Origin of the sequence: Candidatus Lernaella stagnicola (assembly GCA_030765525.1) — a bacterium.
GTDB classification, from domain to species: domain Bacteria; phylum Lernaellota; class Lernaellaia; order Lernaellales; family Lernaellaceae; genus Lernaella; species Lernaella stagnicola.
The window spans coordinates 57,672-115,342 of record JAVCCK010000015.1 but is presented as its reverse complement, the minus strand read 5'-3'; the positions used below and the strand labels follow the sequence as shown (position 1 = coordinate 115,342).

General features: G+C 61.0%; 38 protein-coding genes, 1 tRNA gene and 1 pseudogene (1 of these 40 only partly in view). 22 read left to right on the top strand and 18 right to left on the bottom strand.

What is annotated here, in order from left to right; genetic code table 11:
* Positions 1-57 precede the first annotated feature (57 nt).
* Positions 58-2,604, bottom strand: a complete 2,547-nt coding sequence (locus tag P9L99_07430) for a right-handed parallel beta-helix repeat-containing protein (GenBank protein MDP8223172.1) — start codon at positions 2,602-2,604, stop codon at positions 58-60.
* A gap of 219 nt (positions 2,605-2,823) precedes the next feature.
* On the opposite strand from P9L99_07430, the gene P9L99_07425 reads away from it, so the two are divergent.
* Positions 2,824-4,755: a GNAT family N-acetyltransferase gene (locus P9L99_07425; protein MDP8223171.1), complete on the top strand. Its 1,932-nt coding sequence runs from the start codon at positions 2,824-2,826 to the stop codon at positions 4,753-4,755.
* Here P9L99_07425 and P9L99_07420 read toward each other — a convergent pair.
* The 7 genes and pseudogenes from P9L99_07420 to P9L99_07390 form a co-directional block, all read right to left on the bottom strand.
* Positions 4,752-4,999: pseudogene (locus tag P9L99_07420) on the bottom strand (aldehyde dehydrogenase family protein). The gene P9L99_07425 and the pseudogene P9L99_07420 sit on opposite strands and share 4 nt — an antisense overlap.
* A 66-nt stretch (positions 5,000-5,065) precedes the next feature.
* Complete coding sequence (locus P9L99_07415; protein ID MDP8223170.1) at positions 5,066-6,016, bottom strand: alpha/beta hydrolase; 951 nt, start codon at positions 6,014-6,016, stop codon at positions 5,066-5,068.
* Entirely contained in the window at positions 6,013-6,915 is a 903-nt protein-coding gene (locus tag P9L99_07410; GenBank protein MDP8223169.1) for a PfkB family carbohydrate kinase, read from the bottom strand. The genes P9L99_07415 and P9L99_07410 overlap by 4 nt, the downstream gene beginning before the upstream one ends.
* 70 nt (positions 6,916-6,985) lie before the next feature.
* Positions 6,986-9,085, bottom strand: coding sequence for a hypothetical protein (locus P9L99_07405; protein ID MDP8223168.1), 2,100 nt, complete (start codon positions 9,083-9,085; stop codon positions 6,986-6,988).
* Between the two features lie 74 nt (positions 9,086-9,159).
* Positions 9,160-9,573, bottom strand: coding sequence for a peptide-methionine (R)-S-oxide reductase MsrB (msrB, locus tag P9L99_07400; GenBank protein ID MDP8223167.1), 414 nt, complete (start codon positions 9,571-9,573; stop codon positions 9,160-9,162).
* A 240-nt stretch (positions 9,574-9,813) separates the two neighbouring features.
* Positions 9,814-11,457, bottom strand: a complete 1,644-nt coding sequence (locus tag P9L99_07395) for a hypothetical protein (GenBank protein MDP8223166.1) — start codon at positions 11,455-11,457, stop codon at positions 9,814-9,816.
* Between the two features lie 426 nt (positions 11,458-11,883).
* Positions 11,884-13,884, bottom strand: coding sequence for an ATP-binding cassette domain-containing protein (locus P9L99_07390; protein MDP8223165.1), 2,001 nt, complete (start codon positions 13,882-13,884; stop codon positions 11,884-11,886).
* A gap of 119 nt (positions 13,885-14,003) precedes the next feature.
* Between P9L99_07390 and P9L99_07385 the strand changes: the two genes are divergently transcribed.
* The 5 genes from P9L99_07385 to P9L99_07365 all read left to right on the top strand — a co-directional run bounded on the left by P9L99_07385 (position 14,004) and on the right by P9L99_07365 (position 19,219).
* On the top strand, positions 14,004-15,008 hold the full coding sequence (locus P9L99_07385; protein ID MDP8223164.1) for a nitronate monooxygenase: 1,005 nt from the start codon (positions 14,004-14,006) through the stop codon (positions 15,006-15,008).
* Between the two features lie 34 nt (positions 15,009-15,042).
* Positions 15,043-15,789 carry a lysoplasmalogenase family protein gene (locus tag P9L99_07380; protein ID MDP8223163.1) on the top strand — a complete coding sequence of 249 codons (747 nt, stop codon included), beginning with the start codon at positions 15,043-15,045 and terminating at the stop codon, positions 15,787-15,789.
* A complete protein-coding gene (locus P9L99_07375) occupies positions 15,782-16,642 on the top strand; it encodes an SdiA-regulated domain-containing protein (protein ID MDP8223162.1) in 861 nt (286 codons plus the stop codon). Before P9L99_07380 ends, P9L99_07375 begins: the two co-directional genes overlap by 8 nt.
* A gap of 103 nt (positions 16,643-16,745) precedes the next feature.
* The gene (locus P9L99_07370; protein MDP8223161.1) at positions 16,746-18,041 is read left to right on the top strand and encodes a 4Fe-4S binding protein; all 1,296 of its coding nucleotides are present in this window, start codon (positions 16,746-16,748) and stop codon (positions 18,039-18,041) included.
* 185 nt (positions 18,042-18,226) lie between these two features.
* On the top strand, positions 18,227-19,219 hold the full coding sequence (locus P9L99_07365) for an MBL fold metallo-hydrolase (GenBank protein MDP8223160.1): 993 nt from the start codon (positions 18,227-18,229) through the stop codon (positions 19,217-19,219).
* 22 nt (positions 19,220-19,241) lie between these two features.
* Here P9L99_07365 and P9L99_07360 read toward each other — a convergent pair whose 3' ends face one another.
* Positions 19,242-20,471, bottom strand: coding sequence for a glycosyltransferase family 4 protein (locus P9L99_07360; protein MDP8223159.1), 1,230 nt, complete (start codon positions 20,469-20,471; stop codon positions 19,242-19,244).
* Between the two features lie 123 nt (positions 20,472-20,594).
* Here P9L99_07360 and P9L99_07355 point away from each other — a divergent pair, with 123 nt between their 5' ends.
* The 4 genes from P9L99_07355 to P9L99_07340 all read left to right on the top strand — a co-directional run bounded on the left by P9L99_07355 (position 20,595) and on the right by P9L99_07340 (position 25,470).
* Entirely contained in the window at positions 20,595-22,007 is a 1,413-nt protein-coding gene (locus P9L99_07355) for an aminotransferase class III-fold pyridoxal phosphate-dependent enzyme (protein ID MDP8223158.1), read from the top strand.
* On the top strand, positions 22,004-23,257 hold the full coding sequence (locus P9L99_07350; protein MDP8223157.1) for an aminotransferase class III-fold pyridoxal phosphate-dependent enzyme: 1,254 nt from the start codon (positions 22,004-22,006) through the stop codon (positions 23,255-23,257). Before P9L99_07355 ends, P9L99_07350 begins: the two co-directional genes overlap by 4 nt.
* Entirely contained in the window at positions 23,254-24,465 is a 1,212-nt protein-coding gene (locus P9L99_07345) for an alcohol dehydrogenase catalytic domain-containing protein (GenBank protein ID MDP8223156.1), read from the top strand. Before P9L99_07350 ends, P9L99_07345 begins: the two co-directional genes overlap by 4 nt.
* A gap of 63 nt (positions 24,466-24,528) precedes the next feature.
* The gene (locus P9L99_07340) at positions 24,529-25,470 is read left to right on the top strand and encodes a MerR family transcriptional regulator (protein ID MDP8223155.1); all 942 of its coding nucleotides are present in this window, start codon (positions 24,529-24,531) and stop codon (positions 25,468-25,470) included.
* Between the two features lie 177 nt (positions 25,471-25,647).
* Here P9L99_07340 and P9L99_07335 read toward each other — a convergent pair whose 3' ends face one another.
* Positions 25,648-26,928, bottom strand: a complete 1,281-nt coding sequence (locus P9L99_07335) for a M28 family peptidase (protein MDP8223154.1) — start codon at positions 26,926-26,928, stop codon at positions 25,648-25,650.
* Positions 26,929-27,149: 221 nt separating this feature from the next.
* On the opposite strand from P9L99_07335, the gene P9L99_07330 reads away from it, so the two are divergent.
* Complete coding sequence (locus P9L99_07330) at positions 27,150-28,229, top strand: metallophosphoesterase (protein MDP8223153.1); 1,080 nt, start codon at positions 27,150-27,152, stop codon at positions 28,227-28,229.
* A gap of 17 nt (positions 28,230-28,246) precedes the next feature.
* Here the strand turns inward: P9L99_07330 and P9L99_07325 are convergent, their stop codons facing one another.
* Positions 28,247-30,286, bottom strand: a complete 2,040-nt coding sequence (locus P9L99_07325; GenBank protein ID MDP8223152.1) for a hypothetical protein — start codon at positions 30,284-30,286, stop codon at positions 28,247-28,249.
* Between the two features lie 175 nt (positions 30,287-30,461).
* Between P9L99_07325 and P9L99_07320 the strand changes: the two genes are divergently transcribed.
* The 8 genes from P9L99_07320 (at position 30,462) to P9L99_07285 (ending at position 39,784) form a co-directional block, all read left to right on the top strand.
* On the top strand, positions 30,462-31,541 hold the full coding sequence (locus tag P9L99_07320; protein MDP8223151.1) for an alkane 1-monooxygenase: 1,080 nt from the start codon (positions 30,462-30,464) through the stop codon (positions 31,539-31,541).
* A 147-nt stretch (positions 31,542-31,688) separates the two neighbouring features.
* Positions 31,689-32,363 carry a FadR/GntR family transcriptional regulator gene (locus tag P9L99_07315; GenBank protein MDP8223150.1) on the top strand — a complete coding sequence of 225 codons (675 nt, stop codon included), beginning with the start codon at positions 31,689-31,691 and terminating at the stop codon, positions 32,361-32,363.
* Between the two features lie 13 nt (positions 32,364-32,376).
* A complete protein-coding gene (locus tag P9L99_07310; protein ID MDP8223149.1) occupies positions 32,377-34,896 on the top strand; it encodes a pyruvate formate lyase family protein in 2,520 nt (839 codons plus the stop codon).
* Positions 34,897-34,905: 9 nt separating this feature from the next.
* Entirely contained in the window at positions 34,906-35,931 is a 1,026-nt protein-coding gene (locus P9L99_07305) for a glycyl-radical enzyme activating protein (GenBank protein MDP8223148.1), read from the top strand.
* Positions 35,932-35,949: 18 nt separating this feature from the next.
* Entirely contained in the window at positions 35,950-36,801 is an 852-nt protein-coding gene (locus tag P9L99_07300; GenBank protein MDP8223147.1) for a hypothetical protein, read from the top strand.
* A 30-nt stretch (positions 36,802-36,831) separates the two neighbouring features.
* Complete coding sequence (locus P9L99_07295; protein ID MDP8223146.1) at positions 36,832-36,987, top strand: hypothetical protein; 156 nt, start codon at positions 36,832-36,834, stop codon at positions 36,985-36,987.
* A gap of 41 nt (positions 36,988-37,028) precedes the next feature.
* Positions 37,029-38,528 (top strand): phytoene desaturase family protein, encoded by a 1,500-nt coding sequence (gene crtI, locus P9L99_07290; GenBank protein ID MDP8223145.1) that lies wholly within the window; start codon positions 37,029-37,031, stop codon positions 38,526-38,528.
* A 41-nt stretch (positions 38,529-38,569) separates the two neighbouring features.
* Positions 38,570-39,784 carry a hypothetical protein gene (locus tag P9L99_07285; protein ID MDP8223144.1) on the top strand — a complete coding sequence of 405 codons (1,215 nt, stop codon included), beginning with the start codon at positions 38,570-38,572 and terminating at the stop codon, positions 39,782-39,784.
* A 52-nt stretch (positions 39,785-39,836) separates the two neighbouring features.
* Here P9L99_07285 and P9L99_07280 read toward each other — a convergent pair whose 3' ends face one another.
* The 5 genes from P9L99_07280 to P9L99_07260 all read right to left on the bottom strand — a co-directional run bounded on the left by P9L99_07280 (position 39,837) and on the right by P9L99_07260 (position 48,943).
* On the bottom strand, positions 39,837-42,392 hold the full coding sequence (locus tag P9L99_07280) for a penicillin acylase family protein (GenBank protein MDP8223143.1): 2,556 nt from the start codon (positions 42,390-42,392) through the stop codon (positions 39,837-39,839).
* 138 nt (positions 42,393-42,530) lie between these two features.
* Positions 42,531-44,606, bottom strand: a complete 2,076-nt coding sequence (locus P9L99_07275) for an aromatic amino acid lyase (protein MDP8223142.1) — start codon at positions 44,604-44,606, stop codon at positions 42,531-42,533.
* Between the two features lie 2 nt (positions 44,607-44,608).
* The gene (hisS, locus tag P9L99_07270) at positions 44,609-46,123 is read right to left on the bottom strand and encodes a histidine--tRNA ligase (GenBank protein ID MDP8223141.1); all 1,515 of its coding nucleotides are present in this window, start codon (positions 46,121-46,123) and stop codon (positions 44,609-44,611) included.
* Between the two features lie 71 nt (positions 46,124-46,194).
* Positions 46,195-46,268, bottom strand: a tRNA-His gene (locus P9L99_07265).
* Between the two features lie 74 nt (positions 46,269-46,342).
* Positions 46,343-48,943 (bottom strand): bifunctional aspartate kinase/diaminopimelate decarboxylase, encoded by a 2,601-nt coding sequence (locus tag P9L99_07260; GenBank protein ID MDP8223140.1) that lies wholly within the window; start codon positions 48,941-48,943, stop codon positions 46,343-46,345.
* A gap of 131 nt (positions 48,944-49,074) precedes the next feature.
* Between P9L99_07260 and P9L99_07255 the strand changes: the two genes are divergently transcribed.
* Complete coding sequence (locus P9L99_07255; GenBank protein ID MDP8223139.1) at positions 49,075-50,130, top strand: DUF2804 domain-containing protein; 1,056 nt, start codon at positions 49,075-49,077, stop codon at positions 50,128-50,130.
* Positions 50,131-50,196: 66 nt separating this feature from the next.
* Positions 50,197-51,255, top strand: coding sequence for a hypothetical protein (locus tag P9L99_07250; protein ID MDP8223138.1), 1,059 nt, complete (start codon positions 50,197-50,199; stop codon positions 51,253-51,255).
* Here the strand turns inward: P9L99_07250 and P9L99_07245 are convergent.
* On the bottom strand, positions 51,225-52,664 hold the full coding sequence (locus P9L99_07245) for a glutamate synthase subunit beta (protein MDP8223137.1): 1,440 nt from the start codon (positions 52,662-52,664) through the stop codon (positions 51,225-51,227). The two genes, P9L99_07250 and P9L99_07245, sit on opposite strands and share 31 nt — an antisense overlap.
* On the bottom strand, positions 52,657-57,237 hold the full coding sequence (gene gltB, locus P9L99_07240) for a glutamate synthase large subunit (GenBank protein ID MDP8223136.1): 4,581 nt from the start codon (positions 57,235-57,237) through the stop codon (positions 52,657-52,659). Before gltB ends, P9L99_07245 begins: the two co-directional genes overlap by 8 nt.
* Positions 57,238-57,470: 233 nt before the next feature.
* Between gltB and P9L99_07235 the strand changes: the two genes are divergently transcribed.
* Positions 57,471-57,671 carry the start of an ion transporter gene (locus P9L99_07235; GenBank protein ID MDP8223135.1) on the top strand. The gene runs 666 nt beyond the window's last position, so only the first 201 of its 867 coding nucleotides appear in the window; the start codon lies at positions 57,471-57,473; its stop codon lies off the right edge, out of view.

Genomic DNA, 57,671 nt, shown 5'->3' with positions numbered 1-57,671 from the left:
GAACGATGATGCAAAAAGTTTTTTTATGATGTCTCGCTACCTCATCGCGCCGGTGTTTTAGCAACCACAGCCGGCGTCGTCGTCATTGTCGTCGTCGCCGAATGCGTCGTCGTCGTCACCGGATGCGTCGTCATCGACGGCGTCGTCGTCACCGTTTGTGTCGTCATCGGCGTCGTCGTCACTGTTTGTATCGTCATCATCGCCGACCGGCACGTCAAGTTCGTTCGAGAAACCGGCATCGGATGTGCGGCCTTTCGGGTCGGCCACGACCACCTCCAACACGACCGGCGACTGGCTCACCTCGGAAAGATCGATCGTCCCACGGATCATGCCGTTGGAGGCGACCGTCAACGAAGCCGCCACGTCCCGGCCGTCGAGGGTTGCCGAGGCAATCGACGCCCACGGGTCGGTAATGCCGCGCACTTGGATCACGGCGGCCTTGTCGGAGGCGAGCGCGATCTCCAGTTCCGGCGGCGTAAGAATCAAGCCGATCTCGGAGAAAGGAATTTCCTCCCAGCCGGGGATGGTGTACGCGGGCGAATCGGGCCGCAAACTCAAATCCAAGTTCGCCTCATCGACGAAGCCCGGGTCTTCCACATTCGGCAGGTTGTCCTCGAAAATCAGGAAACTCAGCGGCAGCCCCATCAGCACTTCCCACACGCTGCTGCCCCAGAACCCCTGCTCGACCCAGAACAGTCGCTCGTGCGCCATGTTGCGGTTGACGTGGTTGTTGTCGGGTTCGTAGGGCGTCGGGTCGTCGTACATCGCCGCCAACTCGGGATAGTACGTGCTCCACGGCGGCTCGGTGACGTTGTAGGGCACGAGCTTGTTCCACAACGATTCGTTCTGCTCCGGCGTTCGCGCCAGCCCGCGCCGGTCGATAAACAAGGCGCTGTTCATGTTGGCCATGATGTTGTTTTCCACGACGTTATCGCGGCCGCCGCCGATCATCACGCCGCGTTTGTCCACTTCGTAGAACACGTTGCCGACGGTGTAGTTGCCGCACGACGTGTCGTCGAGGTAGACGCCATGCACGCCCTCGGCCACCAATTCGCCGAACTGCCACGGGTGCAGGCTGCTGTTGATGTGGTGAATGAAGTTATGGCGGATTTCCGTGCCGCGCGCGCCCCAATCGCGCCCAACGTAGATCGTCCCGGCGTCGTCGGCGTCCCAGCACAGATTGAAAATCTCGTTGCTCTCGATGGTATGCTCGTTTTCCTTGAACAGAACCGCCATGTGGGGCGCGTCGTGAATCAAGTTGTGTGCCACGATCTGCCCGACACCGCGGACGTTGACGGCCATCGTGCCCATGCGGGCATAGAACGCGTAGTCGTGAATGTGGGAATTGGTCAGATAGTTTTCGGCTTCGATCAAGTCGTAGCGATCGCCGCCCTTGAGACCCACGACCGTCCCGCCGATGCCGTAGATATGGCTGCTGTCGATGCCGCTGGCCTCACCGATGACGCGGCCCACGGCGGAACCCGCGTCGCGGAAGGTGCAGCGGTGAAACGCGACATCCACGCCGTCGGACACTTTGAAATGCATATTGCGCACGACTTCGAAGGTGAGGTTCTCGAACGTCAGATGCGCCGCGCCGTCCAGTTGCAGCAGTTCGTCCGCGAGCGAAACGAAAATATCCGCCGTCGCAAAATCAGCGGTCGGGTACACATAGAGCAGCCCCTCTTCACGATCCAAGTACCACTCGCCCGGCACGTCGATTTCTTCCAGCAGGTTCAACGCGAAATACGGCCGCGAGGGCTCGATGCCGTAGTTGCCCCAGGCGTCGCCTTCGTTCCAGCCCCACCGCTCGATTTCCTCTTCGCTGATCGGCTTGATATTCACGGTGCGCGTGGCGGTATCAATGCTCTGGACCGGGAAGAAACAATCCGCCCAAAACGCGTTCCAATGGCCGTAGAACCAGGGGTCCGCCGCTTCGGTCCAGCGGTCGGGGCGGTCACCGGAATACCGAAATTGCAATGTCTCCGGCCCGCCGGGCGCTGCGGCCACACGCAGGTATTCGTCGTTCGGATAGCGGGCGAGCTGCAAAGGCCGGCCGTTGACGAATATCTCCAAACCCGCGGGCGGCGTGTCGTCATCGAGCGGCCCGTTATCGAAATTGAAACCGCGGCGAAACAGTTCGCCGTAATCGGTAACGCCATGCGCGGGCAAATCCACGACCAGCACTTCGTCGCGCGCTTCGGGCAAGAGGCGGTCGAGGATCGCCGCGTCCGTCACCGGCGCGAACCACTCGGCAAGCAGCCGCGCGCCACCGTTGAACGAGACTTCCTCGCCGGGATACGCCGCGTAGGTAACCCCGTATTGCTCGGAGCCTGAGTCGGTTACGTCGAAGGCCAACGGCGCGTCGAAGGGATAGATGCCCTCTCGAAAATAGACGAGCACCGCGTGGTCGAGGCCGGCGGCAACCAATTCCCGCACGGCTTGTTGCGCGCGTGCCGGTGTGGCGAAAGGCTCGTCACGGCTACCGTCGCCGACGTCGTCGCCGTCCGGCGCGACGTAGAAATCCGCCGACACCGCAAGCTGCGCCGCAGCGAGCGCCGGGCAACAAAGAGTCAAAATCACCGCAACAAAAATCGGAAATCTCATGGGCACGCCCTCCTCCCGCTGTCCGGCGTGTTGTGCCGCGAAAAAACCAAATCCTTTTTACATAGAAATCGCCCTTGTTTGAAGGCGCAATCCCAAACGGACGAGATTCACCGGTCGCGTCCGTTAATCGGCCGCCTTCTTGATTTTCGCGCCGCCGTAACGAAGTTTTGATAGAGTAAAGAAGAAAACTGTACGGTGAGTTGCCGTCGGAGATTGGGTATGCCCTTGCAGCGCGACCCCCCGATCACGATTTCTCAACCGGGCCGTGATCCCGATTGGCGGGACCGCCTGGCTCGCCAAACGAATAAAATCGTGACCCCGGCGCGAGCCTTCGCCCGCATTCGCCCCGGCGACCGGCTTTTTGTCTCTTCGGCGTGCGCCGAACCACGGCACCTACTGCGCGAGCTACGAAAATACGCACCGCGGCTCGCCGACGTCGAAGTGATTCACCTGCTCGGCTCCAGCCAGGTCTCCTTCGACGACCCCCGCTTGGCCGAGAACATCCGCTTCAATTGCTTCTTCATCGGCTCGAACACGCGCGCGGCCGTCGCCAGCGGTCTGGCCGACTACACCCCGATCACCCTCTCGGAGATCCCGCGGCTGATGCGCACCGGCCAACTCGTCATCGACGCCGCGCTCATTCAGGTGACGCCGCCCGACGAGGCCGGCCGCTGCAGCCTCGGCGTTTCGGTCGAAACCGTGAAAGCCGCCGTGCGAAGCGCGCGCTTCGTGATCGCGCAGGTCAACCCGCGCATGCCCTGGATCGGCGGCGACAGTTTCGTGGCCATCGACGAATTGGACGCCGTCGTGCCCTTCGAGGAAGACCTGTTGGAGTTCGCCTGGGACGAGCCCGGCGAAATCAGCGAGCGCATCGCGCAGCACGTCGTCCGCCTCGTGGAAGACGAAGCCACGCTGCAAATCGGCATCGGCAAAATCCCGAACGCCATCCTCCGCCACTTAGGCGACAAACGCGATCTGGGCGTGCATACCGAGATGTTTTCCGACGGCCTGATCGACCTGATTGAACGCGGCGTCGTCACCAACCGCTGCAAGGGACAGCACGACGGCGTGGTCGTCGCCTCGTTCTGCGTGGGGTCGCGGCGCTTGTATGAATATCTGCACCACAACCCGCGTTTCGAATTGTACCCCGCCGACTACACCAGCGACCCGGTGGTGATCGCCCGCCACCACAAGATGACCGCCATCAACGGCGCGCTGGAAATCGACTTCACCGGCCAGGTTTGCGCCGACTCCATCGGCCACCGTTTCTACAGCGGCTTCGGATCGCAGGTGGATTTCATGCGCGGCGCGGCGCGCAGCGCGGGCGGCAAACCCATCATCGTTCTGCCGGCGACCGCGAAAAACGACGCCGTTTCGCGCATCGTGCCGACACTGACTCCCGGCGCGGGCGTCGTGCTCACCCGTAGCGACGTGCATTACGTCGTCACCGAGTACGGCATCGCGTACCTCTACGGCAAAAGCATCCGCGAACGCACGATGGCATTGATCGAGATCGCGCACCCGGCCTTCCGCGACAGCCTGCTCGAACGCGCCAAGGAATTGCACTACGTGTACGCCGATCAGCGCTTGCCTAAAAGCAGCCTCTATCCGGACCACTGGCGCAAGGATATCGCCCTCAGTGACGGCACCGTCGTTCACCTGCGACCGATCCGCCCACGCGATGAAGCCCTGTTGCAGGAACTCTATTATTCGCTCTCACCGGAGAATCTCGCCTTGCGATTCAACAGCGAGGACGGCCGCTTCCCACACCGCCGCGTGCACCCGGAAACCATCGTGGATTACCGCAATAAGATGACAGTCGTCGCCACCGTTGGGCAGGTCGGGAGGGAGCGCTTGCTGGGCGTGGCGAGTTACCACCGCAACCCGCAAACCAATATCGCGGAATGCGCCTTCACCGTCCATGAACAGTACCGCCGTCGCGGCATCGGCACGGCGCTGCTCGAACACCTCACGACGATTGCGAAGGCGGGCGCGGAAATTGTCGGTTTTCGCGTCGAAGTGCTGGCGCGCAACAAGGCGATGCTCAAACTGTTTCATCGTAGTTTGGAAGGTGCGCAGAGCCGGAAGCGTATCCGCACGGCGGTCGAAAGCAACATGTACTCGCTGTCGTACACTTTTGACGAGGACTAATCCGCCTCGCCAACCCACACCGTTTTTACGTTCACGAACTCCCGAATGCCTTCCTGCGAAAGCTCGCGACCATAGCCCGAACTTTTGACGCCGCCGAAGGGCAAGCGCGGATCGGATTTCACCATGCCGTTGACGAACACGCTCCCGGCCTCGATTTCGGGAACCAACGCTTCGCCGCGGTCATGCCGGGCGTCACATTCGTGAGCAAGGTCGCCGGGTAGAAGAAACCCGGACCCTTGGGCACCTCGCCGCCGAGCAACAGGGTCGCGCCCTCGTCCACCGACGCACTCACCTGCTTGTGCAAATCGCTTCACTCGCCATTGCGCAAAAAGTCGAGCAGTAGCGGGTTAACCAGCTCCGGCCGTTCCTGATGCGGCAAGTGGCCGCTCTTATCAATAATTTCCAGGTGCGAGTTCGGCAGCGCCGCGTTCAAACGTCGTCCGAACTCCAACGGCACCCATCTATCCTGGCGCCCCCAGAAGATGAACGTCGGTTTTGTCAGGGCGGAATAATTCATGGACATCCATTTGAAACGGGGCGAATGGTACTCGGTCAGCAGGCGAATCAGCGCCTTTCGATATCCGTCTTTGTCGAGTGGGCGTGCGTACTCGTCGAGCAATTCGACGGTGACTTTACGGCGATCGTAGTAGACATCCTGCAGCGCCATGCCGACCGCCCAACGCCCGGTCGCCGCTCCAATGACGTCGCGCAGTCCCGGTCGTTCCGCAAACGGCATCATTCCATGACGGCCGAGATCGAAGCACGCCGGATCGAAGAGGATCAGCCGCTCGATCGATTCGGGTTTGGTCAGCGCCAGGTAGAGCGAGATGCCGCCGCCCATACTGCTGCCGCCGATCGTATAGCGGTCCACGCCCAATGCCTCGACGAGGCCGGCAACGCCCGCCGCTTGGTTCTCGATGGAATATGTGTAGTCGTCGCTGGGGATTTCCGAACGCCCCATGCCGGGCTGATCGATCAGAATGACTCGATATCCTGCCTCCACCAGCGGCTTGAGGTTCTCGTGAAAGCAATAGGTCGAGTCAGCAAAGCCGTGAATCAGCACCAGCGGCTTGCCGCGGCCGATGTCGATGTAATGAAGCTCCAAGCCCTCCACTTCGAGCGAGTGACGATACGGCGCGACGTACTCGTTCCAAGCCGTGTCTCCCGCGCCGACGTCCTCCTTGCACCCGGAAAGGAGCAACAAGGCGATGCCGATGCAGATCAGCGCGCCCCATGTTACGCGGCGTTCAAGATGACTCATGCAATCCTCCATTCGTGTGCAAAGGGCTCATACAAAGCGGCGTCGCGGGGTAATGCGCCGCGGTGCCCGCATATTTCAGCGGCAAATTGCGAGGCGCGCGCTAACGTGTCGGCCGGCGGCCAGCCGCGGAGAAAACCGAGTAACAGCACGGCGCTGAAGGCGTCGCCCGCACCGACGGTATCGGCCAAATCGGTCACCGCCGCCGCGGGTTCCTCGAGCACTTCCGCCTCGCCGCGCACGAGCAACGCGCCGTGTTCGCCGCGCGTCACCACGAGGCCGTCGAGCATCGCGCGCTCGAGAACATCGACGGCCGCCTCTCGCAAGGGGCCCTCGCCGCCGTGCAAGAGCCGCAACTCGGCTTCGTTCATTTTCGCCCAATTCGCCGCTTCGATACCCGTCCAGACTTCATGCATCGCCCACCACGGATCACGCAGATTCACATCGACAAAGCGCGGCGCTCCGGTGTCGGACACCAGGTCCGCCAGAGTTTGCGCCGCCTGCTCGTGCCGCGTCGCCAACGTGCCGTGGTACAAAACCGAGATCGACTGACCGCCCACCGCCTCACGCGCCGAGCCGGATTCAACGTGATCGTAAGCGCGATCCGCCTCGATGTCGTAGTGCGGTTCGCCGTCCTTGAAATGCACGGCGACGGTTCCCGTCGGCCATGGCTTGAGGACCTGCACGCCGCGGATATCCATCTGCCACGAAGTCATGCATTCCAGAATCGCTTGCCCGCGCGCATCGTCGCCCACGCCGGTGATCATCAGCGGACGCTCGCCGAATCCCTGCAAATGCCGGGCAACATTGAAGGGAGCGCCGCCCAGCACTTCCGTGCCGTCCGGGAAAACGTCGAACAACACTTCCCCGAAAATAAGCGGACGCCCCGCCTTCAAAGTCATGGCCTACGCCTTTCGTAATCTTTAAGTGATCCGCAATTGTGAAATCACGACCGATAGCTCGTCAAGGCGGCTATTTCCGGCTTTCCTCGGCTTCTTCCGCTTGGGCCGCCAGCCCCGAAGCGTACAACGCCGTGCCGCCGCCCCAATCGGGCGAGAGGTATCCGGCGGGACCTTCGTCGCGACCGGAGTGCGCGTAGTTTTCCAGAATCGCGCCGCGATATTCCGGTCGATACCAACGCATGTTGCCGGGCGCAACGACGCGATTTTCTTCAATCCACATCGTCATGAAACACGCCCGCAGCGCCGCCAAACCGCGCTCGCGCCACTCTGCCTCCCCGGTGGCACGATACCAATCGAGGTACAGCGGCACGAACAAGCCCTGCCGCGCATCGTTGTATTCGGCGTCGGCGTTCATCACCGCAAAACCGCCGTAGGTGTCGGCGCCCAGATGCGGATGATCGAAAACCTGTTGGAAGAGGTTGAGGCGCGCCATCACCCGCCGTCCAAAATCCAGGAAGCGCGACTCGTGCGTGTCCGTCGCCAGGTCAAGCGCCGCCCGCGCCGCCCAGTACATGCTAAGCGTGTTCATGGGCCAGGTACCGGTAAACGGATCGGCGCCGTGCTCGTCCGTGTGCCGCCCCGCGCAGGAGTAACGCAGCTCGTAGTCGAACCATTGATCCGCCGGCATGACTTCGCGATCTAGAAAGTCCACGACCTTGGCCGCGGCGTCGCGGTAGGTTTCTTCTCCCGTCACGCGGGCCAAGCGCGCCCACAACATGGCCGGTGCGGCGCTTGCCGCGCTGCGGGCGAGCGTTGGATCCACGTCCCAACCGCCCGCTTGCGGCGTGACCCACGAGGGAACCGAGCCGTCGTCATGCTGCAATTCCAGAAGCGTGTCGCCGATCTCTCGGCAGCGGGCCAAAATGCGATCCTCTGCGGCGACCGTCTCGTACCACTCGAGCAGATGAAACGCCGTGACGGCATTGTCCGGCAGGTGGAAGCGGTCGACGATTTCAAACGCCCGCGTGCCGCGCATCCAGCGGATTTCCCCCTCCGGAAACAGACACACGCTGGGCATCAAGCCTTGCTCCAACGGCGCTTGCAGCGCGAGTTCGACAATCCGCTGAGCCCGTTCGAGGAACACTTCGCCGTGTCCCCGCCGGGAAACGAGCGCGACGCCCAACGCCGTGCGTACTTGATTGAACCAACATTGGAAGGAAGCCATCGGCAGAACGTCTAGAAATCCGGCGTGCAAAATCGATTTGAGCAACCGGTAACCGGCCGCGTTGGTAAACAGCGTCGTTTGGATAAGGCGCATCAGCCCGACGAGTCGGCCCTGGTTGCGCAAGTACGAATCGACGCCCTTTTTGCCCATCAACTTCGGCGTCCGGCGCGCGGTGATCGTCTGCGTAATCATCGCACCCACCGGCCGCCCGCCGCCATCGAATTCGTGATACATGTCCGGCGCGAACATGCGCTCGAGCGCCGCCGCTTCGTACTCTTCCAACGGCAGCACCAGCGGAAGCGTGCGCTGCGGATCGCCGAACGTTCGCCAAATAAATGAAGCGGATTGCTCGATGTTCATTCCGTCGAGCAGGTAGTGGCCGAAACGAAATTCGTCGCCGACCTCGCACCATTTGCCGTTGCGGGCGCGGCGAAAAAATACGTGCCCCGTGGTCTTCCACCCGCCGACGCCGTGCGCCATCTCGCAAGCGCCGGACGCGCCCTCGCGCAGGAAATCCAGAACCGCCCGGTGCTCTCCCGGCCACGTCGCCAAATCGGGAACCAGCCCCCAGCGCTCACCGTCCTTTTCCGCATGCAGCAGCGGCGAGCGAAAAACCTGGTCGGCAATGACGAAATCGTGGCGCGGCCGCAGATACGGGGCCCACACGTAGTCGGGATCCACCGCGGGCGTCGCGTAACGGATTTCAAGTTGATGCAAACGATGCCGAAGCCGCGGCTGAAACGCGACTTGCACCCGGCGAATCCTCGAGCCCTCGATTTCGGTGACGGTCAACCGAACCGGTCCAACGGGCGTTTCGGCGAGGAAGCCGTCGGCGTCCTTATGCCAAGCGTACCTTCCGTGATCGCGGTTCCAAGACATGTGAAGCGGCAGAAGTTGAAATCGGCCGATAGTCACGGACGCGGAGTGTTGACGGGAATCGGACATGGCGTACCACCTTGCGCTGGGTCGCCAATTTCGTTAGCCGATTTCGCGTCATTACGCAACTTGCCGCGGTCGAGCTACTTCTGCTGGTCGGATTCGGCCGGCGTGAAATCCAGCGAAACGGAGTTGATGCAGTAGCGCTGACCGGTCGGCGCCGGGCCGTCGTCGAACACATGGCCCAGATGACCGCCGCATGCGCCGCATAACACTTCCGTTCGGGCCATTCCCAGCGTCCCATCGCGTTCCAATCGGACGCTGTTTGCGTCAATCGGCTGCCAGTAGCTCGGCCAACCGGTCCCCGAAACGAACTTATGATCGGAGGAAAACAGCGGCGTACCGCATCCGGCACAAACGTAGACACCGGTGTCTTTGTGTTTCCAGAACTCGCCCGAGAAAGCGCGTTCGGTGCCCTTTTTGCGCAGAACCCGGTATTCTTCCGCGCTGAGCAACCCTTTCCATTCGCTATCCGTTTTCTTTGTTTTATCAGTCATTTTGGCACCATTGTTTGAGTTTTCACTTGACGTGTCCGAATCGTCCTCCGCGCCGGCAGAAATCCCGCCTGCCGCCAGGGCGATGAAGGCGAACACGACAAGACCGACAAGCAGGATCCCGAAAGTTTCTCCCCTCGGGAATCGTCGGTGGCCGTAGGGTGTTTTCATGGCGAACTCCTTTCATTAGAAGTCGCCAAACCGGCTGATTTCCTTACAAATCGTTCGGTGGAGGATGGAAGCTCATTCGAAATTGAGGATATCGGAGTGTTCTACCGCAAAGCTCCGCATGGCCTCGCGGCAATTGTCCCCGAGCGTCGGCAAACTGTAGGCGTCTTTGGATCGATACGCCCACGGCCAGGCACCCGCGTACCCCAACGCAAGCGCATCATCCAATACTTCCCGGCACTGCTCTCTGCCGTCAAATTCCCCCACAACTACAGGCAGATCAGTCGTCGGCTTCCCGATTTCAGGCAAGCTGAGGCCTTCATCGATCTGCCCCGTGCCGTTCCATAAGTGAAACTGCGCAATTCCGAGTTTCAGATCCGACCACTGATCAACCCATCGGTGACTGGCGCTGCCGATCGTGAAAACGTGATCGTACCCACCTCGGTCCGAGGGGTATTGGGCGATGATCGCGGCGAAAAACGCGTGCATTTGAGCGAAGGTCACCGCTCCGCCTTCCTTGATTTCGGAAGGCCGCTTGCCGTCTGGAATGACGACATGGTTTTCGTTGTTGCTCAACAGCCAGCAGGGTTCGTTCATGAGTTCCCACGCGATTATCTCTTCGCTTGCACCGAATCGTTCAAACAGGGGTTTTATCGCGTTTTCCATCAGGGATCGCCGCTTCTGAGGATCGATGATCAGATCCGCACGGCCGAACAGTGGATACTCCGCGCCCGTGACGGCATCGTGCTCGATCTTCGTCTCCGCGCCCAAAAGGAAATCGAAAAGGACGGGAACAAGCCGCAAATCGCTGGACGCGGCCACGCGAACGGCTTCATCGAAATCGGCAAGAAATTTGTCATCCAGCCCGACCACATTGCCGTCGCCGTCGAATACCAGACCCGACCGACCGTCCGCGAAAACCCAAAGCCGGAGCGCCTTGGCCCCGAGACCGGCGATGTCCCTTAGCTCGTTTTCCGTGCGCGTTTCGGCGGTATCGAACGTGAATGTGACGGGCTCCATGGCCGGAATCGTCACATTTTCAATATAAAAGTCGCCTTCATAGGAATAGGATGCAGGCGCTTTTTCATTAGTGGAAACCTTGACGCCGACCGCGCGAACTTTCGTGGCGTCGAAATCACCGGTATGGTCGAGCGTGAGGGAAAGTTGCTTGCTCCCACCACCTTCAATGTTCCACCAATCCGATTCGAGCCAGTTCCATTTTTCGTCCTGCAGAAACAAAACCGCGCCGTTGGGCGTTTTGGACAAACCGCCCGCGCTGGGCTGGAAATACACGTTACAGGTAACCGTTTTGCCGGCCAGGTCCAGAAACTCCCCTTTGCCGAGACTCGCCATTTCATCGAACCAAAAGAACGTGAGGGCGTGGGCGAAATTCTCATCCCGTGCCCGGAGCTTCACGTTCACACCCAAACGATTCTGATCCCAGAAAAGCTTCTGACACCCCTGGAAACCCGGCTTGGTTTCGCAACGCCAACCAGAGGGTCCCTGCGATGCCAGCCCTAGGTATCCCCAAGGGGCAATGCCGAACGTCGTACCGTAGGAGTCCCACGGAAGATTGACGGCTTGTATCCATCGGGGGGTATCGTGGGCCGCCTCATCGCCCTCCCGGTTGCCGTCGCTTGTCTTGCAGGCCAAGAGCAACATCAAGAAAACGAGAACTAACGCCCATAAAAACAACTGAACGGAGGTCTTGCGTCGCATGTTTCCCCTCTCGGATTTCCGCAGTACTGCGGTTGGCTCGACGTAGCCGATTTCTCAGAGGTTCCATCTCCTCGCGCCGGGGCTGCGATCTTCTCCGCGCTGAGAACGCCGACCGATGCCGACTGATCGTTTCGCTTCTCCGGGACGCCTAGTCCTATCTCTTTTGCTATTTTATCTACTCTTTAATTTTACCAATTATACCTTTTACAACATTGCGAATCAATGGTTGATTGCCTGGTGCGCAATCGTTAGCTGCCGACAGATGCACACCGATTCCCTAAATGCGAACGTGTTCGGTTTATGCCTGGAACGCCTTATAGAACCGATCCTGCGGGTTGAAAGCGACCATTTAACATGTATTTTGGCATGTTTGTGTGCAAATGGCAGTGATAGCGGATATTATTTTATCATTTCTATAAGTTAGATTTAAACAGTCGGTAGGCGGTCAAGTTTGGCGGATGCTTTGTCCGCGCTTTTGAGTTGGTGTTCCCAACGACCGGTCAGTTCGGTGATCTTTCCTTTTATCTCTTCGTATTCGGCCAGCAGCTTGTTGTATCGGTCGGGATCCTCGTAGGTACCCGGATCGGCCAGTTTGGCCTCCAACTCGGCCTGACGAGCTTCCATTTTGGCGATGCGGTTCTCGAGTTCCGCAGCTTTGTCCTCCGCCTCGCGTTGCAGCCTCTCCAGTCGCGTGCGCTCGCGATTGATCCGCTTGCGCTGTTCGTGACGCTGTTTGTTATCGGGGACCGAGTCCGCGTCGCTGGGCGCAGCCTCTAAACTCGACTTGGCGCGTTCCGCCCTCTCGTTTTCCTTTTCCTCCTGCACACTCAAGTGATAGCGGTAGTCGGCGAGATTCCCCGGGTATACGCGCAATTCACCGTTTTCCAGATCCCACACCTTGTTGGCGATGCGGTTGATGAACGCCTGGTTGTGGCTGACGAACACCAACGTGCCGTCGAAGGTTTCCAAGGTTTCGGCCAGTGCCTCGGTGGACAGCAGATCCAGGTGGTTGGTCGGCTCGTCCATCAACAACACGTTGCCGGGGTTGACCAACAACTGCGCCAGGCTGACGCGGGCCAGTTCGCCGCCGGAGAGCACGCTCACCGATTTATCGACATCGCCTCCCGAAAAAAGGAACGCGCCGCAAATCGTGCGCACGGCCGTTTGGCTGAGCGAGGGGCTCACGCGCCATACTTCGTCGAGCACGGTGCGGCTGCGGTCCAGGCGGTCGAGCCGATGTTGCGCGTAGTAAGAAAGCTTCACGTTGCTGCCGCATTCAACCGTGCCCGCGGTGGGCGTGAGGTCGCCGGCCATGATGCGCAGCAAGGTGGTTTTGCCGGCGCCGTTGTAGCCGATCAGCGCGATGCGGTCGCCACGGGACACGGCGGCATCGAGGCCGTCGTACAACACCAGCTCGCCGAAACGCTGGGTGACATTCTCCACGTGGACGGCGATTTTGCCGATGCGTTCGCTGGGCGGGAAGGAAAATCTCAATTCCTGCCGCCCGTGGTCGACTTCGACAATCTCCATTTTCTCGAGTTGTTTGATGCGGCTTTGCACCTGCCGCGCCTTGCTGGCCTTGGCGCGAAAGCGGCGAATGAAGTGCCGGGCCTGGCGGATTTCCGCATCCTGATTTTTACGCGCCGCCCGGCGCACGTCGATTTCGTGATCGCGAAGCTCGCGGTATCGATTGTAATCTCCGGGATAGCTGCGCAGCCCCTCCACCTCGAAGGACAGAATGCGCTTGACCTGCTTGTTGAGAAACTCGCCGTCGTGGCTGATGAGCATGATGGCGTTGCGAAAGCTGAGCAGAAACTCGTTGAGCCAGTTGACGCTGGGGATGTCCAGGTGGTTGGTCGGCTCGTCGAGCAGCAGCAGGTCGGGCCGCTTGAACAGCAGACCGGCCAGGGCCGCGCGCATTTTCCAGCCGCCGGAAAACTCGCTCAGCGAGCGCCGGAAATCCGCTGTTTTGAAACCGAGGCCCATCAGGATTCGTTCCGCTTCGTACTCGCTGTATTCCGCCTCGAACTGATCCAGATGGACGTGCAGGTCGGCAATGCGCTGCGCCAACTCCATTTGTTCGTCGGCGTCTTCGCTTTCGTGCAGCGCCGCCTCGGAGTCGGTCAGCCGCGTTTCGAGATCCGCCTTGCCCGGCACGGCCTCGAGCACCGATTGCAACAGCGGCGCCCGTCCGACCTCCAGGATGTCCTGCGGCAGATACCCCACCGACACACCCCGCGCGAAATGCAGCCGCCCGCCGTCCAACTCCTGAGCGCCGATGATGATGCGAAACAGCGTCGACTTGCCCGTGCCGTTCGGCCCGACGACCCCGATGCGCTCCCCGGCGCTGACCATGAAACCCGCGGCGTCTAGGATCGGCTTGGGCCCAAAAGCCAAGTGCAGGTTTTCGGCGGTGAAAATACTCATGGGGCGCGTTTTACTTGTTTCCCGCCAAGGATGCAACGCGCCCCTCCCCCAAGCGCGGTCTTTGTGGTTTGACGTCGATCGTGTAGGATGCCGTGCGAATTCAACCAAACGAGGAAACTATGAAAACGCGCATGACCGAACTGTTCGGCATTCAATACCCCATCATGTGCGGCGGGATGCTGTGGATCGCCAAGCCGGAACTGGCCGCCGCGATCAGCAACACCGGCGCGCTGGGGAATCTGACCTCCGGCAACTACGACACCGGCGACGACCTGCGTGCCGCCGTCGACCGCACCCGCGAACTGACCGATAAGCCCTTCATCATCAACATCACGACCATGCCGTCGATTCGGCTGCCGGTCGAGTTGCTGCAGGATTTTTTCCGCGTTTGCTGCGAGAAAAAAGTGGCCGGCATCGAAATCGCCGGCGCCCCGGTCGACACATTCCTGGGCCCCGAGTACCTGCCGATGGCCAAGGAAGCGGGCGTGAAGGTGCTGCACAAGGTCGGCACCGTCAAGCACGCCGCGCACGCGCAGGAGGTCGGCTACGACGCCGTGACTATCGCGGGCTTCGAAGAAGGCGGTTTCCCGCACAAGGATAACGTCTCGACGATCGTCCTGGTGCCCAAAACCGTTGCGGCGGTGGATATCCCCGTGATCGCGGCGGGCGGCATGGTGGACGGTAAGTCGCTGGCGGCCGTTCTGGCCCTGGGCGCCGACGGCATGATGATGGCCACGCGCTTTCTGGCCACCAAAGACAGCGGCATTCACGAGAACATCTACCGGACGCTGCTGGAGAAAAGCGAGCGCGACACGTCGCTGAATCTGCAAACCTTGCTGGCGCCCTTCGGCCTGCAGGTGCGCGCGCTGCGCAACAAGATCATGGAACAGGTCGACGAAATCGAGGCCACGGGCGGTGACTTCTCGCAGCTTTTCCCGCTGATATCCGGCCAACGCGCCAAGCAGGTCTGGGCCGACGGCAACGTGGATGAGGCGATGCTGACCATCGGGCAGTCGGTCGGCCGCATCGACGACATCCCGACCGTCGCCGAGTTGGTGGAGCGAATCGCGCGCGAAACCGAAGAGGCGTTGGACGGCGCTTTAACCCAAACACGCCAGTCGTAGGCAAACGCGTTGAACAACCGACAAGAGTAATCCGGTGCGTACGGTCCCATACTTAACCTTCTTGATGTTTGTGCTGCTGGCGGCCACGACGGCGGCGGGGTTGATGCTGCCGCCTGATTTCCCGGGGCGCCTGCCGACTGTCATGAAATTCTTATTGCTGGCCGAGATGGTGCTGGTCATCGTGATCACGGCGCGCCTGCGCTCTCCACTGCTGGGCCGACCGGCTTGGCGGCGCGCGGGGAACTTCATCCTGGCCGGTCTGCTGCTTTCCTTTCTCGGCGACGTGAACAACCTGCGGCTGATCGATTTGACCTTCATCACCCCGGTGCAAACCCTGCTGTCGGTGCCGTTTTTCATCGCCGCGCACGGGCTGTACATCGCATCCTTCAGACTGTTGGCGAAACACCGAGGCGTCGGTTCCTCGCGATGGCTCCGGCTGACGGCGGTGGCTTGGCCGATTCTTTCGTTGGCGGCGTGGTACTTCATCGTGCCGGCGGAACTGGGCATTGTTGAGAAAATCGTTGCCTTGGGTTACACCTTCGTGGTGGTCGGCATGGGCGTGGCTTCGCTGTGGTTGGTGGCCGCGTGGGGAACGCGGGCGTGGCCGCAAGCGCTGGGCGCGGCGTTATTCATTTTCTCAGACGCGTTAATTGGCGTACACTTACCGGACCCGTCGCCCATCGCCACGAGTATGATTATCTGGATGACTTACGTCAGCGCACAGTTACTCATTGGACGCACGCTGGTATTGGCAAGCAAGGAGGATGAATCGCATGCGTAGACCCCGGCACACGATCGTGTGGTCGCTTAGCTTACTTCTGTTGGCAGCCGTGCTCATGGGCGCGAAAGCCAAGGATAACGAAGAACCTCGGTCGATCATTTTTCGCTACGATTGGCAGAGCAAAATTGTTCGCACCGCGCATTTCACCGAACCGTCGGGCATCGTATACCACCGAGAGCGCGACACGCTTTTTGTAATCGGCGACGAGGGCGACATCGCCGAGTTGACGCGCGAAGGCAAGTTCCTCCAACGCAAGATCCTCGACGCGAGCCGCGACTTGGAAGGCATCACGTACGATCCGGCCACCGGCCTGCTCTACGTCGCGGTGGAGGACCGGGAAGAGATCCTGGAAGTTAAGCCGGACGGCTTCGCCATCACCCGCCAATTCGACGTGGAGAGGAAGTTTGACGGCAAATTGATCCTCCACAAGAACGACAATATGGGATTCGAGTCCATTACCTTCGTGCCCGACGACACTCACCCGGAGGGCGGCTCGTTCTTCTTAGGCAATCAATCGTTCGGCATCAACGACGAAGAGAATCCGTCGGTGATCATCGAAGTGGAATTGCCCTTGAAGAGCAACACCGACCGGCGCGGGACGGTCCCGATCAAGCGCTATTTTTCCATCGGGATTCGCGATCTGTCCGCACTGCATTACGATCGCAAAACCCGCCACTTGCTCGTAGTGAGCGATGCCAGCAACACCTTCTTCGAAGTGAGCACGGCGGGCCAAATCGTCAGCTATTGGGCTTTTCCCGGGGCGGACCAGGAAGGCATCACGTTGGACGACGAGGATTTTATGTACATCGCGCAAGACAGCGGCGGCATACTGAAAATCAAATGGCTTAGGTAGCCCCGCCCGTCCCGCGACACCTCTCGCAATTCAATTTCAGGTTCCCTCGGATTCTCCGAGCGGCTATGATACGGGAACCATCAACACACCAAGGATTGGGAACATGGGGCATGTGACCACAAAAGCAGCGTATCTCGCCCTCCAGGAACGACTCGACAAGATGCCGATCGGCGCGCCGGCCAATCGCTTCTTATTCGAAATTCTTGCCGAACTTTTCAGCGAGGAAGAGGCCCGCGTCGCCGCCGCCGTGCCGATGGGATTGACCTCCGCCAGGCGCATCGCGGCCAACGCCGACATGGACCTGGCGCAAGCCCGCGAAGTGATCGACCGCCTGGTGGAAAAGGGCCTACTGGCCGACCTACCCCGCAGCAACGGTTCGGTCAGCTACTTTCTCAACCCGACGATGGTCGGCTTTTTTGAGTTCACCATGATGCGCGTGCGCACGGATATCGACCAGCAGCGCGTCGGCAAACTTTTCCACGAGTATCTGCGCAACGATCCTGAGCGCGCCTTTTTCAAGGCCGTGGCCGAAGGCGAGACGTTTTTCGCCAGGCCGCTCGTCCACGAAGACGTCCTGGAAGCCGACGTCTATTCCGAAGTGTTGGACTACGAGAAGGCGTCGCAGATCATCGAGGAAGGCGGACAGTGGGCCGAAGCAATGTGTTACTGCCGACACGTCAAAACGCATACGGGCGAAGCGTGCGATTACCCGAGGGACTTCTGCCTCAGTTTCGGCCAGGGCGCCAATTACCTGATACGTCGCGGTTTCGCGCAGGCCGTTTCGAAAGAGCATGCGCTGGAGGTTCTGCACGAAGCGCGTGAACGCGGCATGGTGCAAATGGGCGACAACGTGAAAAACCAGCCGCACTACATGTGCAACTGTTGCCCCTGCTGCTGCGAAATGCTGGCCGGTTTACGGGAATTCCCCGGGCCGACGCCGGTGGTGACGTCCAACTACGTGGCGGTGATCGAAGATGAAAACTGCCTCGGCTGCGGCAAGTGCGCGACCGCCTGCCCGGTTAACGCCATCGAGATGCATGCCGCCAAGCCGACGGCAAGCCGCCCCACGCGGAAGAAAGCCGCCGTCGTCGACGCCGATCGCTGCCTCGGGTGCGGTGTCTGTCGCCGCTCGTGCACGCACGACGCACTTTCGCTGCATCGCATCGGGCAGCGGGTTCATACGCCGGAAAACATGATGGAGAAAATGCTTTTGCAGGCGGTGGAACACGGCAAGCTGCAAAATTTTCTTTTCGCCGACCCCGGCAAGGTGTCTCACCGCATGCTCGGCGCGGTTCTCGGCGCGATTTTGAATTTATCGCCCGCCAAACGGTTGTTGGCCCAAAAGCAGATAAAATCGAAGTTCGTCAACGCCTTGCTCTCCGTGGCGCCGAAGCCGTAGACATTCGCCTCGCGAAGTGGAATACGATTTCGTCCGGTTGCCTGTTGTGGTGTGGACACGAAAGCTCCTGATCGACGGTAACAACTTGATTGCCGCCTTTGTCATCAGCCGGGATTTTGGTTAGGCTAAGTCAGAAATTTGTTACCGAATATTTCGACAGCTCGCACAACTTCGAAGGAATCTCCATGTCCGCACGCATCTCTCCATTGTGGTGGCCCGTAATGGTTCTCGGGTCGCCGATTCTCGTCCCCTTGCTGACAGCCAAGACGGTGACATTCCGCCGTAACGTGAAAAGCTCGCGCATCGCGAACCAAGCGCGACGCTCGGCGATGGTCAAAATGGACATCCCGCCCGTCGACACGTTTCGCTGGACTGTGTTGGTCGAGCAGCGCACACGCCCCGGTTTTCTGGGCGACGCCGCCGTTTCGTATCTGCTGGAAACCGACGCGGGCCGCACCCTGCTTGATGTCGGCTTCGGGGCCACCACCAAGGCGCTCGCGCATAACGCCGCGAAACTCGATTTCACCATCGACCAGATTGACGCCATGGTTCTCTCGCACCTGCATCTGGATCACATGGGAGGGCTCGCGGCCCAGAAAGCGGCGACCGTGCACTGGCCCGAGTCGCTGGGCAAGCCGCGGCCGGACACACCGTGCTTCCTACCCGACGCAGCCAAGGCGCCGGGGTTCTCCTGTGCCGTCATCGAAAAGCCGAGCTTGCTGCCGACGGGACTGGCGACCACGGGGCCGATCGCCCGCGCCATGTTTGTAACCGGCCTCATCCAAGAACAAGCTCTGATCGTCAACCTGCGTGGAAAGGGATTGGTCGTCATTACCGGGTGCGGACACCAAACGGTTCCGGCATTACTCGACGCCGTGCGCCGCATCTCCGATGAACCGATTTATGCCGTCGGCGGTGGTTTGCATTTCCCCCTCGCCGAGGGGCGTTGGCAAGCGGCCGGTATCGACTTCCAGCGCTTGCTCGGCACCGGCAAACCACCGTGGATGAAAATCCAATCCGCCGACATCGACCGGGCTATCACGGCCTTAAATGACGCCAAGCCCGAACGTGTGCTGCTGTCGGCCCACGACACCGATGACGAGGCCATCGCACTTTTCGAGCGCCATCTCGACGCCAATGTCGAAGTGCTGGAGGCGGGCGCACAATACGAATTCTGAACGCACACGGGCGCTTGCTATCTCAGTTCGCGAGCAGTTCCCGCCAGTCGTGCTCGACACGCCCAAACACCGCTTCCCAAGTGAACGCGGCGAGCGTCTCACAGTAGGCCGGATCCGCCGGGTTCGCCGGGGGCTGCTCCAGCGCGTGTTGCATGGCGTCGGCGAGGTTGCTGGTGAACGCGGGCAAATCCCGGTCGAAGGGTTCGTCCACGTTTCGCAAGCGGGGAAGCGGCACGGTCGTCATCCACGGCCGCAGTTCCGATAGGCGCGAGGCGGCGATGCTGGGAAGCTCCGTCGCCACCAATCGGCAACCGCACGCCATCGCTTCTACGAGCACCAGCGGCAATCCTTCATAGAACGACGGAAGCACGCACACGCGCGAGCAACGAAACAGATCGGCCAGATCGTGCTGCGCGAGTTGACCGTGCAGGCGTACGTGACTGCCCAATGCCTCGGCGCGTTGTCGCACTGCTGCAGCCTCCTCCCCAGCTCCCGAACCGGCGATTTCCAACACGACGTCGGGAATTCGCTTCGACAGCAAAGCCACCGCGTCCAGCAACCACGGCACGCCTTTGGCACGGCTGGTCTTACCCGCGTAAGCGACGCGCGGCACGCTGCGATCCACGCCCTCCCGGAAATGGAATGCCTCCTGATGGTAACCCGCGCCGATCACGCTTACGCGCCCGGCGTCAACACCCAACCGCGCGACGAGTTCCTTCGCTTGGCCGTCGTGTGCCACAAGGAAGCGTTCGTTGCGACGGCAGCCTGCGGTGACGCGCGGCGCGAGGTGCGGGCACAACTCCATTTGCCGAAAGCCCGTGGCGTGGCATTGATTGACCACCGGCGTGGTCGGCGCGAGGTCTTTGATGAGCGAACTGACGAGCCACAGGTGGTGGGCGTGAATGACATCGGGTTTGGTTTGGGCGATCACTTCTCGCAGATGCTTTGTCCATGCCTCGATGTAAGCCGTGAGCGTCGCGGTATCCATGCCGGAAAAGCAGGTGCTGCAATACGGCATAACGTCGCTCATGCCAGGCACTGGAAAAGGCAACTCGGGCGTTTCAAAAAGAAGCGGGTGGATGTTCGCTTCCGGCAGATCGCCAACGGCAACGGTGCGCTCTTGGGCCGGTACGCCAACCACGACGTGTTGCCGCCAGCCAAGGGCCGCGGCGTGTCGCACGAAGGCGTCGAGTGTGATACCGCTGCCGGTCTGTTGTGGGCGTTGCGACAGCACATGCAGAACCGTGGTCATGAGTCCTCCCTGTAGTCGCCACATTATCCAGATGCGGTGTCGCAATGCCAAGACCTGGTTGGCACGCCGCGCCCCGACTTGCTAAAGTGCCGGCCGGAACCCGCATTTGTGTTGGAGGACTGCATGAGCGACCCATCGAAGGGGAAGACTCTTCTTTCGCCGAAAGAGAAGAAGGATATCGAGCGCCGTTTCGGTACCTTCGTCAACGCCGGTCAGGTCAAGTATCTCAAGGCCGGTCACCTCGACGTCATCGAGGCGCGGCGGGAAGGCGTTGGCTTTACCGACGCGGTCGACGGCCGCGAGTTCTACGACTGCTTCACCTCCGCGGGCAGTTTCAACGTCGGGCGTCACAACGAAACGATCATGCGCGCCCTGGAAGAAGGCCTGCAAACTCTCGACATCGGCACGCACGATCTGGTCTCGCCTCAGAAGGCGGCGTTTGCCAAGAAGTTGGTGGCGATTTCGCCCGGCGATCTCTCCCGCGTGCTGTTTGCCTCGGGAGGCGGCGACGCGGTGGACTGCGCCATCAAACTGGCGCGCGGCGCGACGGGCCGGTCGCGGATCATCTCCACTATCAAGGCCTATCACGGGCACACCGGGTTCGCGCTGGCGGGCAACGGCAAGGAACATTACCGCCACTATTGCGAGCCGCTCATTCCCGCCTTCGACTTTGTTCCGTTCAACGATTTCGCCGCGTTGGAGCGGGCCGTCACGACGGACACGGCGGCCATTATCCTCGAACCCATCCAAGGCGAGGCGGGGGTTTTCGCGGCCGACGACGAGTATCTTCGCCGCATTCGCACGCTGTGCGACGAGCGCGGCGTACTGCTCATTTTCGACGAAATCCAAACCGGCTTCGGTCGAACCGGGAAGCTGTTCGCTTGCGAGCATTCGGGCGTCGTCCCCGACGTGATGACGGTCGCCAAATCGATCGGTGGCGGGCTCTACGCCAACGGGGCGGTGATCTACCGGCCCCTGCACTCCCTGGTCGATTACGTGGAGAAGCATCCGGATTTTCATCCGTCGACAACCGGCGGGTCGAATCTGGGCTGCCACGTGTCGCTCGCGGTGATCAACTTCATCCTCGATCACAGCCTGTGGGAAAACGCGGCGGCGCGCGGCGAGCAACTTCGCACGGCGTTGGAAGAGTTGCGCCGCGACAACCCGAAGATCATCAAGGAGGTGCGCGGTCGCGGGCTGATGATCGGCATCGAATACCTGCACGAATTCATGGGACCGATGATGTCCGACGCCCTGGCGCAAAACGGGGTGTTTGCCGCCTACTCCGGCAATGCGCCGCAGGTGATGCGTTTCATGGTGCCGATCGTCATCTCGGAAAAGGAGATGGCAAGCGTCATCGACCGCATCGGCGCAGCGGTGGCGACCATGAAGAAATTGCTGCCCCTGGCGCTGCCGGCGGCGAAAATTCCGCCGGTTCTGCGTCTGCTCAACAGCGAGAAGGTCCAAACCGTGTTGTTTGGCTGGGTGCGCCGCGCCGAAGACGCCTGGCACGCCGTGAAAGGAGGCGGCCGATGAGTACCCGGAAGAACGAGACGGCCGCCCTGGCGGATTTTCGCAAATACGTTTCGGCGGCGCAGGTCAGGCAGCTCAAAAAGCTCGGTCACGATTTTGTCGAGACCGCCGCCGAGGGCGCCTTTTTGACCGACGATCGCGGCCGTCGCTATCTGGATTGTTACACCAACGCCGGCATCCACAATTTGGGACGCCGCCCGGCCGCCGTCGCCGCGGCGCTGCGTGAGGGATTGCGCGTCACCGACCAGGGCAATTTCCCCATGATCAGTCGGGAAAAGGCGTTACTGGCCGAGAAGCTGGCCCACTTCGTGCCGGGTCCGGCGGAGTGCACGGTGTTCGGCGTGGTGCGCGGCGAAGCCTTCGACTGCGCGGCCAAGTTGGCGCGGGGCCACACCGGCCAGCGTGATCTAGTCGCGCCGCGTGGTTCGTGGTTTGGGCAGACCGGCTTCGCTCTGTCGTTGTCGGCGCATCCCTATCGCGACGACTACGCACCCCTGGTGCCCGGCTCGCGGATTGTCGACTTCACGGATGCCGAAGCGGTGCGCAGCTCTATCACGGCCGACACCGCCGCCGTGTTCATCGAACCCTTCCAGACCGAAAATCATTGCGCCACCTTCACGCCGAAAATCTGGCGCGCGCTCTGGCAGCGCTGCGGTGAAAACGGAACGCTGTTGGTGGTCGACGAGACCCAGTGTGGTTTCGGACGCACGGGACGGCGCTTCGGGTACGAGCATTTCGACGTGCAACCCGACACAGTGATCCTCGGCGAGGCGCTGGGTGCGGGCGTCTTCCCGATTTGCGGCACGATCTTTTCGCCCGCGCTCAACACCTTCATGAACGACCACCCGCTGATCCACCTTTCCACCTTCGGCGGCTCCGACCTGGGGTGCACGGTGGCTTCCGCGGCGCTGGACGCCTACGAACAGTCCCGCCCCTGGGAGAATGCCGCGCGGCGGGGTGCCGAAATCCGCACCGGGCTGCACGACCTGATCGATCCCAAAGGAAAGGCGCTTCTGTCGATGGCCGGTGAGGGGCTGCTGCTTTCGCTCGCGTTTTCGAGCCCGACCAAAGCGACGTCGATGTGCCGGGCGTTGGCCGGGGCGGGAGTTTTCGCCAAGCCGGGCTGCGTCGCGCAAAACACCGTGTTGCTGCGACCGCCGCTGACGATCGACGAGGAAGATGTCGCGCTGCTGGTAACGGCGATTCAAAAGGCCGTAAAAAGCCTGTCGACGACGCGGAGAAGCAAGAAATGAAAGCGCTCTATTTCGATAACAGCCTGCCGAAAATAGCGGTGCTCAAGGCGTTGTCGCTCGTGGACAAGTTCGCCGCGCTGGGCCGCTTCTCCCCGGTGCAATACGCCGAAGTGCCCGAGCCGTCGTTGCCCAACGAACGCTGGCTGAAGGTGCGCAACCTCGCGTGCGGTCTGTGCGGCACGGATATGCATCTCATCTTCATGGACATGGACCCGAAGACCTTCTACGCCGCGGTGCCGGGTATCGAACGCAAGTTCCTCGGGCACGAGTTGGTCGCCGAAGTCGTGGAAGTCGGCCGCGACGCGGGCGATTGGCAACTCGGTGAACGCGTGGCCATGCGCATCGATTGGCCCAGTTGCTACCAGTTGGAAATCGACCCGCCCTGCCCGCAATGCGCGGCGGGGTCGTACATGCTGTGCGAAAACGTCGGCCGCAAGCCACTGCCCCTGCGCGACATGGGCGGCGGTTTTTCGCCCTACATGGTGATGCACCGCACCCAGCCGTTTCGTCTGCCGAAGGATTTGCCCACCGAACGCGCGGTGCTGGTCGAGCCGACCGCCAGCGCGATGCACGGCGTCCTCAAGGCCGACGTGAAACCCGGAGATCGCGTGCTGGTGATCGGCGCGGGTACGATCGGGCTGCTCGCCGTGGCCATCACCGCCGCCTTGCATCCGGAGGCGGAGGTCAGTTGCCTGGCGCGTTACCCCTTCCAGGCCGAAGCCGCGAAAACCTGCGGCGCGGGGCACGTGTTGGTCGAGGACTCTTCCGTGTACCAATCGGTGGCCGATAAAACCGGCGCTCGCTACATCAAAGGTCCTTTCGGCAATGAAATTTTGCTGGGCGGATACGACGTCATCTACGACACGGTCGGCAACGACAACACCCTGCACAACGCTCTGCGCTGGACGAAAGCCGGCGGGCAATTGGTTCTCCTGGGCATCAATTTCAAGCCGGGCAAGATCGATTACTCGCCCATCTGGTCGCAGGAGATCAGGGTTACCGGCATCAACTGCCACGGCACCGAGGCCGACGGGGTCAATTCCTTTGAGAAAGCCGCACAGTTGTTGACCGATCCGTCATTCGCCGTCGATCATCTGGTGACGCACCGCTTCACCATGGACCAATACAAAGACGCCATCCATACGTTCCTGAACAAGCGCGCCGAAAAGGCGATCAAGATCGTGCTGGAACACCCGCAGACAGCTTGACACAACGCTTTTTGTCCAGATATTTATTTGACTAAAATGCGGTGAATCTTTATCTTTCGAGTAATGAAAAGCGAAAAAGACCAAAAAGACGACCTATTTTCGATGCGTGTCGTCGCAAAGCTGACCGGCCTGACGCCCGATACGATCCGCGTGTGGGAGCGTCGATACGGCGCCGTTTCCCCGGCGCGGACGGCCGGAGACACTCGTCAGTACACCCATGCCGAGGTCGGTCGCTTGATTTTGTTGCGCCGCGTGACTGCTCTTGGTAGGCGCATCAAAACCGTGGCCACGCTGCCCGACGAGGAACTACAGCGAATAATCGATGAGTTGGAAGCTGCGGCAACACCGCCGGAAACCGAGGGCGGGCCGGCGGTCGGCGGCGATTACCATCGTGCCATCGTGAACGAGTACATTACGGCGGTGCGGGCCTTTGACGCCCAGCGCGCGCAGCGGTTATTGAACAGGGCCTCGTTATTGATGGATCCTCACGAGTTCGCGATGAAAGTCGTCGTGCCGATTCTGCAGGAAGCCGGGGACCATTGGTTCCACAAACGCTTCACGATTGCGCACGAGCATCTGATTTCCATGCAGATTCGCGCGCTGCTGATCAAATTGATCGATATGACGTCTCCGTTGCCCGGAGCGGAGAAAATCCTCGTGACCACGCCGTCGGGCCATCGGCACGAATTCGGTGTGCTGGTGGGCGCTCTGTTGGCCGCGAGCCGTGGTTTGACACCGGTCTACTTGGGCCCGGACACGCCGGTGGAAGATATTTTGAAAGCCATCGAAATGAGCCGGGTGAACCTTGTCTTGTTGAGCGTCGTTCGTGACGTAAATCAGGAGGAACTGGACTCGCTGGGCGACGCCTTGCATCGCCTCTCGGACGCCGCCGAAGTGTGGTTAGGCTTGCCCGCCGACCACGCCGCCAACCGCCTCGCCCACGGCGCCCGCGTTTTCCACGATTTTGCGACCCTCGAAGCGGCCCTCACGCAGCGCGTTTCCTGACTTTCGAGAAAGAGCGCGCGCCGATGCCGCCTCACCGAAATTCTAGTATCGCGGGAATCACGCCAGGGCACAGCCTCACATAATAGAGTGCTTTAACAAACCACATCTATATATCTGTTTTATTGCGGTATTTAGCCATCACGACGAGCGCCTGCAGTCTAGTTGCCTGTCGCCTTTTCAGCGAAGCTTGAAGGCCGTCAATTGGTGAACCAGTTTCTCGGCGAACTCCACCGACATCATGAACTGATCCATGTCCAGATTTTCCGGCGTGTCCGTCGGCCAGTGGTAGTGGCGCGGGCTTCCCAGTTCGGGATCGACGCACCCCAGGCACACGCCGTCGTAGCCGTGCGCCAAGAACGCCGCCACATCCGAACCGCCCACCGGGATATCGAAGCCGGTCACTTCGTTGAACCGCGACTCGGAACCGGCGGTTGCCTCGCAAACTTCCTTGATCCAGGTGGGAATCGGCGTGCGAACGATCTCGCCCTCTCCCTGGAAAAAGCGCAACGTGCCGTTCGTCAGTCCATCCAACCCCAAGATGACGGTCTTGTTTCGGTCCCATTCGCCTTTTTTCACGCGGGCTAATGCATCGGCGCCGCCCAGGCTGGCCTCTTCGCATCCCGTGACGCCAAACACGTACTCAACGTTTTTCGGCTTATGCGGTGCCAAGCGCTGCGCGAGAAGCGGCAAAGCGGCGCAACCGGTCAGGTTATCGTTAGCGCCCGGCACGATCTCATTTCGCATGACCATCTGCAGGTTCAAAAGGAAAGCCAGCAGGCCGGGTATCGATAGAATCGCTTCCACAGGGCGCAGCGGGAGCGTCAGCGGGCCGAAGAAGCAACGCAGCAGGTCGAAACCGGCCAGCGCGAATTGGGTCTGTGTGGCGAACGTCAAGGAACGCTCCAGGAATTTCAGGCCCAACGGCGGCCCCTTGGCAAACGCTTTGACGTTGCGCGGATCGAACAGGAAACCGGTAAATGCCGCGTCGGCGTGGCCGAGAATCACGACGCGCAAGTCGGGGTCGCCCTCGGCCGGCATGGTCGCCAGGAGGTTCTGCGACGGTTTCCACGGAAACAGGCGGCGCAGGAAGTAAGCGCGGCGCGTCGACTCGGCGAAGTAGGACGCGGCGGCGGTGGAATGCAGCAAGAAACCGAGCGCCGGGGCCACGCCCGAAACGGCGGAACCCAGTGTTCCCAGGCCGAAATGAAGCGCGAGGTTGGCGTAGAGGTTGTCGTTGAAGCGAAACGATTCCTCGTGCGTTTTCAAGCCGAGTTTCTCGAATTCGGCGCGGAAGATCATTTGCGCTTGCCGTTCATCCTCGCTGGTCGGCTTCCGGCGCGGGCATTCGCGCACGACGCGGTCGATCAGCTCAAATGCGTATTTCTTTTCGTTGCTGATGGCGCGCGGTGCGGCTTTTTTACGACTTCTTACCGGTGTTTTCTTCTTGGTTTTCGCCATGGTTACTGGTCCCGGCCGGACGGCCAATATTTAGTTCAATGTTTGTAACAGTTTCGCCATCCTGCCAGCCCGATGGAAAAAAGTAAAGGGGAACCGAGGCCCGATTTTCCGGTCGCGCGACACGTTTCCAGCGGTGTTCGCCGAAAAATCGCCCGCCTCGCTTCGCAAAACGCCGGCGAATCGTTATGGTTCTTCAAATTGGCTGAATCAAGGAGCCGCATGTGAGCCGCTATCTGAGTTTCGCGCTATTCATCACGGTCGCATCCCTCGTGCTGTTCGGGATGCAATTCTACGTGGCCCGCCGCACCTTCACGCTGTTCTCCTGGTCCTACACGCCGTATACGACTCTCGCCGTCGTGCTGCTGACCTTGTTTATCCCATTCGCCATGTTTCTGGCCACGGCGACCTGGAACCGCGCCGTGCAGATCCTGTACGTCGCCGCGATGACTTATCTCGGCGTGTTGTGGTTGGCCTTCGCCATGAACGTGGCGTATCACCCCGTCGATTTCTTCCTGCCGGGACTTCGCCCCATTGCGCGATACGCCCTGCCCGCGGTGCTCGCCGTCGCCGTCGTCTACGCGCTAATCAACGCGCAGCGACTAACCGTGCGGGAAGTCACCATCACCTCGCCGCGGCTGCCGGCCGATTTCAACGTCGCGCAAATCAGCGACCTCCATTTGGGAGCCGCGCACGGTCGCGGCATGCTCGCCGACATCGTGACCCGCACGAAGGCCCTCGCCCCGGACTTCGTTGTGCTCAGTGGTGATCTATTTGACGGCTCCGGCCGCGTCACGCCCGAGACTCTGGCGCCGTTTTCCGAGTTGGACATGCCGGTGTTCATGGTGCTGGGCAATCACGATCAGTATGCGGACGTGGAACGCATCCTGCCGATCATCGCCACGACGAACATCCGCCTGCTCCGCAATCAGGTGGTTACGCACGAAGGGCTGCTTCTCGTCGGCGTCGATAACATCGAGACCGGCCGCAAAAAAGCGCTCGCCAAGTTTCTCGCGTCGTTACCGGCAGAAAGCGAAGCGTTTCGCCTGCTGCTCTTCCATCAGCCGATGCCGCTTTCTTTTTTGGAAGAGCACGACATCGACCTGCACTTGGCCGGCCACACACACGGCGGCCAGATTTTCCCCTTCAACCTGATGACGCACCTTTTCTATTCTCACATCCGCGGGTTGGGCGAGCAAAACGGCCACTACCTGCACGTGTCGCCCGGATCGAGCACCTGGGGCCCGGCGATGCGCCTGGGCTCACAGAACGAAATCTCGATGCTGCGTTTGCGCCGCCGGTAGCGAACGCCCGCGTCGCGTTAACGCGCCAGTGGATCGATAACCTCCGCCTCGCCGCTTTCCTTGTGCGTGCGTAGATAGTGCAATCCCTGCTCCCGATACGCGGGTCCCAGCCCTGTGTCCATCCAGAAGAAGAAATGCTCATCCGTGTCGTATTGATAGAATCCCGAACCGGTATAAGGCAGATCAGCATGCGGCACGCCCGCGTCCCACACGTAGGGATTGAACTGCGGATAGCCCGCCGCCCGCGCAAAATAAGCGCCGCTCAGACCGCCAAGCATGAAATCGTCCGACGAGCTTTGCTGCAGGATCCACGGCGTATGGTCTTCGAGCAGCGGATCCTCCATCACGTGCATGAGGTAGTTCGCCGGGTCGGCGGCGTCCAGGATGTGTTGCGCCATGTGGCCGAGCATCCACACCGCGTCGGTGGCATGCAGATCGGGCAGCATTTGGTCCAGCAACTCGGCGATGTCGACAAACGAGCCCATGTACGGGCCTTCGAGCGCGATGCCGATGAACTTTGCGCCCGCACTGCTAAGCACGTAGGCGTCGACCTGATCTTCAATCGCCGCGTAGATGCCGCCGTGAATCGAGCCCAACGACACCGAGGCGTAGTAGATGTTCTCCAAGTCAAAGTCGGGAACGCCGTCACCGTTGGGATACGGAATTTTGTCCACGTTACCCAGCGCTTCCTTGATCGCGCGCGACAGCCACAAATGGTTGGCCATCGTTTCGCGGAAATTGTCGCGGAAGGTCAGCGGGTGCAGGAAGTCGAAGTAGCACATCAGCGATGCGGTCGGATTGTAGGGAATCGGCGCGCGCGGGCCGTGGCAAACCGCGTCGATGGCGATCATCGCGAAACCCGCGTCGGCGAATTCGGAGGAAATGCTGGTGATTTGATCTTTGAAGCCGCCCACGCCGTGGCCGTGAATCACCAAGGGATAGGGTTGTTGGAAATCGGAGGTCGAGGGATCGGGCAGTGAAATCAGCAGTTCCACGTCTTCCCAACCCTGCAGCACGATGCCGCCCTTGCCGTCGCGTTCCCACTCGCCGAACTGGTTTTGAAACTTCGGCGTGTCCATGTCGGCAAACAAATAGCCTTCAAGACCCGGCTGGCTGTTATTGACGTACTGCCAATTGTCCACGGTCGGCGGATGGCTCGACAGCAAATCGTCCATCTGCTCGCGAATGCCGGCGAGGTCCTTCGTGGCGTAGAGCGTCGTGAAATCGGCAATGGCCAGGATGCGATCCAGCGCCAGCCCCAACTCTTCCAGGGTCGCCAGCGCGTTGCCGTAACGGTCGCCGATTTCCGGGGATTCGTAGCCGTAGAATTCGTCCCAGATGCGCCGCATCGTCGGGCCGGCTTGGTAACATTCATCGCCTTTCGGTTTGAGGGCGCGCGTGACGACCAACACGTAGTGCGTGTGCTCGCGTAGCGGCTTGAACGGGCGCAGTTGCACGGCCCCGGCCCGCAATTCCGCCGTGACCGGCGCCATTTCGCCGTCGAACTCGCTTTCGGGATCATCGACCATCAGGAAGATGCTGTCGGCGACCGCCGGGTCGAACTCGTCGGGCCATGATGCCGGACGCGACTCGGTGCCGGTGGGCACGTATAGATCGGCGAGTGTGGAGAAACCGTCGAGTGTATTCATCGGATCGGTCACGAATTTGAGCACGCCCAACCCGGCCATGGCTCCAAAGGGCGCCGGGAGATTGCCGTCCACCTTGACGCGGTGGCCGGAGAGCGTACTCGCATCGGGCACCGTATATAAATCGTTCGGGTACGGGACGATCATGGGGCTCGTCGAGAAATTGAACGCGAGTACCGGGCCTTCGGCGCAATCTTCGTTATAGATCGGCGGCGGCGTGTCGTCGTCGTCGTCGTTATCGTCGTCGTCGTCGTCGGCAGCCGTGTCGTCATCCGCCATATCGTCGTCCGTGGCGTCGTCGTCCGCGGCGTCGTCATCGTCGTCGTCGTCGTCGTCGCACGCAGTGAGCAGCGGCATCACCAGCAGTAATGAAACGAACAGCGCGATCATCCAATAAAACGAGCTTTTCATGGGTTCCTCCCTTTTTTCCGACTCGTCAATTCGTAGAGGAAACTCGGCTCGCGGTCAATCGGAACGTGCTTGTTGCACGTATGTTTCAACAAGCCCAACGTTCTATTCGCGCCTTTTCGATCGCCGCCGCCACATGTTATTTTTGGTTCATGAATCGCCTCACGGAGACAGCGATATGCAGGTGCTTCCATTCTTCCTCGTGTATTTGCTGCCGCTGGGCGTCGTCGTGGGATACCTGCTCGGCGGTTGGTGCAATTTCCTCACGCCCTTCGTCACTTTCGTGCTGATACCCGTCATCGACTTGTTCGCCGGCCGCAACACTTACAATCCCTCGGCCGACGAAGAAAAGATATGGAATGAACTACTGGATTTCCGGGTCGTCACCTGGCTGCTCGTGCCGATCCAAACCGCCCTGCTTTTCTGGGGCGCATCGGTCGTGGCCGACGGCGCCCTGCGATGGCACGAGTTGGCCGGTTTCGTGTTCGGCATCGGCACCAGCGGCGGCGTGATCGGTATCAATGTCGCGCACGAACTGGTGCACAAACACGACAATTGGGAGCGCTTCCTCGGCAACTGGCTGCTGTGGCTGACCAGCTACATGCATTGGGGCCTCGAGCACATCGCCGGCCACCACGCGAAGGTGGCCACGCCGGTGGATCCGGCCACGGCGCGACTGAACGAATCGTTTTACCGGTTCTGGCCGCGGACGGTGCTGGGCAGCTACCGCAGCGCGTGGCGTATCGAATCCGCCCGCCTCGAACGCAAAGGCCATCGCGTGTGGGGCCCGCGCAACCGCGTGCTGCGCGACAACCTGCTTATTGTGCTGCTCATCGCGGCCCTCGGCCTCCTTTGGGGCTGGAAGGCGATCGTGTTCTTCCTCGTGCAGAGTTTCGTGGCCTTCTCGCTGCTGGAAGTGGTCAACTACATCGAGCATTACGGTTTGCTCCGCGTGCGGAACGAGGCCGGCGAATTCGAGCGCGTCTTGCCGAAGCACTCGTGGAACGCCAGCGAGCGCGCCACCAACTACTTCCTGTTCAACCTGCAGCGCCATTCCGACCACCATTACAAGCCGGCCCGGCGCTACCAGATTCTCCGGCATCGCGACGACGCGCCCCAACTGCCGGTCGGCTACGGCGGGATGCTGGTGCTCGCCCTGGTGCCGCGTCTTTGGTTTCGCGTGATGAACCCGCGCGTGCCCGACGAAATGAAGGAACTGCACGGCCGCGAAGTCGCCGCCGGGAACCTGCCGGCCTGAAAACGACGTCGCCGAAAGCGACTTGAAGGCTCTTGACACCCGCCCGGCGCTGCGACAACATGGCCCCTGGTCATACCAGCAGCCACGGAGCCTTTTGTTAAAGATCTGCTCGAACCCATCAAGACCGACAGTCTCAAAGACGTCTTCATCGCCAAGTTCGAAGAACTTATCCTTTCCGGAAAACTGGCCATCGGCCAGAAGCTGCCCGGCGAGCGCGAACTCGCGATGCAACTCGGCGTCAGTCGGCCGGTGGTGCATGAAGGTTTGATCGACCTGCAATTCAAAGGTTTGGTTTCGATGAAGCCGCGCGTGGGTACCGTGGTCAATGATTACCGCAAGGAGGGATCGCTCGCCCTGCTCAATTCGTTGATCAACTACCACGAAGGCCAACTGTCGCCCGAGATGTTGCGCAGCACGCTCGACGTACGCCGGGTGATCGAAACCGAAACCGCCCGCTTGGCGGCACTGAACCGCAACGATGAGCAACTGGCGGGCTTTGCCGAATTGCTGCGCCGGGAGCGGGAAGTGGATCGCGCTGACATCGAACGAGTCGCCGACATCGACTTCGCGTTTCACCACGCCGTGGCGATGGCGGCCGACAATTTAATTTACCCGCTGCTGCTCAACACGTTCAAGCCGTTCTACACGAATCTCTCCGCCCGCTTCTTCGCCGATCCCGGCGTGGTGCCGGCGGTTTACAAATTTCACGAGAAACTCGTCGCCGCCATCGAGCGGCAGAGCGAGCGGTCGGCGGTGCGCGTCATGCACCGCTTGCTCGATCACGGCGAGTCCCATCTCACATCGCTTTTCGCGACCGAATGAGACGGAGGCGGACATGGCCGAGGCAAATGTGAACGCGACCGGGTTCCAAATCAAGCAACCCAAAGGGCTCTCGCCGCGCATCCAGTGGCTGCGCGACCATTACTTCAAGGGTGTCGAGCGCCCCTGGAACAACGAGTTTACGAGTTGGACGACCGACACGCCCTGGGACGTGCAGTTCAACGAGTGCACCTTCTACATTGTGCCGGAGAACTACGCGCTGATGCAGACTCTGGTGATGTCGTTCAAGCAGGCGGCACAGCCGGTGGCGCTGCATCCCGAATTTTGGCACTGGTCCCTGCCCGAACGCCGCGCCTGGTTCGTCAAAGAAGTCATGCTTCACCACGTGCCGCAAGAGATTCTCCCCGGTGAGTTGCTGGCGGGCGCTCGTTTCAACATCTTGACCTCCCAATGCCTTACTGAAAACGAGCACAAGGAACGGGAACGCCTGCTGCACGGCCGCGGCGGCGCACGCCAAGCCGTCTTCGATTTCCACTACCACGGCTACGGCAACGCGGGCGCGACGATGGGGCACTTGGTCCCGGGGCACGAACGTGTCCTCACGGTTGGCTGGAAGGGCGTTTACGCCGATCTGGAGGCGAAATACGAAGCGCTTTCTCAGGACGAAAAAGACGGCCCGCACGGCGCACAGTTACGGGCGATGATGACCGCCGCGACCATGCCGCGTGACTTGGCCGTGAAGTACGCCAAGCTTTGTCGGTCTCTCGCCGCCGAGGAAAACGACGAGCAACGCCGCACCGAACTGGAACAGATCGTACTCAACCTCGGCCGCGTGCCGTGGGAGCCGCCGGAAACCTTCTGGGAGGCGCTGCAAGCGCTTTGGCTCAACCACATGCTGGTCATGAGCGACGAAAACTACCCCGGGCCCGGCATCAGCTTCGGCCGTATCGACCAATACCTCCTGCCCTATTGGCGCAAATCCATGGCCGAGGGCATGAGTCGCGAATTCGCCAAGGAACTGCTCAAGTACTTCTGGATGCATTGCAACACCGCCTACGACGCACTCATCCGCGTGGGCGGCAACCAAGGCATCACGGCGGGCTTCGGTCAGTTGATCACCCTCTCCGGCTGCGGCGCAGACGGCGTGGACATGACCAATGAACTGACTTACGCGATCCTGGAAGTCATCGACGAGATGTCGCCGATTCTGGAGCCGAAACCCAACGTGCGCCTGCATCGCAACACGCCGGATGAGTTGCTCGATCGCGTGGTCGAGATGGTCGGCACGAGCCAAGGCGCGCCGTTCCTGCTCAATTTCGACGAGCGCTCCATGGCGGGCATGATACGCGAGGCCAGGCGCGCGGGCCTGACGCATCTAATCAACGAGGACAACGTGCATGAATACGCGCCGGTCGGCTGCCTGGAAAACACGATGGTCGGCAACGATCGCTCCGGCACGGTGGACAACAATCTCAATCTGCTCAAGGCGGTCGAACTTGCGCTCACGGGCGGTAAAGACCTGACGCCCGCCATCGATCCGCTCTCGGGCAAAACGGCGAAAATCACGCAGGACGGGCCGCGAACCGGCGAGGCCGTGCGCTTTCACGCGTGGGATGAATTTTGGCGCGCCTTTGAAACGCAGATGCGCTACATCGTCCGGCACTGTGCCGAGGTGTACGAACAGTCCGAGGCCGTGCGGGCCAGATTCCTCCCGACGCCCTACTTGTCCTGCCTAATCAAAGGATGCGCGGAGAAAGGTCTCGACGTCACGCAAGGCGGGCCGGAAATCAATTTGACGACGCTCGAGGGCGTGACCTTCGCCACGACGGTCGACTCGCTGCTGGCGATCAAGCACCTCGTGTTCGATGAGAAAGTTTGCACGATGGCCGAACTCATCGAAGCGCTAAAAGCCAACTGGGACGGGTACGAAATCCTGCAGGCGCGGGCGAAGAACAAGACGCCGAAGTACGGCCGCGACGACGATGAGGCCGACGAACTCGGGCGCCGCGTCATGGACTTGTGGGCCGAGGAAGCGTGGAAACACCGCACCGTCTCGACCGGCCGCCAATTCCGGCCCGGCATGCTGAGTTGGAATTATTGGATCGGCAACGGCTTCATCATGGCCGCCAGCGCCGACGGCCGCCCGCAAGGCCAGTTTCTCAGCAACGCCATTTGCCCCAGCAACGGCGCGGACATCCACGGCCCGACCGCGAACACGAATTCGGTCGGCAAAGTGCTCGGCGGCAAGGCGGAAGACGGCAACGGTGATTGGCTGGATTACCTGTGCAACCTGCCCAACGGCGCGAGCCACACGATCACCTTCAATCCGTCGCTCATTCAGGATCCGGAGCACCGCGCGAAGTTCAAGGCTTTCCTGCGCGGTTACATCGAAAACGGGGGCACGGCGCTGCAAATCAACATGCTCGATCCGGACATGTTGCGTCACGCGCAGCAGCACCCGCAAGATTACCGGCACCTGCTCGTGCGGGTCACCGGGTACAACGCGTATTTCACCAGCATCGGCAAAGAGTTGCAGGACGAAGTCATCGCCCGTGTCAGCCACGGCCGGTTTTAGCGAGGGAACATGACGACCACGCCGGACGGAACACTAAGCGCCACGGTTCTCGAGATTCAACGAATGTCGACCGAAGACGGGCCCGGCATTCGCACGACGGTGTTTTTCAAGGGGTGCACCCTCGCCTGCACTTGGTGCCACAACCCCGAGAGCCTCGACACGCGGCCGCAGATTCAATGGGTCGACTCGCGTTGCATCGGCTGCCGCCTGTGCGTGGAAGTCTGCCCCGTCGGCGCGTTGTCCTTCGACGAAGGCGTGCGGATCGATCGCGAGAAATGCACCGCGTGCGGCACGTGCGTCGAGGAATGCCCGAGCACAGCGATGGAACTGCTCGGGCGTCGGTGGAGCGTCGACGACCTCGTGGCCGAAGTCATCAAGGACAAAACGTATTACGAAACCTCGGGCGGCGGTATTACGGCCTCGGGCGGCGAAGCTACCATGCAGGCACCGTTTGTGGCCGAGTTCATGCGGCGCCTGCGGGAAGCCGGGGTCACCACGGCCCTGGATACGTGCGGGCAGACATCGTGGGGCAACCTCGAAGCGATTCTCCCCCACACCGACATCCTGCTGTATGACTTGAAGCTGATGGATGACGAAGCGCACCGCACGTTCACGTCGCATACCGGCGAACGACCGCGCGACAACCTGCGCCGCGTCGCCGCCTACCGCCGGACGCACGAAACGCCGCACACGCTTTGGATTCGCACACCGATCATCCCGGGCGCCACCGACGCCCCGGCCAATATTCGCGCCATCGGCGAATTCATCGCCGCTGAACTCGACGGCGTCGTGCAACGCTGGGAGCTGTGCAGCTTCAACAACCTATGCCGCGACAAGTACCTGCGCCTCGGCATGGTGTGGGATTTCCACGAAGCCGAATTGATACCGAAGGCGACGATGGAGTCCCTGGCCGCAGTCGCCGCCGACTCGGGCGTGGATCCGAGCATCGTGCATTGGAGCGGAGTGACGCGACTCGAGGAAGACGCCGCGAACGGCGAGGAACAAACCAAGGTCCGTAAAATCGATTGTTGTTAAACACGGGGAGGCAAAACCGTGACTGTGCATACGTCTTTCAGTCCCGAGGAAATCAAGACATTCGAGCCGGTGGAGAAAGTCGGCTTGCTGGCCACGATCAACGCGGAAGGCGAGCCGCACGTTTCGCTCATCACGACGCTGCAGGCCAAGACGCCGACCGAAGTCATCTGGGGCCAGTTCACCGAAGGATTGAGCAAACGGCACGTGCTGGATAATCCGCACACGGCGTTCTTGATCCTGACGCTCGATCGCCAATTGTGGCGCGGGCGCGCGCTGTATCGTCGCTTCGCCAAGGAGGGCGAGGACTACACGATGATGAACGAGAAGCCGATGTTTCGGTACAATACTTATTTCGGCATCCACACCGTGCATTACATGGACCTGGTCGACCATACCGGCCGGGCTGCGTTGCCGCTGGCGCGCATCGTCCCGGCGTCGATTTTGACGCGTCTGGCCAAGTCGGGGGCCAAAACCTCCGCCGCGGACCGCATTCTCAACCCGTGGTCCGAAGCGCTGATCAACCGACTCGACGCGTTGAAGTTTCTGGTCGCCGTAGGTGACGACGGATTCCCCTGGATCGTGCCCTTGCTGCAATGCCAAGCCGCCGACAGCCGCCGTCTCGCGTTCTCGACCTTCGCGTACAACGATGAGTTGAAGCAATTGAAGCCCGGCGCAACAGTGACCGTGCTGAGCCTGACGATGCAGATGGAAAGCGTACTGACCCGCGGCGTTTTTCGCGGTTTCGATCGCCATCGGCTGGTGGAACTGGGCACGATCGACATCGATTGGGTATACAATTCGATGCCGCCGAAAATGGGTCAAATCTATCCCCCGGTGCCGGTGGAAACAGTCGTCGATTTCGCCTCTTAAGCGAACCCCTTCTGCAAGGAGTTTTGGTTCATGCTGGTGAAAATCCTGCTCGTTTTGTTGCTGCTGCTTGGCGTTCTTTTTGTCGCCGGGTACTTCGTGAGCCGCCGGATGAGCGACTCCAAAAAGCGTTTCCTGCGGCACCTGATCAAGCAAGTGAAGTATTTGCCTGGCCGTTATTACACCTGACGTACGCGTAGCCATCGACGATTGGCGGAAAGGAGCAAACGATGTCCGACTACGACGTGATCGTCATTGGCGGCGGTAACGGCGGCGTGACGGCGGCTTCGCTTCTCGCCAAACAGGGACGCCGGGTGTTGTTGCTGGAACAGGGGGATCGTCTCGGCGGCTGCTGCTCGACGTTTGAGAAGAACGGTTACAAGTTCGACATCGGCGCATCGATCGTCGAAGCGCTGGAGATCATCGGCCTACCCTTCTCCATGATGGATACGAAACTCGAAGACGAAATCGACATGATCTCGTGCGATCCGATCTACGACGTCGCCTTCCAGGATGGGACCAAAGTCAGCTTCGCGCTGTCCACCGAGAAGACCGTCGAGGCGCTGCGCGAACTCTCGCCCGCCGACGCCGAACGCTACCCCGCGTTTCTCGGTCAGTTCGCCGATTTCATCGACAAGGGCGGCGAGGATTTCTTCACCACGCCGTTGACGGGCCTGGCGGACCTGCTGGCGTTTGCCCGCAAGCGGCCGGTCATGGCCAAGTACCTGCCGATTTTTCTCAAGTCCTACGAGGACGTCATTCGCAAATATTTCAAAGACGAAAAAGTGTTGCAGACGGTTGCGTACCAGTCGTTTTACGCCGGCCATCCGCCGGACCTGACGCCGGGCATGCTGGCGATCATTCCCGCGACCGAGCACCGCGGCATCTCTTACCCCACGGGCGGTATGGGCGTAATCCCGGCCAAAATCGCGGAAGTCGGCGGCCGCTTCGGTTTGGAAGTGCAACTCGGCGCCCGCGTCGCGCGGATTCTTCTGCAAGGCCGCACCATCCAAGGAGTCGTCCTAAGCGACGGCTCCGAGATCACCGCGCCGATCGTGGTTTCGAACATCAACGCAAAAACGCTGTACCTCGACCTGATCGGTGAGGAGCACCTGCCCTGGCTGGCGCGCCACGGAATCAAGAGCTACGAGCCGTCCATGACCTGCCCGATGATGTACCTCGGCTTGGACTACAAGCCGCCGGTTGAGGCGCACCACACGATCTTCCCGCTGTCGGTGAAGGACATGGACGACTATTGGTGGAACGGCTACCGCAACGGTTTCCTGCCCGCCAAGCAGTTCGGCTTGATTTGTTGCCCGACCCTCACCGACCCGAGCTTGGCGCCGAAAAACCGGCACATCATCAACCTGACTTTGGCGGGGCCGTATCACCTGCACGCCACCGATTGGGATGAGCAAAAGGAATCGTTCCAAGAGCGCGTGATCGACTACCTCGACGCCCATTATCTGCCGGATTTGAAGAAGCACGTCTGTGAAGTGGCGATGACCACGCCGCTGGACTTCGAACGCCGCTTGCTGCACCCCGGCGGCGCGATCTACGGCTTGCAGCAAGACCTCTTCGCTCAGGCCTTATTCCGGCCCTCGGCGCGCAGCCGCAGCATCCACAACCTTTATCTGGCGGGAGCTTCGACGCACCCCGGCGGCGGTGTTCCGACCACGATTGGTTCGGGCGTGATTGCCGCCGAGTTGATCGCCAAAGACCACGCGTAGTCGGCGTCAACCGCGCCGTCGCGAACGAAAAGGATTTGGACATGCGTAAATGGTTTTTTGTTTTGTTGATTGTTTTTTTAGCTGTCGCCTCCTTCGCCTGCAATCAAAACGACGACGACGACCAAGCTGCCGACGATGATGACGACGACAACGACGATAACGACAACGATGATAACGACTCCGCCCCCTTCAACCCGTTCCTCGATCCATCCGAGCCGGGGCCCTTCCCCGCGGGCAACACGACTCGCTACTTCACCGACGCGGCCCGCGACCTGAGTTGCGGTGACGGCCCGCGAATCCTGATGACCGAGATCTGGTACCCGGCGGCCGAAAACGCAGCGGAGTATCCGGAGAACTACATCGAAGACTTTTTCTTGGGGCGCGAAGAGGAAGCGCGCGAAGCCGTCGGTGAGGATATGGATTCCATCCCCAGCCTTCCCACCGGCTCCTACCGCGACGCGCCGCTCACCGACGCCTTGTCCACGTTTCCCGTGCTCTTTTTCAGCCATGGATTCTCCAGCAATCGATTTCAGAATTACACGATGGCCGCCTACCTAGCCACACACGGCTACGTGGTGATCGCGCCCGACCACATCTGCAACGCCATGGTGACCCTCACGCCCGACGCCGTGGTCGTGGGCACAATGTTGTCCCTGTTCACCACGCTGCCGGAGCGCAAGGGCGATCTCCTTTTCCTGATCGACGAGATGGCCGACAACCCGCCCGAGTTCCTGCAGGGGCGTCTCGATCTAACGCGGATCGGCCTCTTCGGCCATTCGTTCGGCGGCTTGACGGTCACCGAGGTTTTGAAGGAAACGACCGCCGCGAAGGCCATGCTGCAAATGGCGTCCTTCGGTTTTCCACCGGTACCCGAAAGCGTGACGGCGACCACGATGTTCTGGGCGGGCAAACAAGACAAAATCATGTGGCCGTATCGCGAACTTCATCACACGGTGATCGACCAGATGCCGCGGCCCAACATCGAGATGGTTTTTTATGAGACCGGACACTTTGCCTTCAGCGATCTTTGCCTGTTCTCACCGGACCTCGCCGCGCACGGCAACGGGTGCGGCACCGAATCACGGATGGGCGGCACCGGCGACTTCACGAATCCGGATCACGACGAACTGCACCAGGTGTTGAACTCCTACGCCACGGCATTTTTCGGCGCGGTATTATTCGAGTTCCCGACATTGATCGATTACATCGCTGAAAATCATTTCCCGGAGATGATGGAACACGCCGTCAACCAATAAAAAACGCGGCGACACGACATGGCGCGCCACCGCGTTGACTCTTACTTCGATTCTATTCGGCTGATTCGAACACGATACGACTCGCCGCGCTTTCGCGGACCGACTTGAAGTCCATCGTCATCGGCACGCCCGTTCCTTCCAGGAAAAACGGCAGCAGGTCATCGTAATGCGAGGACGTCGGACGGCCGGATTGCCCGCCGGGCAGCGACATGGTCGAAGCCGACAGATCCGCCAAGTCGATGTTGACGCGCAAGACGGGCCCGTATTTGACGGGGAATTTTGTCATTCCGGCACGCATGAACTGGTGTTTGAACAACGTGTTGCCCGAACCCGCGGTGGGTATCGGCCCGCGATTGACGTGCTTGCCGATCGCCTTGCTCGACCCGCCAAACGGATGCTCGAGCACGAACGGCGCCACGCGCGACCACTGCCAGGTCTGCAAATCGCGGCCGTATTCCGCCCGCATCGCTTCCACAGTCGTGCGGAACGCCGCGGCGATTACTTCCATCGCCGTTTCCGTCTCCGGCGTGCTGCGGTCGTCCCAAGCCGGGTTGTCCGCGTTGGCGAAAATACTGAACGCCATCGGCTCGGCGTTGAAAAAATGCAGTTGAAAATCCAACGCCGCGGGATTCGTCTCATCGGCCAACGTCACCTTGAGGATCTGGGCATTGAGCGCTTGGAATAGGCCCGGCGCCACATCCGTCGGCTCGTTGCGTCCGTCCCAAGAAAGCAGAGCCTGTGTCGCCTCCGCCACAAGCGGGTCGGCATCGCGCCGCAAGGAAGTCAGCGCCTTGGTATACAGTTCGCGCACGGTCAACCAACCCAGATCCACGTTGTCCAAATGCAGACTGCGCATCTGTTCAACCACCGGTCGGCCGTCGTTACCAGTTCCCAATACCTGCCGGATACGGCCCGAGCGCTGCGGCACATCGCCTTCCAACGCTAACGGGTAATCGGTCGCCGCGGGGTCGACCACCTGGTTGTTCGCCGTGCCTATCCAATGCGTCGATGGCGAGGTCGCTTGCGGCAATTTATCGGGCGTGATGATCTCGCCCCATTCGTACTTCTCCAGCCACCCCGGCGCGGGAATCGTCCCGAGGTGAGCTTTGCGACGAGGCACGCGCGCCGTGCCCACATAGCCGATAGCGCCATCGGCGTCGGCCAACGCCCAGTGACCGATCATCGCGGAGAAGCCATACATCGCCTGCCGCGCTTCCTCCACATCATCGGCGAGGTACACTTGGCGCAAAGCGGAAATCGGTTGGCCCCATTTCTTTTCGCGACGCAGCGACAAAATCGGGAAGTCCTCGGGCAGCCGGTCCATGAAGTCGTTGATTACCACACCGTGCCGGGTACTGCGCACCCGCATGGTTTCCGTGTCGTAACCGCGCCGCTTCTTATGAATCTTGAACACTTCGTCGCGTTCCTCGAAACGATACGCTTTGCCCTCGTGGAGGTATTGGTCGGCGTGTCCCGCCACCGTTTTTTCGACGTACAAATCGCTGACGTCCGCCCAATTGGACGTGGCGCCCCACGCGACCTTACCGTTGGTTCCGAACGCGATGGCCGGCAAGCCCACGAAACTGCCGCCGATCACGTTGAAGTCGCCGTCCTCGCAGCCGCGGCATTCGGCGTGAAAAAGATAACCCATGGGCGGCAACAGGTGCGGCATGTGCGGATCGCTGGCCAGCGCGGACTTACCGGTGCCGGTCCATTCGCCGTCCACCGCCCAGTTGTTGCTGGCCGACCAGCGCGAAGCGAGCGGTGTCCAGAAGCTGGTTTCGGCGCTCGGCACTTCCGGCGCGGGCAACGAGAGCGGATGTTCCTCCGCGAATGTCTGCAGGTAGTCGGCCAACTCCGGGGCGACGGGCGGAATATCAGCGAAGGGGTCTTGATCCAGCGGTTCGCCGACCAGGAAGGGGCCCATCCGGTAGCGCGGCGGCCAGATGTCGAGGGTGCGTTCGATCGAGCCGCCGGTTTGGAGTTGGTACAGCAGCATTTCCATGCGACCGAGCTCCAATTCCCAGTTCTTGCAGAGGCCGAACCGAACCATCGCCATCACAAGCCCGCAATCCAGGGTAGTCCACTGCTCCGGCTCGTAGTCCAGAATGCGGAATTCCATCGGCTGCGGTTCGTTGGCGGTCGCTTGGTTTATGCCGTCGGCAAACGCCTGCATGATGCGTCGGTCTTTCGGCGGCAACTCGGCGACGAATTCCTCGGCGTCTTGATACAAACCGATGACGCGGCTGAACACTTCCAAGCGGGTCATGACGCCGGTGTCGTCGTTGTCGCCGATCAGTTCGCGCAACCGTCCCGCCGCGACCATTTTGAACATCTCGAGTTGGAAGCGACGATCCCGACCCTGCATGTATCCCAGCGCGTAGTACAGCGAGTACTCATCCGTCGCCGAAATGTGCGGAATCGCGTATTCGTCGAGATACACCGTGACCGAATCGGGCAAACCCGCGACCGGCACGACGGCCGTGTCGAGGTCGTCCACCGTATCCGGCGACATGCGGTAACCGAGATAGCGGGATACGGGCCCGCAGGCCGCAAACGAAAGCGTGAAAACGAGAAGAAAAGACAAGGCGATCGCAATTCGTTTCATCGTGAACCTCTGGGAGGAAAGGTGACGCATACATTAAATACGTACCGGCACGTTTTCACCGGAAAGTCGACGGCTGTCAACCGGCGGCGGCGATGCCGGGCGCGTCCGAGGTAGGTGTTACGCGGAAAAACGCGGCGACTAGTCCATCAAACAGTCGAGCAGGGTTTTCTCACTCATGAGGGATTTGACGCGCTGCATGCCGCGGTACAAAACGCTGTCGTCGTGGCTGCGCGTGATGCCCGCTGCCGCCAAAACATCAACCGCTCGGCAAATCGGTCGCCCGGGGGACAAGGGCCGGCGAAATTCCAACCCCTGGTAGGCCGCAAGAATTTCCACCGCGATAACCTGCCGCACGTTGTCGAGCACCTCGGCGCACTTCCGCGCGGCAATCGTACCCATGCTGACGTGGTCCTCGGTGTTGGCGCAGGAAGGAATCGAATCGACACTCGCCGGATGCGCCAGAACCTTATTCTCCGAGACCAACGCGGCGGCGGTGTATTGCGGAATCATGAAGCCGCTGTTCAGGCCGCTGGACTCCACCAGAAACGGCGGCAACCCGCGCGAATGACTTTCATCCACCAAATGGTTGATGCGCCGCTCGGAAATGTTGGCGATCTCCGCCATGGCAATGGTGAAGTAGTCCATCATGATGGCGATGGGCTCGCCGTGAAAATTACCGCCGCCGATGACGCCTTCGCTCGCATCGGCCAAGTGCGCCCGTAGCCACTCGCGATAGGCTTCCTTGGTCGGCAGGGGTCCATCCGCAGGTTGGGGCGGAAAAAGCAGGGGATTATCGGTCGCCGAGTTGATCTCCACTTCCACGGTAAGACACACGTCCCACAAGGCGCGATAGCCGCATGCCAACACTTGCGGGTAACAACGAAAACTGTAGTCGTCTTGAATGATCGGCGCGTCGGGGACGACCTCGTTGAGTTGGTCGAGCGCCGCCACAAGCGATGTTCTCGCCTTGCGCGACACGGCGATCTCCGGGAGGTCTTCGGCTTCAAAGGCCCGCAGGATATCGATCGCCTCGCGCCGTAGCGGCAGCATGAGTTGCTTGAAGAATCCGATTTGATCGCGGGGCGAACGGGCGGCCACGTGCTTGATATCCCCGCCGTCGATGGAACCGGTGGCGACCCCGTTGGCGAGACGATCCATGTTCTCGTGCAGCAAACGGATCGCCTGCCGCAACTTCGGGAATGCCGCAAGGCGGGCGGCGTCTTCGATTTCGCGTTCGAGACGATCCAACTGCTCCAGCACGTCGTTGAAGTGACTCGCCGCGCGGTTGAGTCGCGCCGAATTGAAATACAAACCGATAATCTGCGTGGCCTCGCAATAGCCGATGATGCGCGCCGCCGACTCCGCTTGGTAGGCGTGATCGCGTACGCCGTGAATTCGCGGATCATACGCGCCGCGCACTCCGTAACCGGCTTCGAGGCTCATCGCGCCGGCCAATTCGGCGAAGCGCAATGTAAAAAACGCGTCGTACACCGCTAGGCAAGCCACCGCCGTCATAAACTGTGTGCCGTTGTTGATGGCCAGCCCTTCCTTGGCTGCCAGGGTGACGGGTCGGAACGTCCACCCTTCCCGCTCGGCGACCGCTTCGAGATCGTCCGCCGGGGGCATGTCCTCGAAATCCTCGGAGACGCAGCGACGAACCAAATCACCCGTGCGCTTTTCCCGCGGGTAAAATTGCCCGTCCGGATCGCCGATCAGAACCAAGCCCAGGTGGGAGAGCGGCGCGAGGTCGCCGCTGGCGCCCAGCGAACCTTTCTCCGGGATGTAGGGATAGATGCCGTCGTTGAGCATGTTAAGAAGCTCCTCGACGACGAGCACACGCACGCCGCTGTGTCCGCGGCAAAGGGTATTGGCCCGCAGCAGAATCGCGGCCCGCACGACATCTTCGGCAAAAGGATCGCCGACGCCGCAACTGTGGCTGCGAATTAAATTCACCTGCAGTTGCGCGGTGTCGTCCGGCGCAATGGCGATGTCGCGCAGCTTGCCGAAACCGGTCGTCAGGCCGTAAACCTTCTCGCCCTGCTCCAGCAACACTTCGACCATGATGCGGCACCTTTCGATGCGTTCCTTGGCCGTGGCGGCGATTTCGACGCGGCGACCGAAACGCGCCACCGACACCACGTCTTCAATGGTCAGACCTTCGCCGTCGATCGCCAGCGGCTTGCTCGTTGTCGGATCGTACCGAAACGACCTCATGATTATTGTGCCTCCGTCGAATGTGCCTGGAGAATCTCGCGCACTTTGGCAACAAGCTCGACTCGCGGCACGCTCACTTGCGCCGGTTGCCCTTTGCGCCATTCTTCCCGGTCGGTAATCTCCTCAGCCAACTCGGCGCCCTTGCGCATATCCTTGAGCGTGACTTCACCCGCCGCGAACTCGTCACCCCCGGCAATAACGACCACCGGGGCGCTGCGTTGATCGGCATACTTCATCTGTTTTTTTGTCGCGCCGTACCCGCCTTTGCCCAGGTAAAGCTCGGCGACGATTCCCGCCGCGCGCAGTTCCTGCACCATTTGCTGGTAGTCGCCCAATCGCTCGGTTTCCATGACCGTCACGACCACCGGACCTACTGGCGCACTTGATTGAAGGCCGCGCATCGCCAAGGCCGCCAGCAAGCGGTCGACGCCGATACTCGCCCCGGTCGCCGGAACCGCCTGGCCCGTGAAACGCTTGATCAGGTCGTCATACCGGCCGCCGCCGGCGACCGAGCCGACGCTGCGCTGGTTGCCTTTTTCGTCGGTGATGTTGAAAGTCAATTCGGCCTCGAAAACCGGTCCGGTGTAGTAGTCCAGCCCGCGCACGACGCTCGGGTCGAAAATCACCTTGCGCTCGTCCAGCCCCATCACGTCAAGCAGTTCGCCGATAATCTCCAACTCGCGGATGCCCGCCAGCCCATCTTCGCTGCCGCCGGCCAATTCGCGCAGCGAGCGGCAAACACCGGCGCGGTCGGCGCCCCCGGCCCCCACGTAACCCATGACGATGTCGATCTGCTCGCTCGACAACCCGGCCCCCACAGTGAAATCGCCGGATTCGTCCTTGCGGCCGGTGCCGAGCAAGAGGCGAACGCCGTCTTCTTCGAGCCGGTCAAGCTTGTCGATGGCCCGCAAAACCCGCAGCCGCTGAATTCCGCCCGCATCTTCATCGTCCGCGGCGATGCCAATCACGTCCAACACGCCGTTGAGCACCTTGCGATTGTTGACGCGAACCACGTAGTCGCCCGCCGGGATGCCCAAAGCCTCCAGGCATTCGGCGAGCACCGCGCACACTTCGGCGTCGGCCGCCGGCGAGGTGGCGGCCACGGAATCGAAATCGCATTGGTAGAATTCGCGAAAGCGTCCCGGCCCCGGCTTCTCCATGCGCCAGACGGGCCCGACTTGAAAGCGGCGAAACGGCCGCGGCAATTCTTGCCCGTATTGGGCCACGACACGGGCGAGCGGCGCGGTCAGGTCGTAACGCAGGGCGATCCATTGCTCGTCATCGTCACGCAGCGCGAAGATACCGCCCGAGGGCGTATCGCTTTCGGGCAGATGCTTGCCCAGCGCGTCCACGTATTCCAGCGCCGGCGTCTCCAAGGGCAGAAAGCCGTATCTCCGATAGACGTCGCAAATCCGCTCGATCATGCGCGAACGAGCCGCGATATCGTTGCTCCAAATGTCGCGAAAGCCGCGCGGAATACGCGGTTTCGGGCGAGCCGATTTTTTCTTCTTACTCATAATATTCATTCTCCCGACGGCGGTAGTTTCGTGGACAAACGCGGCGGACGCAAGCAGAGGCTGGGAAAAAGTACTGCCGGGTGGATTTGAACCATCGACCTCCTGATCCACAGTCAGGCGCTCTAACCAACTGAGCTACGGCAGCAAAGCCCTCAAACGAGAGGCGCATTTTTAGCACTGACTTCCGCGGTAAGTCAACCTGATCGGTGGCTGGGAACTTTATCCCCGGCGCGGCGGCAGCATGACCTCGGCCGCGGGGAGCCGCCGGTTGTACTCCGAGCTCATCGCGCGGCCGTACGCGCCCGCGGTGCCGATCAGAATGACATCTCCCTCGTCGACTGCGGCGATGCGCCGCTCGTGTCCCAGCACGTCCCCGCTTTCGCAAATCGGCCCGACGATATTGGCCGAAATTCGTTTTTTCGAACCCCACTTCGACAGGTTGACGATCTCATGATACGCGCCGTATAGAGCCGGGCGAATCAGGGTATTCATTCCGGTATCGATGCCGACGTAATGGAAATCGTCCTTCGTTTTCACCTGCGTCACCCGCGCCAGCAACACGCCGGCCGGAGCGGTTAAATAACGCCCGGGCTCGATCCAAATCTCCACGTTCGGAAAAGCGGCCTTCGCCTCGGCGAGCCCCGCGTCCACCACCACCAGATCCAGCGGCGACTGCCCCGGCTTCTCCACCACGCCGAACCCGCCGCCGAGATCCAGCGCTTTCACGTCGGGCAGACGGTCCAATAACGAAGCGAGAATGCCCGCCGTTTCCTTCCAGTTGCCGGTCGAGAGAATGCCGCTGCCCGTATGCGCGTGCAGCCCGACGATGCGCGTTTCATTCCGCGACGCCAACTCGACGAGGCGGTCAACCAGGTCCAGCGAGATACCGAATTTCGACTGCTTGCCGCCGGTCTTCACGAAGTCGTGATGTCCCCTTCCCCGGCCTGGATCGATGCGCACAAAGATGTCGCGATGTGCAAACACGTCCGGCCATTGCTCCAAGGGGTAGAGATTGTCGAGCGTCACCCACCCGCCGCGTTCGAAGGCGAGTTCGTACTCTGCGCGCGGCGCGAAATTCGGCGTAAACAAGATGCGGCGCGGCGCGATGTCGGGGAAGAGCGAGAACACGTGCTCGATTTCGCCCGGCGAAACGCACTCGAAACCCAACCCCAACTCGTGAAATATTTGCAGGATCCCCGGATGCCAATTCGCCTTCACGGCGTAGAAGACTCGGTCGGGCGAGTTCATCGCCAGCAACCGTGCCGCCGCGCCACGCAATGTTTCCTCGTCGTAAACAAAGAGCGGCGATTCCTCTTCAGCCAGCGCCACGAGTTCTTCCCGCCGCTCGATCCACCACCGGCCGCCGCCCGATAAGGGGTCCTCCGGGTCTTCCTTGTCGAAGATATCTTCCCACGTCCGGCCCAACACGACTGGATTGCGAATGTTCTCGAACAACTCCCGATGGATATGTTCCACCAGGCGCGCGGCGTGTTCCTGGTCGATGACAAAAGTCACGTTCAAATCGTTCGCCGCCTGCGAAACCATGTGCACCGGTATCTCTTCAAAAAACACCAACGCAGGGGTAATGCGGTGCAGGATCGTGCGAATGTCGCGTCCCACGAGGCTGACCGACGCGCACGAGTCGATGCGGCGCACCGTCGAAAAACATTCCAGTTCCGCCGTGAGAGCCTCCAAGATCGCGGTATCCATGGCGTTGGCCAGGTTGTCGAGCGAAACCGTCACGTTGGTTTCCGACGTCGAGACCAGGTCGATCGATAGCCCGTACTTCTTGAAACACGCAAACACGTCGGCCAGAAAACCGACCTGCTGCCACATGCCGAGCGTCTCCATCAAGATGACGGTCACGTTGGTATTCGTCGAAACCGCCTTGACCTGTGCGTTGATCTCCGGCGCGTCGGCGGAAATCACCGTGCCGACGATCCCCGGCTCGTTCGTGCAGCGAATCTCGATAGGAATGTTGCTATCCCGCACCGGCTGCAAACAACGCGGATGCAGCACCTTCGCGCCCATCGACGTGATTTCCTGCGCCTCGTCGTAATCCAATGATTTCAGCAGCCGCGCGCTGGGAACGATATGCGGATTCGCAGTGAACATCCCCGGCACGTCGGTCCATATCTCCAAACGCTCAGCATCGAGCATCGCCGCGAAATATGCCGCGGAAGTGTCCGAGCCGCCGCGGCCCAACAACACGGTGTCGCCCGACGCCGTGGACGCGATAAAGCCCTGTGTCACGATCACCCGGCCGGACAACGCCTCGCATTTCGCCCGCATTTCGCCGCCGGCATCGTAACAGCACGAGGCGGATAAGTAGCGTTGCCGCGCGTTCAGCAAAGGGCCGCCCTCGGCCACCAAATACTCGCGGGCATCCTGCCACTGCGTGGAGACGCCGTTGGCCGACAAGAACGCCGCCCCGAGCCTCGTCGCCATCAACTCGCCCACGGCCATCATCCTGGCGTGCAGGCGCGGCGTGACTTCGCCGACCAGATGAGCGCCGCGACTGAGGCGTTCGAGTTCGTCAAACAAGGGACCGATCAAGGTGTCGGCGTTCACTTCCAGGTTCGCCGCCAACTCGCGGTGAACGTCACCGATTCGTTTCAAGATGGGTTTGTGCTCGCCGCGCGGCGCCTTATCGATCAATTCCTCCAAGGAATCGGAAACTCCCGCCAGCGCCGAACAAACGATCATCGGCCGCCGCCCCGCTTCCAGGTGGCGGTGGCAGACGCCCATTATCGTATGCCAGTTTTCGCGGCTGGATACGCTCGTGCCGCCGAATTTTGCAACAACCCAATGGTCCAGCATGTTGTTCCTTCTAGTTGTGATAAATGTTGGAGATAAATGCGCCTGCGTGTCTCCGCCTTGCCGGCGGCTTGCGCGATCCGGAAAAAACCGGCAACCTCGACTCACTTAATTTCAAACGGGGAGTATATCACATGCGTTCGATTAACGCCACGCCCCCTTGGCTAGTCAAGGACGGCCGGGTCGTCGATTTCGGCCTTTTTCGCAGTCCTTTCAAGAACTTGAACATCCACGAGGCGAAGCTGTTCCCGCGTTGGCAAAGTGCCCCGCGTTGGGTTACCAACCTGCGACTAAAGGAATGGCAGCACGTGGCGGTGGTTCACAAGGACTTCGCGCTCGGTTTCGCCGTGGTGGACAGCCACTACCTGGGCACGTCGTTTTGCTACTTCGTGGACCGCTCCACCGGCACCCATGTTGAACACAACCGCCAAACGAGTTCACGCAAGGTGCGCGTCGCGGGCGAACTGTGGAACGACACCTGCCTCTTCGAGCAACCCGGGTACCGCATCGAAATACTGAACCGGCTGGATACAGGCCGCCATCTCGTCAACATCGCCGTTTCGGCGCAGGGCGACCTCCCCGAAATCACGGCCGAGTTCGAGATGCTTGCCGACCTCACGGCGACCGAACCGCTGATCGTCGTGCTGCCGATCGACGGCAAAAATCGACCGCTCTACACCCACAAGGCCCCGTGCCCGGTCCGCGGCACAATGAACCTGGGCGGTACGCTCGTGGAGATGACGCCGGAAAACGATTTCGCCATGCTCGACGTACAGAAAACCTTCTACCCCTACCGCACCTTCTGGAACTGGGCGACATGCGTCGGCCGCAACGCGGAAGGCCGGTCGCTCGCGCTCAACCTCGTGGAAAACATCATCACCGACGACGAGCGGTACAACGAAAATTGCCTGTGGGTTGACGGCAAGCTCACGCCCTGGAGCGCGGTCCGCTTCCAATTCAACGACAAGGACCTGATGGCCCCATGGCACATCGAAACGACCGACGGCCGCTGCCGCCTCGATTTTCATCCGCAAGGCGAACGGCAGGAGAAAATCAATTTCGGCATCGTTTTGTCTGATTTTCACCAACCCTACGGGCTGTTTTCCGGCACGGTCGTCGACGCGCAAGGTACCGAACATGAAATCAAAGACTTCTACGGCGTCTGCGAACGTCATTTAGCTCGTTTTTAGGAATTGACGGCCGCCGATGAAACACGCCATGATCGGGGCATATTCCTGTCCACCGGAGGTTTTGCGATGTCGACCGGTCGTCGTCTGCTCCTGATTCTACTGGCCGTTCTACCCTTTTTGCTCGCCTCGTTGGGCGCCCGGGTTTTCACGCAATGGAACGTCATCGAGAAGAACCCGATTCCCTTTGACGGTCGCAAGCTTAAAGCCGTGTACCAAGCCGGCGGCGAACAGCAACAACTCGAGTGTGAGGGGCACATATGCAAGCTCATCGGGCCGCTCACCGTACCCTTTGAGGTTGACCGCAACGGCACCGCCATCACCCACGAGGGCAAGCTGGCCTACACGCCGTTTTGGCTGCCGTTCAGCAACCCCATGCTCAGCCTCAGCACGTCCAATCCTCATTTCACGATTTTAGACACCGCGGGATTGCTGGGGTCGGCGGGAACTGAGTACGAAGCGCGGCAGGAAGAAAGCTTCATCTTGATGGACGACGTGCTGCAAAGCCAAGCGTCGAGTCGGTTCGGCATTTTCCGCATGCAGGATGGGCTGCGCGCCGCGACCGCCATCTACGACGGCACGTGCGGCATGCTTTTCCGGCTGCAAATAAAGCAACCCGACAAACCGGACCTGCGTTTACTGAAAACGAGTTTTCCCATCAGCCGCAACCGCCATTGGTTGCTGATTCTCAACCCGCTGTTTGCCGCCCTGCTACTGCTCATCCTGTTCCAACGCGACAAGCGGCGCGACGCTGAAAGCCATTCCCTCGTGAAAATTGTCGGGCTCGGCATTCTCTGCCTGGCGACCGACACACTGCTCGATATCTGGTACCCGTTTTTGTTCGGCAGTTACTTGCCCGTCATCTGGCACGCCGCGTTGCTCATTCCGCTGCTGATGCTCGGCCGGCGAGCCGCGATCCCCGCCGTCGCCGAAATCGTCATGGCGCTGGCGTTCTGGATCGTCAACAAAGGACCGGCGCTGCCCTTCATGTACATACCGGGGGCCACGATTTCGTTCTTCGTGATGCTGGGAATGTTGAAAGGGCCGCCGCCGCGCCGCGAGCCGATTATCCACGAACGGACGTGGACGCCCGACGATCAGTCGGATTCCGACGAGTCCGCCAGGTAAGCATCGACGTGGTCGGCCACCTGCCGCCCGCTGTGAAACGCCCGCACGACCAACGAGGCGCCTTCGACCGCGTCGCCCGCCGCGAAAACGCCGGGGCGCGAGGTCATCATCGCCTGGTCCACCAGTAGGTTGCCGCGATCATCGACGGCCAAGTCCAGGTTATCGACCAAGTCGTCGTGTTCCACATGCACGAAACCCATGGCCAGCAATACCAAGTCCGCCTTGATCTCGAACTCGGATTCCGGGATCTCATGCGGCGCCATGCGCCCACCGCCGTCCGGTTCCCGCCATTGTACCTTGACGCCCCGGAGCTTCCGGACGCGCTCGTCGCCGATAAACGCCTTGGTCATTACCGAAAAGACCCGCTTGCAGCCTTCCTCGTGCGAACTGGTCGTACGATAGACACGCGGCCACGTCGGCCACGGATTTTGCGATTCGCGTTCCAAGGGGGGCTCGGCGAGAATCTCCAACTGAGTAACCGATTTCGCGCCTTGCCGATTCGCGGTGCCGACGCAATCCGAACCGGTATCGCCCCCGCCAATCACAACCACGCGTTTGCCGCCGGCCAGAAGGTCTTCCCCTTCCGGCAGCGATTCGCCGGCCTCTCGCCGATTCTGCTGGGTCAAGTATTCCATCGCAAAATGGACGCCGGGCAGCCGCCGGCCGGGCACGTCAAGATCGCGTGGACGGCTTGCGCCGGTGGCCAGCACAACCGCGTCGAAGGTGCGTTGCAGGTAGCGCGCGGAAACGTCGACACCAGCGTCCACGCCCACTTCGAAAATCACGCCTTCGGCGGTCATCTGCTCGATACGGCGATCCAACACGCGTTTTTCGAGCTTGAAATCGGGGATGCCGTAGCGCAACAAGCCGCCGAGCCGATCGGCTTTTTCAAACACGGTCACCGCATGCCCGCGTCGCGCCAATTGCTGCGCCGCCGACAACCCCGCGGGACCGGAGCCGATCACCGCAACCTCGAAACCGGTCTTCTCCGGAGCGGGTTCCGGCCTGACCCAACCTTCGGCGAAACCGCGCTCGATAATCTGTAACTCAATGTGCCGAATCAGCACCGGCGGCTGGTTGATCGCGAGCGTACACGCCGCCTCGCACGGCGCCGGACACACGCGCCCGGTGATCTCCGGGAAATTGTCCGTGTCGTGCAACAGCAGCAAAGCGCGCCGCCAATCGCCGCGGTACACCATTTCGATCCATTCCGGAATACGGTTGTGCACCGGGCAACCAAAGGTGTGACAAAACGGGATGCCGCAATCCATGCACCGGTTCGATTGCTCGTGCAGGCGTTCGGCGGGAAGCGGCGTTTCAAACTCGCGATAGTGTTTCAAGCGTTCGGCGATGTCCTGTTTTCCCGGCTCCCGGCGCATAAAGCGGATGAAACCTTGTTGCTTAGTCATCGAACACCTCCTCACTTGCCGACACGGCATCCTCCTGCACCGCCGCCATTCGCATTCGTTCGAGAATGCGCTTGTATTCGATCGGCACGACCTTCACGAAAAGCGGCAAATGTGCCTCCCAGGCCGCGAGCATCATCTTCGCCTTGGGGCTTTTGGTGAATCGAAGATGCCGCTGCACGAGCGCCCGCAACCGCTTTTTGTCTTCTTCGATCCACACGGTTTCCAACTCGACCATATCGAGGTTGCAGCGCGTGTCGAACAGTTCCGACTCGTCGTAGACGTAAGCGATACCGCCGCTCATGCCTGCCGCGAAGTTGTAGCCCGTGTGCCCCAGGATGACCACGGTGCCGCCGGTCATGTACTCGCATCCGTGATCGCCGACACCTTCGACCACCGCGGTCGCGCCGCTGTTGCGCACGGCGAAACGCATCCCCGCCTGGCCGCAGACAAACACCTCGCCCCCGGTCGCCCCGTAAAGACAGACGTTGCCGATGAGGGCGTTTTCATGCGGCGCAAAGGTCGATTTCTTGTGCGGCGTGACGACGATGCGCCCACCGGTCATTGCCTTGCCGACATAATCGTTGGCGTCGCCCCACACTTGCAGCGTCACACCCGGCGTCAGAAACGCGCCGAAACTCTGACCTGCCGAGCCCGTGAAATTAATGCGGATCGTGTCGGCCCGCAGCCCCTTCGCGCCGTGTCGCCGTACGATCTCGCCGGACAACCTCGCGCCGACCGTGCGGTGGATGTTGCGAATCTCCTTCTCCAAGCGCACCTTCTGCTTGTCCTCCAGCGCCGGTGCCGCCTCGCGAATGAGTTCGTCGTCCATCGGCGTACGCACGGCAATGTTACACGCCGTCGGGCAACTGATCGGCGCACTGCCCAACTCGCACGGTGAAGTCAAAATCTTGCTGAAATCCAGTCCGCGCGCCTTCCAGTGTTGGATTGCCGGCTGCACTTCGAGCCGGTCGACGCGGCCCACCATTTCCGCCACGGTGCGGAAGCCAAGTTGCGCCATGTGCTCGCGCAATTCCTCGGCCACATACAGCAGGAAGTTCTCGACGTGTTCCGGCCGCCCGGTGAATCGGCTGCGTAGATCTTCGCGCTGCGTCGCCACGCCCACCGGGCAGGTGTCGGTATGGCACTTGCGCATCATGATGCAGCCGATAGAGACCAACACCGTCGTGCCGAAACCGAATTCCTCCGCGCCCATCAGCGCCGCGATTGCCAGGTCGCGACCGGTCTTCAATTGCCCGTCGACCTGCAAGCGAATCCCGGCTCGCAATCCGTTACGGACCAACGTCTGCTGCGTCTCGGCCAGGCCCAACTCCCACGGTGCCCCGGCGTGCTTGATCGAAGTTATCGGCGAAGCGCCCGTGCCGCCGTCATGCCCGGAGATCAACACCATGTCCGACTGCGCCTTGGCCACGCCCGCCGCAATCGTGCCCACACCGACTTCCGAAACCAGTTTCACCGACACCCGCGCCCGCGGATTCACCGCCTTCAGGTCGTAGATAAGCTGCGCGAGGTCCTCGATGGAATAAATGTCGTGATGCGGCGGCGGCGAGATGAGCGACACGCCCGTCGTCGTATGCCGCACGCGCGCGATTTCGGCGCTGACCTTGTGCCCCGGCAACTGCCCGCCCTCGCCCGGCTTAGCGCCCTGCGCAATCTTGATTTGCAGCTCATCGGCGTTGATGGCGTATTCCGTCGTCACGCCGAATCGACCCGATGCGATTTGCTTGATCGCCGAGCGCTTGCTGTCGCCGTTCGGCAGCGGCTGATAGCGCGCCGCGTCCTCACCGCCCTCGCCGGAGTTGCTTTTGCCGCCCAAGCGGTTGAGCGCAATGGCAATCGTCTCGTGGGCTTCGCGACTGATCGAACCGTACGACATCGCCGCGGTGACGAAGCGCTTAACGATCTCCCGCGCCGGCTCGACTTCCTCCAGCGGCACCGACTCGCCTGCCGTGAATTGGAAAAGACTGCGCAGGGTCATCCGCTTCTTCGATTGGTCATCAATGAGCCGCGAGTACTGTTTGAACGCCGAGTAATCGCCGGTGCGCACCGCGTGCTGCAACGTGTAAATCGCTTCCGGCGTCCATAGGTGCGACTCCCCGCCCACGCGCAAGTGAACGTCGCCGCCGATGTCCAGCAGCCGCGGCAGCCGCCCCCGTTTGGGGAACGCCCGGCGATGGCGACGCACGGCTTCCTCGGCTATGTGCTCCAGTCCGACCCCGCCGACGCGCGAGGACGTGCCCGTGAAGTATTCCGCCACGAAATCGTCGGCCAAACCGATCGCTTCGAATATCTGCGCGCCGCAATAACTGCGCAGCGTCGAAATCCCCATGCGGCTGAAGGTCTTGAGCAAGCCTTTTTTGATCGCCGTGATGAAATTATCGACCGCCTGATCCGGCGACAATTCCGCATCCGGCAGCCGCCCGCTGATGGCCAGTTCGGCCACGGTCGCCAGAGCGCCGTACGGACAAATCGCGTTGGCGCCGTACCCGATCAGCAGGCTGAAGTGCGCCACTTCCCTCGCTTCGGCCGTTTCGACGACCAGCCCCACGTGGTTGCGCAAGCCCTTGCGTATCAAGTGATGATGCAGACCAGACAACGCCAGCAACACGGGAATCGCCGCGTGCGTTTCATCGGTGCGCCAATCGCTGAGCACCAAAAGCGACGCCCCGTCGGCAATTTCCCGCTCGGCCGCCTCGCACATGTCGGTCATCCCGCGCACCAGGCCCGCCGCGCCATCGTCGGCCACGAAGCGAACGCTCAGGTCCCTCACGCGGAAATCGGGCATATTCGCCGTGCGCAGGAGGTTCAGGTCATACGGCGTGAGAATCGGGTGATTCAATTTGAGCCGCCGGCAGTGTTCCGGAGTTTCGTCCAGCACGTTGCGCTCCGCGCCGACCCATCCCATCAGCGACATCACCAGATCCTCGCGCAAGGGGTCGATGGGCGGATTCGTCACCTGCGCGAACAACTGCTTGAAGTAGTTGAACAGCAGCACCGGCCGATCGGAAAACACTGCCAAGGCGGCGTCATTTCCCATAGAGCCGATCGCCTCTTGGCCGTTGACCGCCATCGGCGCCAGGATCATGTTCATCTCTTCTTCGGTATAGAGAAACGCGTGATGCAATCGCTGCAACTTGTCCGGCGCCAAACGCGGCGCGGTGGGCGGTTGAAACAGGCCCTTGAGCTGGATGCGGTTTTCACGCAGCCATTGCCGATACGGCCGACGCCGCGAAATCTTCGCTTTGATTTCGTGATCCGGAATGATGCGGTGCTGTTCGAAATCGACGAGAAACATCCGGCCCGGCTGCAGCAGCCCGCGCCGTAGAATGCGCTCCGGCGGTAGGTCCACCGCGCCGGTTTCCGAGGCCAGCACGACCAACCCGTCCTTCGTGATGGTGTAGCGCGCCGGGCGCAAACCGTTACGGTCGAGCGTCGCCCCGATGTAACGATCGTCGCAGAACATCAACGCCGCCGGACCGTCCCACGGCTCCATGATGGCGGAATGGAATTCGTAAAACGCGCGCTTGTCGGCGCTCATGATGAATCGCTCGCCGAACGCTTCGGGCACGATCATCATCATGGCGTGCGGCAGGCTACGACCCGCCAGACTCAGCAGTTCGACCATGTTGTCGGTAATCGCCGAATCGCTCGCGCCGCGCAGCAACACGGGCTTGATCTTGTCGATATCCTCGCCGAAATGCGCCGAGGACATGGCCGATTCCCGCGCGTGCATTTGATTGACGTTGCCGCGCAGCGTATTGATCTCGCCGTTGTGCGCCAGGATGCGAAAGGGCTGCGCCAGCGCCCAGGTCGGCAGCGTGTTGGTGCTGTAGCGTTGATGAACCAACGCGTACGGGCTGGCCAGCAGCGGGTCTCGCAGATCCCGATAAAAACCCATCAGACCGGTGCCGACGAGCAGGCCCTTATACACCACGGTGCGACTGGAAAGACTCACCACGTAGAACAGCGACTGGTCTTCGTCCGACCAGTCCCCGAAACTCTTTTCCGTTTGCCGCCGAATCACGAAAAGCTTCTGCTCGAAACGGTCGGGCGGAACTTCGCCGCGCGCCAGAATCACCTGCTCGATGGCGGGCTGCGTCGCCAGCGCATATTCGCCCAGCACCGTTTCGTCCACCGGCACCGGACGCCAGCCAAGCACCGGGCACCCCTCGCGATGGGCGATTTGCGAGAATTTTTCCCGGCATTCTTGCCGCGCGACATCGTCCACCGGCATGAAGATCATACCCACGGCGTAATCGCCGCTGGGCGGCAAGTCGAAACCGAGCCCAGAGGCTTCCCGGCGGAAAAGCGCGTCCGGCAGGCGAATCATCATACCGCTGCCGTCGCCGGTGGCCTTATCACCGCCGACCGCGCCGCGGTGCTCCAGGTTGCACAGCATATCGACGGCTTCGCCGATCAGTTCGTGACGCGGCTCACCATCCAAACGGGCAATGAACCCGACGCCGCACGAATCGTGATGCAAACGCGGATCGAACAATCCGCAGGGACGCCGTCCCATCAATATCTTTTGCTTCAGCTTCGGCCAATGAGACAACGATACCTCCAATAGATTGCGCCCGATGTGTTGCATGTGTGTGGGGTGCCAGACCTAGAACAACAGGCTTTCGCGTATCGACAGCGAAAGAAATAATTATAGCTTAAACCCGCCCTTTCGGGAAGAGCGAGTTGACGCCGGCCTCTTGCGCCCCGTCACCACCGCGCGTTCCGCTTGCCCCTCCGGTACCCCGAGGTCTTTTGTGTCGCCGTCGCATGTGGTAGAAACGCTTCATGGCCCAAACCCCTCCAAATCAGCGGAAAAGCTGGACAATACGCACGCAGAGCGAAGAGAAACCGCCCTCGCCCTGGCGGGCCCGCCTGCACGAGATCATCTTCGAGGCCGATACGCCGCTGGGCAAAGCCTTCGACATCCTTCTTTTTATCCTGATCATCCTCAGTGTCTTCGCCGTGATGCTGGAAAGCGTCAGTTGG

Excerpts from the sequence above, each read along its gene's own strand:
- P9L99_07345 (MDP8223156.1), top strand. The coding sequence starts at position 23,254 with ATGAAAGCGCTCTATTTCGATAACAGCCTGCCGAAAATAGCGGTGCTC.
- P9L99_07320 (MDP8223151.1), top strand. The coding sequence starts at position 30,462 with ATGCAGGTGCTTCCATTCTTCCTCGTGTATTTGCTGCCGCTGGGCGTC.
- P9L99_07365 (MDP8223160.1), top strand. The coding sequence starts at position 18,227 with ATGTCCGCACGCATCTCTCCATTGTGGTGGCCCGTAATGGTTCTCGGG.
- P9L99_07405 (MDP8223168.1), bottom strand. The coding sequence starts at position 9,085 with ATGTCCGATTCCCGTCAACACTCCGCGTCCGTGACTATCGGCCGATTT.
- P9L99_07425 (MDP8223171.1), top strand. The coding sequence starts at position 2,824 with ATGCCCTTGCAGCGCGACCCCCCGATCACGATTTCTCAACCGGGCCGT.
- P9L99_07355 (MDP8223158.1), top strand. The coding sequence starts at position 20,595 with ATGAGCGACCCATCGAAGGGGAAGACTCTTCTTTCGCCGAAAGAGAAG.
- P9L99_07305 (MDP8223148.1), top strand. The coding sequence starts at position 34,906 with ATGACGACCACGCCGGACGGAACACTAAGCGCCACGGTTCTCGAGATT.
- P9L99_07275 (MDP8223142.1), bottom strand. The coding sequence starts at position 44,606 with ATGAGGTCGTTTCGGTACGATCCGACAACGAGCAAGCCGCTGGCGATC.
- P9L99_07395 (MDP8223166.1), bottom strand. The coding sequence starts at position 11,457 with ATGCGACGCAAGACCTCCGTTCAGTTGTTTTTATGGGCGTTAGTTCTC.
- P9L99_07245 (MDP8223137.1), bottom strand. The coding sequence starts at position 52,664 with ATGACTAAGCAACAAGGTTTCATCCGCTTTATGCGCCGGGAGCCGGGA.
- P9L99_07340 (MDP8223155.1), top strand. The coding sequence starts at position 24,529 with ATGAAAAGCGAAAAAGACCAAAAAGACGACCTATTTTCGATGCGTGTC.
- P9L99_07310 (MDP8223149.1), top strand. The coding sequence starts at position 32,377 with ATGGCCGAGGCAAATGTGAACGCGACCGGGTTCCAAATCAAGCAACCC.
- msrB (MDP8223167.1), bottom strand. The coding sequence starts at position 9,573 with ATGACTGATAAAACAAAGAAAACGGATAGCGAATGGAAAGGGTTGCTC.
- P9L99_07415 (MDP8223170.1), bottom strand. The coding sequence starts at position 6,016 with ATGAGTCATCTTGAACGCCGCGTAACATGGGGCGCGCTGATCTGCATC.
- P9L99_07325 (MDP8223152.1), bottom strand. The coding sequence starts at position 30,286 with ATGAAAAGCTCGTTTTATTGGATGATCGCGCTGTTCGTTTCATTACTG.
- P9L99_07255 (MDP8223139.1), top strand. The coding sequence starts at position 49,075 with ATGCGTTCGATTAACGCCACGCCCCCTTGGCTAGTCAAGGACGGCCGG.
- P9L99_07385 (MDP8223164.1), top strand. The coding sequence starts at position 14,004 with ATGAAAACGCGCATGACCGAACTGTTCGGCATTCAATACCCCATCATG.
- P9L99_07410 (MDP8223169.1), bottom strand. The coding sequence starts at position 6,915 with ATGACTTTGAAGGCGGGGCGTCCGCTTATTTTCGGGGAAGTGTTGTTC.
- P9L99_07250 (MDP8223138.1), top strand. The coding sequence starts at position 50,197 with ATGTCGACCGGTCGTCGTCTGCTCCTGATTCTACTGGCCGTTCTACCC.
- P9L99_07280 (MDP8223143.1), bottom strand. The coding sequence starts at position 42,392 with ATGAAACGAATTGCGATCGCCTTGTCTTTTCTTCTCGTTTTCACGCTT.
- P9L99_07360 (MDP8223159.1), bottom strand. The coding sequence starts at position 20,471 with ATGACCACGGTTCTGCATGTGCTGTCGCAACGCCCACAACAGACCGGC.
- P9L99_07350 (MDP8223157.1), top strand. The coding sequence starts at position 22,004 with ATGAGTACCCGGAAGAACGAGACGGCCGCCCTGGCGGATTTTCGCAAA.
- crtI (MDP8223145.1), top strand. The coding sequence starts at position 37,029 with ATGTCCGACTACGACGTGATCGTCATTGGCGGCGGTAACGGCGGCGTG.
- P9L99_07295 (MDP8223146.1), top strand. The coding sequence starts at position 36,832 with ATGCTGGTGAAAATCCTGCTCGTTTTGTTGCTGCTGCTTGGCGTTCTT.
- P9L99_07370 (MDP8223161.1), top strand. The coding sequence starts at position 16,746 with ATGGGGCATGTGACCACAAAAGCAGCGTATCTCGCCCTCCAGGAACGA.
- P9L99_07375 (MDP8223162.1), top strand. The coding sequence starts at position 15,782 with ATGCGTAGACCCCGGCACACGATCGTGTGGTCGCTTAGCTTACTTCTG.
- P9L99_07390 (MDP8223165.1), bottom strand. The coding sequence starts at position 13,884 with ATGAGTATTTTCACCGCCGAAAACCTGCACTTGGCTTTTGGGCCCAAG.
- P9L99_07430 (MDP8223172.1), bottom strand. The coding sequence starts at position 2,604 with ATGAGATTTCCGATTTTTGTTGCGGTGATTTTGACTCTTTGTTGCCCG.
- hisS (MDP8223141.1), bottom strand. The coding sequence starts at position 46,123 with ATGAGTAAGAAGAAAAAATCGGCTCGCCCGAAACCGCGTATTCCGCGC.
- P9L99_07285 (MDP8223144.1), top strand. The coding sequence starts at position 38,570 with ATGCGTAAATGGTTTTTTGTTTTGTTGATTGTTTTTTTAGCTGTCGCC.
- P9L99_07335 (MDP8223154.1), bottom strand. The coding sequence starts at position 26,928 with ATGGCGAAAACCAAGAAGAAAACACCGGTAAGAAGTCGTAAAAAAGCC.
- P9L99_07260 (MDP8223140.1), bottom strand. The coding sequence starts at position 48,943 with ATGCTGGACCATTGGGTTGTTGCAAAATTCGGCGGCACGAGCGTATCC.